The organism is Devosia sp. Soil_C_22 (assembly GCF_057657195.1).
In genome coordinates this window covers 1738754-1794106 of record NZ_JBDGIY010000001.1, presented here as the reverse complement: position 1 = coordinate 1794106, position 55353 = coordinate 1738754, and the positions used below count along the sequence as shown (strand labels likewise).

Here is a 55353-nt window from a genome sequence, read left to right as displayed (position 1 = left end):
CCACCGGCCCACCTCCCCTTGATGGGGGAGGCAAGCGAAGCTTGTGAGCGACAGCGAACTAGCGCAGCTCGGAGGGGGTGGAGCCACAGGCTCTGCCGGGTGCGTGGGCCCCGCCCCACCCAGTTGCGCTAAGCGGCAGAGCCGCCAAGCTCCACTACCCTCCCCATCAAGGGGAGGGACACCGCGCAAGAACCGAAGCCCCGAAGCCTGCAGTCGGGTTCCCGCCGGGCTATCAGTCGGCTCTCCCTCCCCCTTGTGGGGAGGGAGACCCGCGTAGCGGGTGGGTGGAGGTGGCCACACGCACCAGCCAACAATCTTATCCCCCTCTCTCCCCAAGCTCGTACAATGCCCCCGTCCGCTGCACCGAAGCGAGATCATGACGAGTGGTTGGTGTGGTGGAGATTGGGTGGGTCGGCAGTCGTGCCGGTCCAGGCCTAAAGCACGTCGGCACGATCCGGTTCGCCGGGGACGCCGCTACAAACGCGAGGAGACGCTCTATGCGGGGCGGGCTCCAGGGTCGAGGCTGCCACGCACAAGGCAGCCGCAACGTCGTGGCGGTGGGGCGGATGCCAGCCGTTCACGGCCTGCACGACCAGAAGCGATGCGGCACGGGATGCGCCCGGGCCCACGCGCCATAAGCCCAAAACCCCGATCGGCCGGCGAGGCGTGCGCCTCACATATTGCGGACTACCGCGAGGGGCAAACGCCCCGCCGGCCCGTCGCTTCATCTCCCCCTGGGAGATGGCTCTTTGAGACCTCCGAAGCCGAAAGGCTGTCGGACGCATCCGCACGCCTGCTCCCCGCCCCGGCGAGTCTAGCCCTTGACCCCGACCCCGGCAAAACCGGTGTTCATGTTCCGGCGCAGCAGGAAATACACACCGACCGCCGGCGCCGCGTAGACGATCGAGAAGGCGGTGAGGTAGCCGTAGTCGATCGAGCCCTGCCGGCCGAAGGCGGCGTAGAGCCCGACCGACATCGGGAAACCCGCCTCGACGCGCGAGAAGATCAGCGGCAGGAGGAACTCGTTCCAGGCGCCGGTGAACGAGAAGAACCACACCACCGCGATGCCGGCCTTGGACATGGGCAGGACGATCTGGCTGACGATCTGCCACAGCGAGGCGCCATCGACATAGGCGGCCTCCTCGAGCTCGATCGGCACGGTGTCGAAGAAATTCTTGAGCAGCAGCAGCGTGAAGGGCAGGTTCAGCACGGTGAGCGTGAGCATGACGCCGAGCTGGTTGAGCAGCCCCGCCCGCTGCGCCGTGAAGTAGATCGGCACGAGCACGCCGGCGGCGGGCAGCATGCGCAGCAGCACCAGCGTCCACAGCAGCGCATTCTTGCCCGGCATGCGCAGGCGGCTCAGCGGATAGGCAGCGCAGATGCCCACGAGCGACGAGATGGTCGCGGTGCCCGCCGCGATCAGCAGCGAGTTCATGAACATCCGCCCCGCGTCGCCCGAGACGGCATGCAGGAAATTGTCGATGCCGAACTGGCTCGGCCAGGTCAGGCGGCCGACCGAGGCGTTGTCGAAGGCATTGCCGAACAGCCAGGCGAAGGGGCTGACCCAGATCAGCGCCATGACGGCCAGCGCCAGCGTTAGGGGGCGCGAAAGACCGATGCGCTCCATCACTTGGGCTCCTTCAGCATGCGCAGGTAGACCGTCGACAGCAGCCCGACGATGATCAGCATGGCGACCGAGATGGCGGCGCCGAAGCCGAGATTTCCGCGCCCGAAAGCCTGGTTGTAGAGGAACACCGCCAGTGTCTCGGTCTGCTTGCCGGGGCCGCCGCCGGTCATGGCGAAGATCAGCGGGAAGTAGGTGAAGGTCCAGATGGTGATGAACAGCATGTTGGTGGCGATATGCGGCCGGATCATCGGCAGCACCACCATCCACATGCGCTGGAAGCGCGTGGCGCCGTCGATCTTGGCCGCCTCGATCACCTCGCGCGGCACCGAATCGAGCGCGGCGACGAACAGCAGGTAGCTCCACGCGGTGCCCTTCCACACGTTGGCGATGGTGACGACGGGCAGCGCGTAATCGTTGATGAAGTTGATCGGCCGGAAGCCGAACGGGGTCACGAACAGCGAATTGATGAGGCCGGTCTGCGAGGTGGTGGCCGACCACAGGAAGGCCGCGACGATGTCGGGCAGCAGCCAGCCCAGCATGATGGCGATTTCGACGACCGAGCGGGTGGCGCCATAGGACTGGCGCAGCACCGCGGCGAGCAGGAAGCCGAGCAGGGACTGCCCGACGATGGCCGAAAAGAAGACGAAGGTGACGGTGGTCCAGAAGCTGTCGACGAAGCCGCCGCGCCGGGTGAACAGGCGCTCGTAATTGTCGAAGCCGACCCAGCTCCACTCGATGGCCTTGCGGCCGGTGAGCCCTAGGTCGGTGAAGCTGAAGGTGAAGGCCCAGCCGGTGAAGTAGATGAGCGCGCCGACCAGGATGATCGCCGGCAGCATGGCGGCACTGAGCAACCAAAGGTTGCTGGTGATCCAGGGGTTGGCCTGGTGTCTCATGGGCGGCTCGTATGCGTAAGATCGAAAGAGTGTCGCGCCGGCGAGCGCGCGCCGGTCTCCGTCACGACGGCACCCGGATAGACAGGTGGGCGCCGTCGTGTCGGGAGGAGCCGCTTATTCGTACGTGATCACCTTCTCCTCGCCGAACTCGTCGACGAGTGCATCGTGATAGCTCTGGACGGTCTCTTCGACCGTTGCGCCATCGAGGATGTCGGAGGTCATCTGCTGCACCAGTGCCGAGACGGTCTGGTAGCCGGGGATGGTGTCACGGCCGGTGGTGTCGGCGGCAAGCGCCGTCGCCTTGGCGAGATACGCGTCAGCCGTGTACTCGGGCGATTCCGAGATGTCGGTGCGCACTGCCATGCGGTGGTTCTTGATGGTCCAGTCCTTGAAATTGCCGACATCGAAGATGGTCGAGACCAGCTTGAAGGCCAACGCCTTGTCGGCGGCCTTGGAGTTGACGCCGATGGTCCAGCCACCGGAGATATTGGTGGTGGCCTTGCTGCCTTCCTCGCCATTGCCCGGCCACGGCGTCCAGCCGACCAGCGCGTCACGCTCCTCGCGGGAGGGCAGGTTCACGCCGTTGCAGTCCCACAGGCACGCATCTTCCCAGGAACCGGAGGCGAGGATGCCGAGCTGGTCGTTGGCCAGCGCCTCGCGCACCGCCGCACCGATATCGGCGGCGTAGTTGAGGTCGGCGGGCATGCCCATGTCCTGGTAGACGGTCTTGTAGAGCTCGAGCGTGTTGCGGATCCCCGGGCTATCGCCGATCCACTGCGAGGTCTCCCGGTTCAGCAGGCGGTTGCGATCGCCCTCGGGTTTGTCGGCGCCGAGCAGAGCCATGTAGAAGCCCTGCATGGTGGCGCCTTCAGCCTGCTTGATGCCGGCCGGCAGCTGGAAGAAATACTGGACGCCAGCATCCTTCAGCTTCTGGGCGGCATCGAGCACATCGGCCCAGCTCTTGGGCTCCCACGGCACCGGGATGCCGGCCTTCTCGAAGTTGGACTTGTCGTACCACAGCATGCGCACGTCGGTGTCGGTGGGCAGCGCGTAGACGTTGCCGTCATAGGACGCGACCTCGAGCAGGCCCGGCATGTAATACTGGTACTGATCCCAGCCCTTGGCCTGTTCGGTGAGCGGTTCGAGATAGCCCGACGAGGCGAACTCGGAGACCATGAAGGAGTCCATCTGGATCACGTCGGCGGCAGTGCCGGCGGCGAGATCGAGCGCGGTGCGCTGGTCGTAGCCGACACCGGGCAGCTTGATGGCGTTGACCTTCTCGCCGGTTTCCGCCTCGAAGGCGGCGATACCGGGCTCGACCAGCGAGGCCAGCCACTCTGCGTACATCAGCGACACTTCGGCCTTGGCCGGCATGGCGGCCGCCGCCAGCATCGTCAGCGCGGCGGCAGACGACAGCAAAGTCTTCTTGAGCATGAACTCCTCCTCCATTGCTTGGCATCGCAACCGTGGAGCGACGGTGCGTGCACCCCCTCAGGTGCCGGTGGAGCTAAGCGCATTTCCTGCAACGTTGCAACGCCTGCGTGCCTTCTGATAGTGTCGGCACGGCGGATCGGCACATATGCGATCCATCTCAATGTCTTAGGCAGAAATATCAGGAGCTTGAGGCTCGTACCTCACGATTGCATCGATGCAATTTTTCGCCGTTTCGCTGCGCGGCGGCCCGGTGTAAGACCAAACGTCCGATGAAGCCTCAGATGCCCAAGTCTCCCACCAGCGCCCCTTCCCGATCGACCGCCAAGCGGGCGACGCTCAAGACCATTGCCGAATTGACCGGCCTCAGCTTGTCCACCGTGTCGCTGTCGCTGCGCGGCGGCGCGTCGCTGAAGGAGGAGACGCGCCGCAAGGTGGCCGAGGCGGCCAAGCTCGTCGGCTACATTCCCGACCGCGCCGGCGTGCGCCTCCGGACCGGCAAGACCAATGTGATCGCGCTGGTGCTCGACGGCGCCGATGAGGCGATCGACTTTGCCTCCCACATGATCCGCGGCATCGGCGAGGCTATTGCCGGCACCCGCTACCACCTGACGGTAATCCCCGAGTTCGACCGGCTCGCCTCGGTGGAATCGGTGCGCTACATCCTCGAGAACCGCACCGCCGACGGAGTGATCATCACCCATACGGGCCTGCGCGACCGGCGCGTGCAGATGCTGATGGATGCGGACTTTCCGTTCGTCAGCCACGGACGCACGGAATTCTTCACGCCGCATCCGTTTCACGATTTCCACGCCGAGGCTTTTGCCGAGCAGGCGGTGGAACGGCTGGTGAGCAAGGGCTGCAAGCGGCTGATGCTCACGGTGGGCGACGACACGACGACGAACTTCCACAATATCGAGCGGACGTTCGCCCGCGCGGTGCAGCGGCTGGGCGTTTCCGGGCGGGTGGTGGTGCAGAAGAACTTCCGCCCGGCCTCGCCCGAGATGCGGCAGTTCGGCCGTGACCTTGCTGCCGATCCGAACCGGCCGGACGGCGTCATCTACGACAGCGAGACACGCGCCATTTCGGTGCTGTGCGGCCTCGCCGACGGTGGCGTGCTGCTCGGGCGCGACATCCAGTTCGTGTGCAAGCAGACCTCGGACATCCTCTCCACCGTGTTCCCCAACGCCGACACGATCGAGGAGGACGTCTACACTGCCGGGCTCGAACTCACCCGGCTATTGCTGCGCCGCATCGAAGGCGAGGCGCCGGACGGGCTGCAGACGCTCAGTGAACCGGTGCCGCACTGGCGCAGCTAAAGGCCGCCGACGCGGGCATCTGCTGCGACGCCGATTGCCGATGATGAGCAGTGCCCCTGCCCTGCCCGCCTTGCCTAGCAGGATGTTCGGCTGCTACGGAGCACCTGTGGTCACCCTCAAGGAAATTGCGAAAGCTGTGGGCGTTTCGACCGCGACGGTGTCGCGCGTGCTCAACTTCGACCAGACGCTCTCGGTCACGGCCAAGACCCGGCAGGCGGTCATCGAGGCGGCGGAGGCATTGAAATACGAGACGCCCCGCGCCCGCAACCGCGCGTATCAGCAGGGGCTCAGCAAGGTCGCGCTGGTCCACTACCTCAGGCCCGAGCAGGAACTGGTCGACCCCTATTATGTCGGGCTGCGCCTGGGGATCGAGAGCCGCTGCCAGGCGCTCAAGATCGAGACGATCAAGGTCTACCACACCGACAGCCTGCCGGACGCGGCGCTGCTGCGGGCGGCGTCGGGGATCATCGTGATCGGGCGGCACAAGGAAGACGAGATCGCGTGGCTGCGGCAGCACAATCGCAATGTCGTTTTCGCCGATTTCAGCCCGCCGACCGACGAGATCGACTCTGTGGAGTCGGACCTGATGCTCGCCACGCGCAAGCTGCTGCAGTCCATGTCGCAGGCCGGGTACAAGCGGATCGCCTTTGCCGGGTGGGTCGACGTGTATGACGGCGTTCCATCACCTCAGCCCGAAAGACGCCATCGCGCCTATGTCGAGTGGGCCAGGCAGGCCGGCAGTTTCGACGAGCGCCTCTGCCTGACGGGCAGCAAGACCGAGGAGGGCGGCTACCGGCTCACCCGCCAGCTGCTTGCCGAGACGGATCGTCCGGACGCGCTCATCACGGCCAACGACAACATGGCCGTCGGGGCATATCGTGCCATTCACGAGATGGGGTTGCGCATCCCCGACGATATTGCGGTTGCCAGCTTCAACGACATTTCGGTGGCGCAGTTTCTGAGCCCGCCGCTCACCACCGTCCACCTTGCGGCGGAAGAGATTGGCGAGAATGCTGTCGAGCTGCTGCTCGAGCGGATGAACGGGCGTGAACTGCCCAAGCGGGTCACGCTCGCGACGAGCCTGCGCTGGCGCGAGAGCACCCGCCCCCTGCCCTCGGCACGTCGCGACTAAATATTTACTGAAAACTTGCCTGCCGCTGATCCCGTCGCTAACAATGGCCTCGTGGCGAGGCAACTCGCCGCGCGCCTGGAGGAGATCATCGCATCGTGTGAACCCCGCTTTTGCGGGGCGTTGCGGCATAGCTGAGCCTACGCCCGAGACCAATCCGACGTCCCCGAGGGACGTCGCCGACTTCGGTGGAGCCATCCCTGGGCCTTATGCCCAGGCGCAGTTGACTGCAGTGCCATCCGTAAGCCGGCGTCGAGCGCCGGCGGTTCAGGTGGCAGCGTCTGGAGGGGCGCCGCAGCCGACGGCAGAGAGGGGGAACATGACGGAAACGGGTTCGGCCCAGGGACGGAAGTCTCTGTTGCGGCAGCTGATGGACAGCAAGGTCCTCTTGCTCATGTGCATCCCGGCGATCGTGTTCTTCATCGTCTTCAACTACATGCCGCTCCCCGGAGCCTGGATCGCCTTCACGAATTTCAACTACCGGGACGGGATCTTCGGCAGCCCGTTCGTCGGGCTCCGCAATTTCGAGTTCCTGATCAAGTCGGGCCAGCTCTGGATGCTGACCCGCAACACCATCCTCTACAACCTCGCCTTCATCGTGCTCGGAAACATCCTCCAGATCGCGATCGCGGTGATGCTCAACGAGATCCGGCTGGCCTGGTTCAAGAAGATCAGCCAGGCTGCGATGTTCCTGCCCTTCTTCATCTCCGCGGTCCTGGTCGGCGTCATTGCCTTCAACCTGCTGAACTACGACACCGGCGCGCTCAACGCCCTGATCCGGCAGACCGGCGGCGATCCGATCAAGATCTACTCCAGCGCCGGGGCGTGGCCGCTCATCATCATCATCGTGCACCTGTGGCAGTCGACGGGCTATGGCTCGATCGTCTACTTCGCGGCGATCATGGGCATCGACCGCAGCCTCTATGAGGCGGCGACGGTCGATGGCGCGTCGGCATGGCAGCGCATCCGCTACGTGACGCTGCCGAGCCTCAAGCCGACCTTCATCATTCTCGTGCTGTTCTCGCTGGGCGGCATCATGCACGGCAATTTCGGGCTGTTCTGGAACCTCATCGGCAACAATGCCGCGCTGTTCTCGACCACTGACATCATCGAGACCTCGGTCTACCGGATGGTGCTCAGCCAGAACAACTTCACCACCTCCACCGCAGTCGGTCTCTACCAGTCGCTGTTCGGCTTCGCCCTGGTAATGACGGCGAACTGGGTCGTGCGCAGGATCAACAAGGACTATGCGCTGTTCTGATGACCCAAAACATCGACACCATCATCGCGGAAGGCGGCGTCGGGCTCGGGCCGGCCAAACCGCGTGCCATCAAGCTCGACCGAAGCGACATCGTCATCCGGTCGATCTCCTACGTCACGATCACCCTGTTCGCACTGTTCTGCCTGCTGCCCTTCGTCTTGATGCTGTCGGCCTCGTTCTCGAGCGAATCCGCGATCATGCGAAGCGGGTTCGGCATCCTGCCCAAGGAGTTCTCGCTCGCCGCCTACGAGTGGATCTTCCGGGCCCCCCGGCAGATCATCGGGTCCTATGTCGTCACCATCACCATGACCGTCTTCGGCACGGCGATCGGCCTGTTCGTGATTTCGATGACCGGCTACGCGCTGCACCGGAAGGACTTCCCCTTCCGCAACCACATCTCGTTCTTCATCTACTTCACCACGCTGTTCTCGGCGGGCCTCGCCCCGACCTTCCTGTGGATCGCGCGCGACCTGGGCCTGCGCGGCAACTACCTCGCGGTGTTCCTGCAGCTGCTGATGACGCCCTGGCTCATCATCCTGATGAAGAACTTCATGCGTACCGTGCCCTACGAGATCATCGAGAGCGGCAAGGTCGATGGCGCCGGCGACTTCCGCATCTACGCGCAGCTTTGCCTGCCGATGATGAAGCCGGCGCTCGCGACGATCGGCTTGTTCCTGGCGCTTGGCTACTGGAACGAATGGTATCTGTCGTCGCTCTACCTGGGCAGCACGGTCGAGTTCAAACCGCTGCAATACCACCTCTACAACATCATCAACACCGCGAACGCGCTGCGCAACTCGGTGGCCGGGTCCAATGTCAGCGTCACCGACCTGCCGAGCAACACGCTGAAAATGGCGAGCGCGATCGTGGCCATCGGCCCGATCCTGCTGCTCTACCCGTTCGTGCAGAAATATTTCGTCTCCGGCATCACCATCGGCGCGGTGAAGGGGTGACACGAGCCTGAGTTTCGCGGCCGGCGCGGATGACCGGCAGCACCCTCGAAGGCGCTCCGAGGTGAGGGAATTCACCGCACAAGCGCAGCAAGACTGAATTCAGAGGAGGAGTCTGAAATGCAGAGAAGGACTATCGTCAGGGCGGGGGCGGCACTGCTCGCCATCGGCATCAGCATGCCGGCGCTGACAGCGAGCGTGCTCGCCCAGGATGCGCCGGTCGAAATCACCATGCTGACGATGGGCAACAAGCCCACCAACGGCCGTCTCGAGGCCATGCTCGACAAGCTCAACCCGCTGCTGATCGAGAAAGTCAACGCCAAGCTCGACCTGTTCTTCATCGAATGGGCCGACTGGCAGACGCAGTACAACGTGCAACTGCTGTCGGGCGACGACAATGTCGACCTGATCGGCACCGCCACCGACTGGCTCTACGCCTGGGAGAATGCCGAAAAGGGCGCCTTCCTGCCGCTCTCGCCCGAAATGCTGCAGGCGCACGCGCCCAAGACCTGGGCGCAGGTCGAGGCCGACGGGCACTGGGACCTGACCAAGCTCGCCGACGGCCAGATCTACTTCATGCCGGAGGACAACTATACCCAGTACACCAACCATGGCTTCATGTACCGAGGCGACTGGGCCAGGGAAGCCGGGATCGAGAACGGCGAGATCACCAAGTTCGAGGACTTCAGCCAGTATTTCGAGTGGGTGAAGGCGAACAAGCCGGACGCCTATCCGTGGGATGCCGCCCGCCTCACCGAAGCCCCGCTCACCGGCTACATCCAGGGCCACACCGACTTCCAGACGCTCCAGGGCATCATGGCGGGCAATTTCGCGCCCTTCGACACCAAGGCGTCCGATCCCTACACCGTCACGTCGCGCTATATGGAAGGCGACGCGCTGATCCAGGCGGCCGAACTGGCCAAGAAATGGAACGACATCGGCGTGTGGCGCGAGGACGCGCTGAACTACGACGGCGACACGCGCGAACTGCTCTATGCCGGCCGCTCCGGCGTCGAACAGCACCACACGCAGACCTTCGTGAACGACGTCGTCAACAACATGAACCAGAAGCAGCCTGGCGCTGACATGAAGTTCTTCTGGTGGGGCAAGGAGAACGGAAACTTCTTCAAGGACATCTTCACCCACGGCGCCATGGCCGTGAGCGCCTATTCGAGGAACCCCGAGAAAGCCCTCGAGGTCTACGACCTGATCCGGAACGACAAAGAGATCTACATGCTCTTCAACTTCGGCATCGAGGGCACGGACTACCTCATCACCGCCGACGGCAAGCTCGGCTACCCCGACGGCTGGGATCAGTCGACCATGTCGGTGGGCACCGACTACTGGTGGGGCCGCACCGATGAGTTCGAGCTGCCGCGCACCTCCGACGCACCGAACAAGGCCGAGATCATCGCCGAGCTCGATGCGACCGCCAAGGAGTATCCCTACTCCACCCTGATCGTGAACAAGCAGAATATCGACCCGAGCCTCGCCGCCATGAGCGCCGTGCTGTCGGAATATATTCCTCAGCTCGCCTACGGCAAGTTCGCCGACCCGGCCGCCGCTGTCGCAGAAATGCGCCAGAAGCTGACCGATGTCGGCTACGAGGACGCACGCGCCTCGCTCCAGGCCGACATGGACGCCTGGAAGACGGCCCGCGGCCTCTAGCAAGCTGACCTCGAGCCGGGCGGGCACGCGCTTGTCCGCCCGGCTTTGTGCGGAGGATCGACCCATGGCTTCCCTGTTTTCGGCGGACTCCGCGCTGATGCGCGGGCTGAGCCTGCTCGCCGACGTCATGGTCCTCAACCTGCTGTTCGTCGCCACGTCGATTCCAGTGGTGACGCTGGGCGCGTCGCTGACAGCGCTGAATTTCACTGCGATGCGGATCGCGACCGGAGAGTGCAATTCGGTCACCGGCGATTATGTTCGCTCGTTCCGGCGCAACTTCCGACAGGCGACCGTGATCCTGCTGCTGCTGTTGGCGCTGATCGGCGTGCTCGCCGCCTGGTACGTGGTCATCACCAACCTCACCTTCGGGCCGCTGGCCGAGCTGATCCTGCTCGCGATCTGGTACGTGCTCGCCTTCAACTTCGCGGCGGCAGCGCTGTTCGTGTTCCCCTATCTCGCAAGCTTCGAGGGGCGTACGCGCGACGTGCTGCGCAACGCACGGCTGCTGTCGTGGAAGCACCCCTTTGTCACCCTTGCGGCACTGGCGCTGATCGCGCTCTGCGTCACCGTCACCATCTTCTACCCGCAGCTTACCGGCTACGGGCTCTTCTGGTTCCTCGTCGGCTTTGCCGGCATCGCCACCATCAACGGACGGCTGTTCGCCGGCGTCTTCAGCAAATACGTCGCTGCCGCTGCATCGGCGTCCGCAGATCAATAGGGGCCACCGGCTCATGCACAGATACGATATCCGCCAGTGGCGCTTTACCCTTTCGGATACTCCGGAGGCCTGGGCCAAGGGCTTTGACGACACCTCATGGCGCCCCGTCACGGTGCCGCATGACTGGAGCATCGAGCAGGATTTTGGCGAGACCCATTCCAGCGGCACCGGCTACCTGCCTGGCGGCATCGGCTGGTATCGCACACATGTCTCGCTGCGCGAGTTCGGCGCCATCGCCGGCAAGCACGTGCGACTGAAATTCCATGGCGTCTACAAGAACGCGCAAGTCTGGGCGAACGGCTACCATGTCGGCGGACGACCCTCGGGCTATGCCGAACTCTCGTTCGACCTCACCGAAATCCTCTCCTACGCCAATAGCGACGATCTCGTGATCAGCGTCCGCGTGGAGCACACCGATATCTCCGACAGCCGCTGGTACAACGGCTCGGGCATCAACCGACATGTCGTAATCGAGCTGCACGAGCCCGTGCGCATCGCCGAATACAGCACCACCTTCGAGACGGTGACGGCCGATGCGGCGGAAGCGACGGTTCGCGTCGCGCAGACCGTCGTCAACGACACGACAGCGGGCGTAACCGTGCAGGTGCGACACGAGCTTGCTTCGCTGTCGTCGGGCCATGTCCACGCCTTCGAGACCACGACCGAGATTGCCGCAGGCTCCTCCGCCGACGCCGTCGCCACAGCGACAGCGCAGCAGCCCGAGTTGTGGTCGGACACCGCTCCGAACCTCTACCGGCTCACGACTGCCCTCACCTGGGGTACGGGCCAGTCTGCCATGTACGAGGAAACGGTCGGCATCCGCACTTTCCGCTTCGACCCCGCCCGCGGCTTCTTCATCAATGGCGAGCCGCGCACGCTGAAAGGCGTCTGCCTGCATGAGGATGCCGGCCCGTTCGGCACGGCCGTGCCAACCGAAGTCTGGCTGCGCCGGCTGCTGAAGCTCAAGCAGATGGGCTGCAACGGCATCCGCATGGCGCATAACCCGCACGCGCCCGAGCTTTATCGCCTCTGCGACGTGCTCGGCTTCTACGTCATCGACGAGGCCTTCGACGAGTGGGAGAACCCCAAGAACAAGTGGTGGCAGGGCCACAACGTCTATCCGCCGCGCCACCAGGGTTACGCCCGCGATTTCCACACCTGGGGCGAGCGCGACCTCGAGAACATGATCGACGCGCACCGCAACCACGCCTCGATCATCGCCTGGAGCATCGGCAACGAGATCGACTACCCCAACGATCCCTATGCCAGCGCCATGTTCGAAGCGATGACCGGCAACAACGATGCGAACAAATCTGCCAAGCAACGCGCTTACGATCCAAACCGCCCCGATGCCCGGCGGCTGGCGACGATCTCGCGTCGGCTGGCCGGAATCGTCAGGCGAAAAGACCCGACGCGGCCGGTGACGGTGGGCGCCGCCTTCCCCGAGCTCTCCCGCTATACCGGCTTCCTCGAGCCGCTCGATCTCGTCGGCTACAACTACAAGGAACATCTCTACCCGGCCGATCACGCCAAATTCCCGGGCCAGCCGATCGTCGGCAGCGAGAACGGTCACGGCTATGACGACTGGCGGGCGGTGGCCGACAACGACTACATCGCCGGCCAGTACCTATGGACCGGCATCGACTATCTCGGCGAGACCTATCTCTGGCCCTGGCACGGCTCTCGCGCCGGGCTGCTGACGGTCGCGGGCTTTCCCAAGCACAGCTTTCACCTCAGGCGCAGCTGGTGGTCCGATGAACCGGTCGCCTATATCGCGACCCGCCGGCGCGAGGGCGAGAAGAAGAACCTCTGGTCGCACCCGGTGTCGCGGGCCTGGGACGAGATTACCAGCGGCGCGGTCGATATTCTGTGCTTTTCCAACGGCGAGCCGAGGCTCACCTGTGGCGGCGAGCAGGTGTCGCTGATGCGCGACGAGGAGAACGGCTACTGGATCGCCGGCGCCCTGCCCTCCCTGGCGCCGCTCATGCTGGAAACGCTGCGCGACGGCGTGATCGTCGCCCGCGATACATTCGGGCCGAGCGGCGAGGCGGTACGGATCGATGCTGCGGTGTGGCGCGCGCCTGAAGATGCCGAGCGCCGGTATGCCTCCGCCGGTCTCGTCGGCGACGGCGTGATCCAGGTCGAATGCACGCTGCGCGATTTACACGATGAGGTTGCGCGCAACGACCTGGTCGTATCGGCCACGGTGGAAGGCGGCGACCTGCTGTTCCTCGATAATGGCGATCTCGGTGACAACACGCCCTACGCGTCGCGAGAACGCCGCACCTTGGAGGCGCGAATCGTCGCGTTCGTCCAGGCTACCAGTCCGGCAACCCTGCGCCTGAGCGCACCCGGACTGCCTGTCGTCGAGATGCAGCTCTGACGCGACCTCGCCGCCCGTACCTGTCGTCCTCTCCCAACCTCCCCCATCAAGGGGGAGGTGTCGCATCGAGGGATGAGGCAACTTCCAACCGCGCCAACCGGCCCCACCTCCCCCTTGATGGGGGAGGCAAGCGCAGCTTGTGAGCGCAGCGAACTAGCGTAGCTCGGAGGGGGTGGGGCCACAGGCTCTGCCAGCGCGTAGGCCCCACCCCACCCAGTTGCGCTAGGCCGCAAGCGGCCAAGCTCCACTACCCTCCCATCAAGAGGAGGGACACCGTGCAAGAACCGAAACGCCGAAGCCTGCAGTCGGGACTCCCTCCCCTTGTGGGAGGGGGGACCCGCGAAGCGGGTGGGTGGGGGTGGCCCCACGCACCCGCTTCACGTGAGCCCCAAACAAAGTTCAACAATCTTATCCCCCTCCCTCTGCACCACCAGTATTCTCCCCCCGTCCGCTGCACCGAAGCGAGATCATGACGAGTGGTTGGTGTGGTGGAGATTGGGTGGGTCGGCAGTCGTGCCGGTCCAGGCCCAAAGCACGTCGGCACGATCCGGTTCGCCGGGGACGCCGCTACACAACGCGGGGGACTTGGCGGATGCACGCCCGGTCCCAGGCTGCAACTGCCCGCATCGGGCGGGGGGTGAAGGTTGGTGAGCGCGGAATCCGGCAGCCAGCTCAGCTTCGGGCAGCTCGTGATGCGGCACGGGATGCGCCCGGGCCCACGTGCCATAAGCCCAAAACCCCGATCGGCCGGCGAGGCGTGAGCCTCATTAATTGCTGCGGACTACCGCGAGGGGCAAAGGCCCCGCCGGCCCGTCGCTTCGCTTTTTGACATCCTCCGGGACCATCGGCCGCCGGATGCATCGGCACGCCGCCAGTCGTGGCTCCATTATCCGCCTTGCTAAAGCCGCAATACTGACGCATGTACTATCGCACGCTTCGCTGAAATCACGCGACACTGGGTCCGACCCGGCTTTCCTTGATCTTGTGAACGTTTAGGCCAGGCCCGGCATGTTGCCGGCCGGGAACGGGCGTTTGCACTCGTGCCGACGCCACAAATCAGGAAGGCACCTCAATGATCGAGGGCACCGTAAAATTCTTCAACACCACCAAGGGCTTTGGCTTCATCCAGCCTGATGACGGCAGCAAGGACGCCTTTGTCCACATCTCTGCCGTCGAGCGCTCTGGCCTCAGCACCCTCAACGAGGGCCAGAAGGTCAGCTACGAGCTCGAGAAGGGCCGCGACGGCAAGGTCTCGGCGACCAACCTCTCGCTGCTCTAGTCTGGCGATACGTCTCGGGCGCTGACTTGAGCGGCGCCTGAGCGCGAGGCCCTCGGGCCCGGCCGGGCATCTCCAGACCGGCGCGCGGAGGTCACAGGTCGGACGATCGATCTGTGGCCTCGCTCATTCAGGAACCCTACATGACCCATCGCTATGCCGTCGGCCAGATCCTCGAGATGCGCGCTTCCCCCCGTACCAGCACGCGCGTCGCCGGCCCCTGCGAGGTCATTTTCCGCCTGCCGCACGATCGCGGTCCCGTGCTTTACCGCGTGCGTTCGCTCAACGAGACCGTTGAACGCATCGTCGACGAGATCGACCTGACCCTGAGCAAGGTCGAGAAATCCGACGACGAAACGACGTCCACTCCGTTCAGCATCGCCGTCACCCCTCGTCGCTGAGGCGGCGGGGCTCGGCACCCTACTCTCCAAGCGCCTCAAGCAGCGCATCGATCAGTTGCCGCTGCCCCTTGTGCAGCTTCATCCGCGCAGCCTCGATCGCGAACCAGCCTGCCCGGTCGACCTCGGCGAAGCTTTGCATGCGCCCGGAGCGCGGCGGCCACTCCAGTTCGAACAGGTTCGACCTGATGGCCTCCGGCGCAAATTCTCCCTCGAGCGCAAACGCTACCAGGACCTTGCCGCCCGTCACCCGGAACTCTCCGAGCGGCACCAGCCCTCCAGCCGGCGGCGCGGCGCCCACCTCCTCGGCAAACTCGCGTCGAGCCGCCGTCTCGAACGCTTCACCCGGCTCGACCAGACCCTTGGGAATCGACCACGCCGCCTCATCCTTGCCGGCCCAGAACGGACCGCCCGGATGGACCAGGAACAGCTCGCGGCCTCCGGTCCGCTGCCGATGCAGCAGAATCCCCGCTGACACCTCAGCCACGCCAATCCCCTTTCCCGCCGCCGTGCATAAGCCTTTCTGCCGCCTCGCCTTCCTGCCCCGCATCGGCAACACTCCGCGCCCCGACGACAGGAGCCAAGCCATGCCCGCCACCCTTGCCGCCACCGACACCATCCGCATCGGCACCAGCCCGGTCGAGCAGCCCCGCCTCGGCTTCGGCGGCTCCTGGTTCGTGCCCTACACCGAGCCGAGCGAGGAAGACAGAAATCTCCTCGCCGCCATGCAGGCCGCCTACGATGCCGGCATCCGCCACTTCGACACGGCCGCCACCTACGGCAAGGGCCATTCCGAAGAGCTCTACGCGAAATTCATCGCGCCGCGCCGCGACGAGATCTTCCTCGCCTCGAAATTCGATCCCCCCGAGAGCACGGCCGAGGCAATCTACACCGAGGTGAATGCCAGTCTCCGCCGCCTCAATACCGATCGCATCGATCTCTACTACATCCACTGGCCGCGCACCGGACGCGACATGCGGCCGGTCATGGAGGGCCTTGAGCGCGCCCGCGCCGAAGGCAAGATCGGCGCCGTCGGCGTCTCCAACTTCGGCGTCGCCGAAATGGAGCAGGTGAGCGAGGTCGGCACCATCGACGCCCACCAGCTCGGCTACAACCTCATCTGGCGCTACGCCGAAGAGGACGTGATCCCCTGGTGCATCGCCCACAACGTCAAGGTCGTCACCTACTCGACCATGGCGCACGGCATCCTCACCGGCAAATTCGCCCGCGATCCCGGCCTGCGTGAAGGCGACCAGCGCCACCGCATCCTGCCCTTCCGCGCCGATATCTGGCCGCATGTCTACGACGGCGTCGAGCGCATGAAGGCCATCGCCCAAGAGCTCAACCGCCCCCTCGCCCACCTCGCCATCCGCTGGAACCTCGCCCAACCCGGTATCGCTTCGGTCATCATCGGCGGTCGTAACGCCCGGCAGGTGGATGACGTCGCCGGCGTTCTCAACGGCGACATCCCGGCCTCCGCCCTGGAGGAGCTCACCGCCATCAGCGACGAAATCGTTCGCCACGTCCCTCGCGCCGACAACCTCTTCGGCCGCGTCGGCTAGACCCGGATCAACGCCACGCCACTCTCGGCATCGACGCGCTTCCTGAGCGCACCGGGCGACTCGGTGAGGACCAGTTCCAGCGTCGGCCGGACGTAGCCTGCCTGCAGGTGCCCGGCCAGCGCGCTGCCATCCCGCCGTCCCAGCACGGCATGAACATGCACGGCCGGCTTGCCGTCCGGGCCAATCGCAATGTCGCCGGTGAGCGAAGCCACCTCGGTCTGCTCCTCCACCGGGATCGGCAGGTACTCCTTGCGCTCCCAGTCGAAGAAGGCGAGCGTCGCACGCTCGAATGCGCCGATGGCGGTGAAGCTCGCAGCATCGAGCCCTTCCTGCTCGGCGAAGCGCTTGAGGCACTCCATCGCCTCGTCGCCCGTCTCGAGTACCATCACCCAGGTCGCCTGACCTGCCGCTTCGTGCAACCGCCTGATCCGCATCCGGGCCTCCTGAGCTTGCCCTGCGGCAAACGCCCCAGGCGGCTCACGGTTGCGCCGATGCTCGGTTATCCCCGCCATCCACTGCGGTGCGATACTGGCGTCAAGCTACAGCCGGACGGTCCACCACGTTATGCGCCACCACCAGCACCAGTGCCCCCACCGCCGCCAGCCCACCGGCAATCCAGAACAGCTCGAGATAGTGTCCCGGGGCGGCCACCACGCCGAAGATGCCGGCCGACAGCATGCCCGACACCACGAAGGTCACATCGAGCAGCGAGGTCGACAGTCCCACCCGGCCACGGATCGCCTCCTGCATGTAGCTGAGCGGCACGCTCATCAGCGCCGCGATGGCCACAGCGCAAGGCACCTGCAGCCAGTAGACTTCGGCCACGCTCGAGGCCCGGCTCATCAGCACCATGTAGAGCGCGAACACCAGCGCCGCCGCCGCGATCAGCGTGTGCTTGCGGAACCGGCGTCCGGCCAACCCCCACAGCAGCATCAGCGGAATCTCGAGCAGTGCTCGGATGCCGTTGGAAATACCGACATCGCCGATATTGCCGCCAAAATCGCTGACCATGGCCAGCGGCGTCGCGGTTCCCGAGATCCGGATCGCCACATTGATCAGCAGGATCCCGCCGATGCCGATCAGGATCGGCGTCCCGATCCCTTCCCGCGCCCCCTCCACCCGCTTGGGCGGCCTGGCCTCGACCCGTGTACCGGGATCGGCCAGCATCAGCAGCGAAATGGCGCCGCAAACGAGATAGGCTACCGCCGCCAGCAGGTAGACGTCGAACACCTGGTAAACCGCCGCGATCCAACCGGCGAACGGTGGCACCATCACCCACGATGCCGCATAGATCGAGCGCAGCACGGTGATCCGGAACTCGGCCTCCCTGGGCAGCCGCTGGTCGTAGAACACGCGCGCATAGGCAAAGGTCTGGCTGAACGCAGCGTTGCCGAACGGCAGGATCACGCAGTAGGCGATGACGAAGGCAAACGGGCTGCGCAGTACATACATGAGCCCAAAGCCGAGCGCGCCGACCAGCGCCGTCGCCAGCATCAGCACGCGCCGGTCGCCCATCCGGTCCGACAGCCAACCCAGCGCCACCGAGGCCAGTACGCCCACGATCGAAGCCGCGGTCAGGATCAGCGCATAGTCGGCGTGACTGATCTGCAGCGCATCGATGGCGATGATCGCATCATACGGTGCCGTCGACGCAAGGCTGATGCCGATCGCGACAAGGCTGCCCGACACCAGCACCGCCATGGGCAGGCGCGGCTGCGGCTGTACGACATCCATGCGTTGAGTCCCTCTCTCCGTGGGTCCCCACATAGCCGGCCGGGCTCGCCGCCAACAATCAGAATCGCGGCTGGCTGTTGCCAATGGTCATCGCCACCTCGACCTCGTCGTCGGCCGTCACGCCGATCTTGCGGCGTACTGCGTCCTTGATCGGCAGCAGGTAGGTTCCATCCTTGGGGAACAGCGAGGTTTGAAAGCTCACTTCGTTGATCGTCGCACTCACCGGGATCACGCCCCAGCCATAGCTCGCGGCCTTCTTCACCTTGCCGATCTCGGCCCCGATCTCATCGGGGATGCGGGCGAAGAAGAACGGCGCAGGCCCGCGCCAGTGGATCACTATCGCCCGGAATTGCAGGTCCTCCATTGCCTACTCCGTCGGTGGGATGAATTCCGCGATCGCCGGTTCGACCGTCGGCGTGTCGTCGCCACATTCGAAGGCCTCGGCGCCGTCGCCGAGTTTTCGCGCCCGCTCATTGGCTGGCGCCCCGTCGGCGGCCGCAACATAGCCCACGACGCAGGCGCGCGAGCCGTCCTGCGGCTGGCCCACCCGCGAGACGACGAGAATCTGCGTCGCCCAGTTCCCGTCGATATCGGCGAGGTACCAGCGCTGGATTGCCGCCACCGGCCGCTTGGTCTCACCGTCACTGCGTACGCGCCACTCCACCGTCCCGTTCGAGTAGTTGAACGGGGAGAAGCTTGGCATGCCGCTGTCGGTGGCAAAGCCGTAGGTGACCGTCTCGCGCCCGTCACCATAGCGGATCACGTAGGGGTAGCCGCCATATCCGGGGCACACGAGGTCGGCCCAGTCGCCCTCCCCCTCGGCGGCGCTGCTGGCAATGACCGTGCAGTCGGTGTCCTGGTTCAGCCTGGTGTATTCGCTCGACAGCTCCTGTCCCATCACGGGCAATGCGGCGCCGGCGAGTACCGTTGCGGCGATCAACAGCTTCATGGCAATTCCTCCGTGAACATCCTCTGGTGGCCCACGAACCCGACGCGATCATGTCGACAGGGACGCGTCTTGTTCCAGTCACGCTGCCTCGCTAGCGTCGTCGGCGCAAGAAGGAGGAGTTTCCATCATGCCGACACGTCTCAACCCATATCTCAGCTTCCAGGGCAATGCGCGCCAGGCCCTCGAGTTCTACAAATCCGTGTTTGGCGGCGAGCTCACCATGAGCACCTACGCCGAGGGTGGCATGCCGCACGATCCGGCCGACAAGGACAAGATCATGCACGGACAGCTGGTTTCGCCCAGCGGCTACTGGCTGATGTGTTCCGACAACCCGCCCGGCATGCCCTATACGCCGGGGAACACGGTGACGGTGTCGCTGAGCGGCGATGCCGATGCCGAATTGCGCGGCTACTGGAACAAGCTGGCCGATGGCGGCACCATCGCCACACCGCTCGAGAAAGCACCTTGGGGCGACAGCTTTGGCATGCTCACCGACAGGTTCGGCACCGCCTGGATGGTCAACATCGCCGGGGCCAGCAACGCCTGACGCTCTCCGGTCGGCCGTTCGCGGCCGGCCCCCACCTTCCACGACACTATAGTCTTGACTTAAGTTTCGGTGCATTGTTACTTAATCTACGAATTAAGTGATGTCGGCATGTCGAAAACGCGGCCTCTCGTTCGTCTAGGGGGTAGCGTAGGCTTGTCCTGGAGGGACACTTGAAATGAATACCCGTTACGGTTGGGTCGTCGTCGCCGCCGGCGCCGTGATCACCTGCGTGGCCATGGGCGCCATGTTCGCCCTGCCCGTCTATCTCACGCCGATCTCCGTGGAGACCGGCTGGACACATGCCGGCATCTCGATGGCGATGACCGTCGGCTTCATCGTGATGGGCGTCGCCGGCTTCGGCTGGGGTACCCTCAGCGACAAGATCGGCGCCCGCCCCGTGGTGCTGATCGCTGCCGCCCTTCTCGGCGCCGGTCTCCTGCTCGCCAGCCAGGCGCGCGACCTCATCGTCTTCCAGTTCGCCTATGGCGGCCTCGTCGGCGCCTCGGGCGGCGCCTTCTTCGCCCCGATCATCTCGGCGACCCTGGGCTGGTTCGACAAGAATCGAAGCCTCGCCGTGTCGCTGGTCTCGATCGGCGGCGGCGTCGCCCCGATGACCATGAGCCCGCTCGCCGGCTACCTGATCGACATGTGGGGCTGGCGCAGTGCCATGTTCTGGATCGCCATCGGGGCGGTCGTGGTGGTCGTTCCGACCGCGCTTCTGATCCGCCGCGCCCCCTGGGTCACCAACGACGCCCCGGCTCCGGCCCCCTCGGCCGACGCCACTGCGGCAGTTGCACCGGCGAAGCAGGCTTCCGGCTTCTCGGTCCTCAAGACCCCCCAGTTCATCGTGCTCGCCGCGACCTTCTTCCTCTGCTGCGCCGCACATTCGGGCCCGATCTTCCACACCGTCAGCTACGCCATGATCTGTGGCGCAACCCTCACGGCAGCGACCGGCATCTACGCCATCGAGGGCGTCGCCGGCCTGTTCGGCCGCCTCATCTTCGGCGTCGCCGCCGACCGGATCGGCGTGCGCAAGGTCATCGTCGGCGGCCTCGTCCTGCAGGCTGCGGGCATCTACGCCTACATCTACCTGCGCGACATCAGCCACTTCTACATGCTGGCCTCGGTGCTCGGCCTCGCCTATGGCGGCGTGATGCCGCTCTACTCGGTGCTGGCCCGCGAATACTTCCCGCCACGCCTGCTCGGCACCGTGCTCGGCGCCGCAACCATGACCTCGTCCATCGGCATGGCCTTCGGCCCGCTCGGCGGCGGCTGGCTCTACGATACGTTCGGCACCTACAACTGGCTCTACATTGCCTCGGCCGCAGTCGGCCTTGCCGCCGCAGCTATGGCGCTCGCCTTCCCGCCGCCCCGCAAGAGCGAGGACGACGGGACCGGCCAGCTGCAGCCCGCCTGACCGGCTACTCGGCGGCGATGACGATCTCGCCATTGCCGTCGATAAAGTCCTCGAACAGCACGGTGGTGCGGTCTGGCGTCCCCACCACCACAGCCATCTGCCCCGGCCCGCTGAGGCGCCGGAACGGCACGCCCGGCTGGTCGATGTTGAAGCTCACCGAATAGTGGCCACCGGCCAGCGTCGTGAACGGCAGCCCGCGATAGGTCGCCGCCGAAGTGAGGTGCACATGCCCTGCGATCACCTGCCGGATATCCGGATGCGTCTTCAGCGCCTCCACGAACGCGTCGGGCTCGAGGATGCGGATCGTATCGGACTCGATGTGCAGCGCGTTGGCATTGTGGTGCAGCACCACGATCACCGGCCGATCCATCACTTCGGAGAGCCGCGCCTTCAGCCAGTCGATCTGCGCCATCTCGAGCACGCCATCCACCCGGCCCGGCTCGGACGAATCGAGCAGGATCACGCGATAGCCCTCGGCATCGATCACCTTGTCGATCTTGCCGGTCTCGGCTGCGAACTCGGCTCCGAACACCTCGAGGAAAGTCGCCCGGTCATCGTGATTGCCCAGCGTGATGTGCACGGGAATCGGCAGCCGAGCGACAATGCGCTTCAGCCGCTCATAGGCCGCGGCCTCGCCATGATCGGCAAGATCGCCCGCCAGCACGCAGAAGTCGGCATCGCCGTAGCGTGCAATCACGGCGTCCACGGCGTGCTCCAACCGCGCCGCCGTATCCAGCGTCATGCTCAGCGCGCCCTCGGGCACCAGGTGCAGATCGCTCATCACGATGAATTTGAGTGTCATATCCAACCCCGTTTTGCTGCCGCGCTCGTAGCGCCGGGGCGTGACCGGCACGTGACATTGCCCGCGAGAAAAACCGTACCATCGGTACACTTGCCCCACTGTCGCCGAAGCGTCATAAGCGCGCCCTTCCCGGCGGGGGGCCCGCTAGGAGTTTCGTGAATGCCGTCGCCCCGCAAAATGGCCCTGACCGCTGAATTGGTTGCCCTGGTCGAACGCCTCGAGCCCGATCCCGGCCCACCGCCCGGCATGGCCGTTCCCACCGAAGATGAGATGCGGGAGCGCGCTGCCGCCTTCCTCGCCGACCGCCCGGAAGGACCGCTCTGGCTGTTCGCCTATGGCTCACTGATCTGGAAGCCGGAGACGGAGCATCTCGATACGCGCCCTGCCCGCATCCACGGCTGGCACCGCCGCTTCTGCCTGCGGCTCACCCGCTGGCGCGGTACGCCCACGCTGCCCGGGGTGATGATGGCCCTCGACCGCGGCGGCTCTTCGGTCGGCATCGCCTACCGGTTGCCCGAGGAAGATGTTCTCGGCCAGATGACGCGCCTGCTCTGGCGCGAAACCGATGCCACCCCAGCCACCAACGTGCCGCTCTGGGTCAGCCTGGAAACTGCCGACGGGCCGATCGCCGCCCTCGCCTTCGTCGCCTCGCCCCGCGGCGCCAACTACATCAGCAAGCTGCCGCTGACCGAGGTTGCGCGCACACTTGCCCGCGCAGCCGGGCATTGGGGCTCGGGCGCGCAGTATCTCTACAACACCGTGGTCAACCTCGAGGCCCACGGCATCCGCGATCGCACGCTGTGGCTGCTGCAATCCATGGTCGCCGACGAGATCCGCCGCGAGTACCTGCAACTGGCGGCGTGAACCTGCTGGCCGAGGCGGGCACTTCGCTCTAGCCTCGGCCCATGTGCAACTCGTACGAACAGCAGGTCACCTACGCTCAATACCGCGACGCCATCCGCGCCGCGGAACTGCAGACGCCCGAGAGTGAGACCGCCAGCGACCTGCCGCAGTCGGATAATATCCGCATCGGCGACATGGGTCCGGTGCTGCGTGCTTCCGGGAACGGCGTCGAACTCATCCTGATGCGCTTTGGCTGGCCGGCGCCTCGCCCCAAGGCGCCGCCCGTCTTCAACTTCCGCTCCGACAACCGGCACTTCGACGACAGCAAGCGCTGCCTCATCATCCTCTCGGGCTTCTTCGAGTTCACCGGCACCAAGTCGCCCAAGACCAAGTACCGCTTCCGCCTCAAGGATTCGCCGGTGATGGGCATTGCCGGCCTGTGGAGCGAGGACAAGGACGGCGCGCTCAGCTTCACCATGCTCACCACCGAGCCCGGCCCCGACATTGCTCCGATCCACGACCGCCAGGTCTGCGTGCTCAAGCCCGAGCAGTGGGCCGACTGGCTGTTCCTCAGCCGGCCGGAGGCCGAACTGCTCGTGCCGCTCCCCGAAGGCACACTGCTTGTCGAGATGGTCCGGCCCTAGCTTGCCGCTCACGCAGCCGTGAACCACAGCCCGCAACCGCTCGCGTCTCCGCAAGGTTGAGTCGGATGCCCGCGCCTTCCCTCGCTGGCACTTGCGACCAGAAAACCGTGAAAGGAGCCCGTCATGAAAGGCGTCCTTCCCGCCCTGTGCTTTGCCTTGGCCTTGCTCCCCGCGACCGCACAGGCTCAACCGCCACTTGAAGGCAGCACTCACACCTTCGTCGATCCAATTTTCGTCGGCACCGTGTTCTGCGACAGCTACTACGAGGTGCTGGCCATCGCCACCGCCGACGACCCGCAGGCGGTGTTCACGACCTTCGCCACCGATCGCAACGAGATCGACGAGCCCGTCTGCGCCTCGATTGCACCGACAGGCAGGATCGTCGACGTCCGCCCGCTCGGCATCATGATCCGTGAGGACGCCCGCTACGACGCGTGGGCGGTCGAAGCCCAGGTGAACGGCATGATTGGCTTCGCGCTCTACCTGGAGAAGCGGTCAGACATTCTCGTCTGACCGCCAGCCGCGTCAGGGCTTGAGGTGCCCCTGGCTGGGATCCTCTACTGCGGTGACGTCTCGCTCACCACGGGTCTTCCACAACGAGAAGATAACGCCACCGGCCAGGATCGCGATCGTCACCAGAAGCGAGAGCAGCGTGTCGATCTTGATGCCGAACGGCACAAGCGCGACCTTGATGCCGATCAGCACCAGCACGATGGCCAGCGACACCTGAAGATAGCGGAACCGGTTCATCGCTGCCGCCAGCGCGAAGTAGAGCGCACGCAGGCCGAGAATGGCGAAGATGTTGGAGGTGTAGACGATGAACGTATCCTGCGTCACCGCGAACACCGCCGGCACGGAGTCGACGGCAAAGATCAGATCGACGGTCTCGACCATGATCAGCGCCACACCCAGCGGCGTCAGGAAGGTCACGAGCTTGCCGGTCTTGCTGTCGGGCTGCTTGGTCGTGAAGTTGTGGCCGTCGAGCTGCTGGCTGATCCGGAAGTGCTTCCTGAGGAAGGCCAGGATCGGATTGTGCTCCATATCCGGCTCCTCGTCCTTGTGGCTGAACATCCGGATACCGGTGAACACCAGGAAGCCGCCAAACAGCAGCAAAATCCAGGAGAACGAGTGAACGAGTGCCGCACCCAGGCCGATGAAGATGGCGCGGAACACGATCACGCCAAGAATGCCCCAGAACAACACGCGGTGCTGGTAGATGCGCGGAACGGCCAGGAAGCCGAAGATGGTCGCGATGACAAACATGTTGTCCATCGCGAGGCTCTGCTCGATCAGGTAGCCAGTGTAGAATTCGAGCCCCGCCTCGGCGCCGCGGCTGAACCAGACCCACAGGCCGAACAGCACCGCCACAAAAACGTAGCCGGCGTACAGCGTCAGGCTCTCCTTGGCCGAGATCTCGTGGTCGCGCCGATTGAGCACACCAAGATCGAAGGCCAGCAGGCCGACAACAATCGCCAGGAAGGCGAACCAGAAATAGGCGGGAGTACCTAGAAAATCGGCGAGCAAAAATTCCATTGCCGGACCTCTCCATGTGAACGTGGAGCAGTTCCGACATCACGGGGCGTTAGACGCCACGTCAGAGGGGCCCGGTAACCGCGCACCAGAGATAGCTCAGCCAATATAGGTGGCAAGGTGCCTCACGACAAAGCGTACGGTACAGATTGTCGCAGGCCGATCAGGCGCCACGGAACCGTGTCGGCGCGAATGCCGACGGATCGAGGAATGGCGCCTCACCGGTTATCATCTCGGCAATCAGCCGGCCGGTTGCCGGCCCCAGCGTGAACCCGTGATGCGCGTGCCCGAACGCAAACCACAGGCGCTCGTGCCGCGGCGCTGCACCGATGATCGGCATCATGTCGGGCGTGGCCGGCCGCGCCCCACGCCAGGGGTGAGCGTCGGCCCGTGCTCCCAATCCCGGGAACAGCGCGCGCGCAATCGGCTCGTCGCGATCCACCTGGACCGGCGTCGAAGGCGCATCGCGCAGGGCGAATTCCGCGCCGGTCGTCATCCGGATGCCTCGCTCCATGGGCGTCAGCATGAAGCCATGATCGCCGTCGTTGATCCAGTTTCCGAGCGGCTGCACATCAGGCTGGTGGTAGTGCATGTGATAGCCGCGCTTCACGCCGAGCGGCAGCCGGTACCCCAGCCGCTTCGTGAGATCACCGGCCCACGGGCCGAGCGCAATCACCGCCTCTTTGGCCTCGACGACCCCATCCCTGGTCCGTAGGCGCCAGCCCACGCCACCTTGCTCGAGTTGCAGCGCATCGCCATGCGTGAACCTGCCCCCCAGTCGCTCGAACAACTCGCGATACTTCACCACGAGACCGCCCGGGTCGCGAACTGTCCACGGCTCGACCCAGTGAAGTGCACCTCTGAGTTGCGCCGCAAGGCCGGGCTCGCGTCTCAACATCTCATCGCCGCTGAGCTTTTCGTGCTCGACCCCGAATTCGCCACGTGCCCGATCGGCATTGGCGTAGGCTTGGTCTCGTTTCGCCGGATCCCGATAGATCTGATACCAGCCGCGCTTCTCGATCAGGTGCCCGGCCCGCGCCTGCTCGATGAGTGGCGCATGCTCAGCCACCGATGCCGCGATCAGCGGTGCATACGAGCCCACGATCCGGCTGTAGCGTTCGGGCTGAGAATTGCGCCAGTACCGCGCAAGGAAGGGGGCGATCACCGGCAGCGTCGCCAGATGGTAGTGCATGTCGGTACGGTTGTTCAGGCCGTAGCGCAGGATGTCGCCGAGAGCCCGCGGAAAGGCATAGGGCAGCACGCCTTCGCGCTGAATCACCCCCGCGTTGCCGTAGGAGGTCTCCTCGCCGGCTCCGCGCCGGTCCACCAGTACCGTGGCCCTGCCCCGCATCTGCAGATGCAGCGCCACGCTGACGCCAACGATACCAGCCCCCAGGACAATGCTGTCAGCCTGCATGCGACCGATTCCCCTTACGACCGGGCGAGCCTAACGCCGACCGACCGCGATGTCCCCCGCAGACATCGGCGGGGAAACCACTCCGCATCTTACAATCGGACTGCCCGTGAACGCGGCACCCAGCCTGTTCGCTAACCGCAAATTGCGCAAGTCTGCTCACTGTTTTGGCAAACGCGGCTACAGCACAACGAATATCCACCGGCTCTCGCGAGGGGGACTTGCCAAGCCCGGCGCCAGTTGTCAGACATATGTCATATGGCGGTCTTCTGAGGGGATTGGCTGTCATGAATCCGACGCTCGGGAGGAGATCTCCGTCCTGATCGTCGCGCATTCGATCCGCCTTCCGGTCGCCATCATGCATGGCCGCAAAGCGGATATCGGGGACGTAACGACAACGGCTCTGCATCAAGGAGGGAGCTCAATGAACGCGTTGCTGAAGATCGTCGGCGCGGTCGCGCTGGCTGCGGGTCTGACCGCCGTACCGGTGCTCGCGCAGACAAGCTTGACGGTGCCGGGTGGGTCCACCACCGGCACCTACATGGACTACATGAAGACGGTTTATGCGCGTGCTTCGGGCTCCGAGCTGCTGCAGATCCCGCTCACCAGCTTCGACAATGAATATCAGCTGACCCCGCTTGCGGCGGAGAGCTGGACCCAGTCGGAAGATGGCCTGAGCTGGACCTTCAAGCTCCGCGATGGCCTCGTCTGGAGCGACGGCGAGCCGCTGACCGCCGAGGACTATGTCTTCGCCCTCCAGCACGCCGCCACCTCCGGCTACGACTTCGCCTGGTACTGGGACTTTGCCGGCGGCATCCAGAACTGGAAGGAAGTTACCGAAGGCAAGGCCGAAGCCACGACGCTCGGTATCAAGGCCGTCGACGACAAGACCCTCGAGGTCACCACCGTTGCGCCCAAGCCCTACCTGCCGGGCGTGGTGTCGCTCTGGTATCCGGTGCCCAAGCACCAGTTCGATAAGTTCGGCGACGACTGGTCGACCAATGTCGAGAACGTCATCTCCTCGGGCCCGTTCAAGCTCAAATCCTGGGAGAAGTCGAACAATTCGGTCGTCCTCGTGAAGAACGAAACCTACACCGGCCCCTGGGCCGCAACGGTCGACGAGCTCACCATGGACCCCTCGGTCGGCCTGCCTGAAGTCGGCATGCCCGCCTTTCTCGCCGGCGATCTCGCCTTCACCTACCTGAATGCAGGCCAGATTCCGGCCATGCAGCAGCGCATGCCCGACGCGATCCGTACCAACACGGTGTTCGCGACCTCGTATATCTCGTTCGACCTCGAAGCCGCGCCGTTCGACAATGTCGATGTCCGCCGCGCCTTCTACTATGCCGTCAACCGCGACGAGCTGACCAAGACGGTGCTCAAGGATATCGCCATTCCGGCCGGTTCGATCCTCGCACCGGGCTATCCCGGCTACAGCGAGAACATCGCCAAACAGGCCGTATTCGATCCGGAAAAGGCCAAGGAATTCATGGCCAAGGCCGGCTATCCGAATGGCGAGGGCTTCCCCACCATCGAGGTCTGGTTCCGCGAGGAAGGCGGCTATAACGGCGCCATCCTGCCGCCGATGGCCCAGTACCTGCAGGCCCAGTTCAAGGACATCCTTGGCGTTACCATGAACATCAAGGTCATGCCGGGCAAGGACTGGATGGAGGGCATGCTCGCCCGCAAGAACAACATCTACATCGCGCCCTACGAGTACGACTATCTCGACCCGTCCAACTTCTACGGCATCTTCTACAATGGTGGCCGTCACAGCTACCACGTCGCCGAGTACGACAAGCTCGTCGCCGAAGCCGACAAGGCGCCGGTGTGGGAAGACCGTGTGAAGCTCTACGAGCAGGCCGAGCAGGTGATGATCGACCAGGGCATGATCGTGCCGCTGGTGCACCCGATCATTATGGCTGTGGTCAGCGAGGATATCACCGGCCCTGGCGTCACGCCGAACAGCAAGGGCTTCACCCCGCTCGATCGCATCGGCAACTTCCTCTACTCGCACATCAGCGTCGCGCGGTAGCGAACTCATGCTCCCCGGCTCGTCCGGGGAGCGCTTTTCCTGCCCGGAACAGCCTATGAAACTCGTCGATATCAAGGGCCTGAAGGTCAGTTTCGCCCAGCACGGCGGCACTGTCGAAGCCATCCGCGACGTCAGCCTGCATGTCGAGGAAGGCGAAAGCCTCGGCATCGTCGGCGAGTCCGGCTCAGGCAAGTCGGTCACCTGCATGGCGCTGATGCGCCTGCTCGCCCCCACGGCTCGGATCACCGCCGACGGCATGGTCCTCGACGACGTCGATGTGCTCGCGGCCGACAAACGCACCATGTCGTCGCTACGCGGCAGGTCCGCCGCGATGATCTTCCAGGACCCGATGACCGCCTTCGATCCGGTCTTCACCATCGGCCACCAGATCGTCGAAACCATTCGCACGCACCGGCGTGTTTCCAAGCGCGAGGCGCTGGCTGAGGCCGAAAGCCTGCTCAAGCGCGTCGAGATCGCCAACGCGGCCGACGTGCTCGGCCACTATCCGCACCAGCTCTCCGGCGGCATGCTGCAGCGCGCCATGATCGCCATGGCGCTCTCCTGCCGCCCTAAGCTGCTGATCGCCGACGAGCCAACCACCGCGCTCGACGTCACCATCCAGGCTCAGATCCTGCAGCTGATCAAGCAGCTCCAAGCCGAGTTCGGCATGGCACTGATCATGATCACTCACGATCTCGGCGTCATCGCCGAAACCGTTGATCGCGTCGTCGTCATGTATGGCGGCCGCGTCATGGAGGAAGGCCCGGTCCAGCAGATCTTCGACGCGCCCAAGCACAGCTACACCCAGCAGCTGCTCGCCAGCCTCACCGCAGGCATCGCCAAGACCCCGGACCGCGACGAGCAGGTGGCCCCTGCCCTGGAACTGCGCGACCTGGGCAAGATCTACAAGCTCCGGCGCCAGGGTCGGATCTTTTCCAGCTATGTCGATCATCACGCCGTCCGCGCCGTGAACCTCGTGCTGCCGCGCAACAAGATCGTCGGGCTGGTCGGCGAGTCCGGTTCGGGCAAGAGCACCACCGGCATGATGGCGATGCGCCTCACCGAGCCGACCCAGGGCAGCATCCTCGTCGACGGCACCGATATCAGCGGCCTCGACAGCGAGGCACTGAAATCGTTCCGTAAGCGCATGCAGGTCGTATTTCAGGACAGCTACTCGGCGCTGGACCCGATGCTGACCCTCACCGAGATCATCGCCGAGCCGCTCGATATCCACGGCCTGCACCAGCCGCGCCAGCGCACCGAAATGGCGCTCGACTGGCTCGAAAAGGTCGGCCTCGACCGCAGCTTCGGCAGCCGCTATCCGCACGAGTTGTCTGGCGGCCAGCGTCAGCGCGTCGCCATCGCCCGCTCTCTAATCCTCGGCCCCTCGATCCTCGTGGCCGACGAGCCGACCTCGGCGCTCGATGTCTCCGTGAAAGCCCAGATCATCGGGCTGCTCAAGGAGCTGCAGCGCGAGATGGGCCTCTCCATGCTGTTCATCAGCCACGACCTCTCGGTCGTCCGCTCGCTCACCGATAGCGTCGTCGTCATGTATCGCGGCCGTATCGTCGAACAGGCGCCCACCGCCTTGCTCTTCGAAAATCCCCGGCACCCCTATACACGTGCGCTACTCGACGCGATCCCGGCCACCAACCCGCGCGACCGCCGCCAGCGCACCTTCCTCAAGGGCGCCGAGATCGACGCCGCGACCCCCCGCCTTGCCGCCGCCAGCCTTGTCGGCGCGGCGGTCCCCGGCGATACCCCGCAACTCGTCCCCATCGCGCCCGGCCACCTGGTCGAGGCGATCGTGACGCACTAGGGAGCCCGCGCGCATGGTCCTCTACATCGTCCGCCGCCTCCTCTCGATCGCCTTCACCTTCTTCGTGGTGTCGGTCATCGTCTTCCTGATGATGCACGCCGTGCCCGGCGGCCCGTTCGACGGCAATGAAATGCCGGTTTCCAAGGCCGTGCGCGACACGCTGATGGCCAAGCTCGGCCTCGATCAGCCGCTCTGGGTCCAGTACGTGAACTACATGAAGGGCGTGCTGACCTTCGACTTCGGCTTCCCCTACCAGGCACCGGGCGAGACGGTGATCAGCCTCCTCGCCGATGCCTGGCCGCCGAGCCTCATTCTTGGCGGCCTCGGCGTGCTGGTCGGGGCGCCACTGGGCATCCTGCTGGGGATGGCCGCCGCGCTCAACCGCAACACCTGGATCGACTATTTCGCCTCGGCGCTGGCTACGCTCGGGCTCACCATACCCGTCTTCGTCATCTCGATGCTGCTGATCCTCGTCTTTGCCGTCTGGCTCAACTGGCTGCCGGCCAGCGGCTGGGGCAAGCCCGAGCGCTGGATCCTGCCCATCATCGCCTACGCCGCCATCCCCGTCGCGACCTACGCGCGCTATACGCGCTCGGCGATGCTGGACAACCTCAACCGGCCCTTCGTCACCGCCCTGCGCGCCAAGGGCCTGAGCGAGAACCGCGTCATTTTCCAGCACGTGCTGCGCAACTCGGCCATCCCGATGGTCGCGGTGTTCCTGCCGATGTTCATCGGCACTGCCACGGGCTCGATCTTCGTCGAGGCGATGTTCCGGGTCCCCGGCCTTGGCTCGTACTTCGTGTCCTCCATTGAGAACCGGGACTATCCACTTGAAATGGCGCTCGTTCTCATGGTCACGCTTATGTTCTGTTTCGCCTACCTGATCAGCGACATCTGCTATGCCTGGCTGAACCCTCGTATCCGCTTCGGGGACCAGCCGCGATGAGCTCCGAGGTCCAGACCAGCACAGCACTCGCCGTCCCCGCCACCCGCAAGCAGCGCAGCCCCGCCTGGTTCGCCTGGCGCCGCTTTCTCGCCAACAAGGCGGCAGTGGCAGGTGGCATCGTCCTTGTCATCCTGATGCTGGCGGCCATCTTCGCGCCGCTCTTCACCAAGACTGCGCCCGACCAGCAAGCCTTCCTGCAACAAGCGCTGGCCATGCCGTCGGCCGAGTTCTGGTTCGGCGTCGACGATCTCGGCCGCGACTTCTTCACCCGCATCGTCTACGGCGCCCGCGTTTCGCTCACCATCGGCTTTGCCGCGGCCGCCTTCAGTGTGCTGATCGGCATCCCGCTCGGTGCGTTGGCCGGTTACTTCGGCGGGCGCACCGACTGGGTGATCATGCGCATCATCGAGCTGTTCTCGGTAGTGCCGTCGCTGCTCGCCGCATTGCTGCTCGGGGCCATCACCGGCGGCGGCTTCCTCACCATCATCGTCATCTCGGCGCTGTTCGGCTGGGTGAACGTGTGCCTGCTGGTCCGGGCCCAGGTGAAAGCCCTGCGCGAGAAGGAGTTCATCCGCGCCGCGCAGGCGCTCGGCGCCTCGCCCTGGTACATCATCCGCCGGCACCTGATCCCGAACGCGATCTCCCCGATCATCGTCGGCTTCGTGCTCGCCATCCCGCTCGCCATGATGCTCGAGGCCTCGCTCAGCTTCCTCGGTATCGGCGTGCCGCCGCCGACCCCAAGCTGGGGCCAGATGATCAATGTCGGCATGAATTTTATGTATTTTTACTGGCACATGGCCGTGTTTCCCACGGCCGCGCTCGCCATCACCGTGCTCGCGACGACCCTCTTCGGCGACGGCCTCCGCGATGCCCTCGATCCAACCCTGAAGGGGCGCTGACTTGTCCTCCAACCTCGCCCGACACTTCCTGCTCCGGGACGATGTCGTCTTCCTCAATCACGGCTCCTTCGGCGCCTGCCCGCGCCCCGTCTTCGAGCGCTATCAGGCCTGGCAGCTCGAGCTCGAGCGCGAGCCTGTGCAGTTCCTCGGGCGGGGTCTGAGCGATCGCATGCGCGTACCACGCGAGGCGCTGTCGGCGTTTCTCGGCACGGGTCCTGACAACATCGTCGGCCTCGTCAACGCCACCGAGGGCCTCAACATCGTCGCCCACTCGCTCGACCTGAAGCCCGGCGACGAGATCCTCACCACCGACCACGAATACTCCGCGCTCGAAAAGACCTGGACCTACGTGGCCCGTCGCACCGGTGCGAAGATCGTCACTGTGAAAGTGCCGATGCCGCTCGTCTCCGAGGAGGCCTTTACGGAGGCGATCCTTGCCGGCATGACGGATCGCACCCGCGTCCTCTTTCTCAGCCACATCACTTCCCCCACCGCCCTGCTTTTCCCGATCGAGCGCCCCATTGCAGAGGCGCGCAATCGCGGCATCTGGACCGTCATCGATGGCGCCCACACACCGGGGCATATTGTACTCGACCTCGACGGCATGGGCGTAGATTTCTACGCCGGCAATTGCCACAAGTGGCTGATGACGCCCAAGGGCTCGGCATTTCTGTATGTCCGGCCGGAGTTGCAGGGGATGATCAATCCACTGGTCATCAGCCACGGCTGGACCAAGGATTCCAAGCTTCCCGACGCCAAGGGCGCCTTCGGCAACTCGCCGTTCATCGATGAGCTCGAGATGCAGGGCACGCGCGATCCCGCCGCCTGGCTGACAGTGCCGGCCGCGCTGGAGTTTCGCGCCGAGCATGACTGGGCCAGCGTCGCCGCCGACTGTCACATCGTCGCGCAGGATACCGCGCGGCGGCTGCAGGAACTGACCGGTCTCGCGCCCCTGAGCAGCCCTGAATTCTGCGCCCCGCAGATGGTCGCCATGCCCGTGCCCGAGGCGGATATGCCGGTGCTCGGCCAGACGCTGTTCGACCGCTACGGCATCGAGATCCCGAGCTTCAAGTGGCAGGACCACTGCATCATCCGCCTGTCGGTGCAGGGGTACAATTCCAAGGCGCAGATGGACATCCTGATCGACGCGCTGACGCAGGAACTGGGGCTCGCCGCCCAGCCCTTGCGACAGCATGGCTGACACACGTGTTGCGGATTTCTGAACGTATCATTAAAGCCGTCTGAACGGCCGGAGATACACCGTGAGCAAGGACGGCGCACTGAGCTACCTCGAACCGCTCGAGCAGCGGACGCGCGGTGTTGCGGTGCTCGACGCTCTGGCCGAGATGATCGAACGCGCCGGTCTCAAGACCGGAGATCGCCTGCCCCCCGAAATCTCGCTGGCCGCCACACTGGGGGTCGGTCGCTCGACCATCCGCGAGGCCCTAAACCGGTGGGAAGGCCTCGGCATCATAAAGCGGCGGCGAGGTGACGGGACTTACCTCGCCGCGCGAGTAACCACCTCCAGGGGCCTCGTCCCCACGATGATCCGGCTCGAAGGCGAGGCGCTGCTGCGCCTGATCGAAGTTCGTCGCTCGCTGGAAAAAGACGTGGTGCGCAAGGCGACGCTCAATGCCACGCCGGGACAGCGCGCCGAAATCTCGCGCCTGTGCGACGTCCTGATCGCCGAGGTCGATGCGCGCCGCAACTGGCACGAGGCCGACCATGCCTTCCACGGCGCCATCTACGAGGCGTCCGGCAATCCCATGTTCGGCCAGATCCTGCATCGCCTGGACGACGCACTCGAGCGCTCGAGCGAGTCTCCGTTCGGTCGCGACGATTTCGGCCTCGACTCTTTCCCGCCGCACCGCGAACTGGCGGATGCTATCGTGGCCAACGATGCCGATGCCGCCGTCGCCGCCATCAACAAGGTGCTCGACCGCGTCGAAGCGGACGTGCGCGCCATCATCACGGCTTAGGGCGTGTCGCGCACCGGGTTGGGCGGCCGTCGTGGATAGGTGATGCGCGGCGGCAGGCGGTGATGCACCAGCGCCACCGCCACGAGGCACACGGCCCCGAACACCACCACGATGAACAGCGTCTCGGCCGGCATGTGCGTAGAGAACGCCACCAACGGCACGGCGCCGGCCGGCGGATGGGTCACGCGCAGCGCCAGCATCGCGGCAATGGTCAGCCCGACGGCGATCGTCGCTACCCACCACACCTGCGGCAGGACGGCGAGAATGGCCACCGAGATCACTGCCGCCAACAGGTAACCGCCGAACACGTTGGCCGGCTGGGCGAGCGGGCTCTCGGCCTGCCCGAACAACAGCACCGCCGTCGCGCCGAATGGTGCGAGCAGCATCGGCAACCCGGTCAGCGCCGCCAGCGCGCCAACCAGCGTCATGGCGATCACCGCGCCGAGGCCGGACTTGAGGTGCGAAAGAGTTTCGCCGCGCGGCTCATGCCGGTGGAGGAAATCTAGTATCTGACGCAAAGGAGAGAAACTCGGGCGGGAACAAACCGGCACGTCTTGAAGCGCAGTTTGCAGCCCATTTCAAGGGCATGGCGACCATAGTTTATGCAACTTGCGTCTCACCCGCGCTTGGCGCGCTGCACGGCTTCGTCGAAAACCTGCAGGAAGTTCGATCGATCCCTGGCCGTGAACCCGGCATTGTAGCCCTTGCTCTCGCCGGTCTCGCGCAGGTGCTGGTTCAATTCGCGCATGGCCAACGCCATACCGATCGATTGCTCGGTGAAGGGCTTGCCCGTGGGCCCCAGCACCACCGCGCCCTGCTTGAGCGCCCGCCCCGCCAGTGGAATGTCCGACGTCACCACCAGATCGCCCGGCCCCGCGTGCTCGACGATCCAATCGTCCGCGGCATCGGCGCCCTGCGGCACCATCACGTTGCGGATCATGGGGTCGCGCGACGGCCTCAGCCCGAAATTGGCGACGAAGGTGACGACCAGACCGTGTCTTCCGGCGACACGGACGACCTCGTCCTTCACCGGGCAAGCATCTGCATCCACAAAGATTTGCGGCGTCGCCAATCGTGAGGCCCTCCGTGCACAATCACGCCGCAATGCCAGCGCAGCCATGCCATGACAAGACCAACGACACCGGATTCGCCGATGCGCCTCGCTTCCCTCGCCATACTTGCCGCCCTGCCTCTGCTTGCTGCCTGCGACAGCAGCGCCCCACCCAGCCAATCGAACGACACCGCCACCAAGCCCGCGGCAACCAAGCCTGCCGCCGTGCGTCCGGTCGCTCCGGCGAACTTCCCGTTCAACGCCCGTCCATTGCTCGGCACGTGGGGAGCCGACGCCGCCTCGTGCAACGGCAACGCCACGGTGGTCACGGCGACCACCTACGCGGTCGGCGGCAAGAGTTCCGACCTGCAGCTTACCGACAACAAGGATGGCAGCTTCACCGTCACCATTGACGGCCAGCGCCTCACTCTGACGCCGATCTTCGGCCCGCCGGGCGAAGGCATCCGCGTTGCGGCCGGCGACGCCAAGCCCACCAACGTCTTCCGCTGCCGGTAGGGCTACATGCCTTCGACGAAGCCCAGGATATTGCCCTCGGAATCCTTGGCCCACGAGTTCTTCACCGGCCCGAAGCTGGCAATGCCATTCTCGGTCCGGAGGTCCGGCAGATCGTAGTCGATGAATTCGACACCCTTGCCGCGCAGCGCCTCCATGTCGGCGACGAGGTCGGTGGAGCCAAAGCTCAGCAGTGTGTGTTCCGCTGTGCCGGCATAGTCGGATTTGTAAAGGTAGGCGGTGACGCCGTTGAACTGGTAGCTCGCGCCATACTCGTCCTGGCTGGTCGGCGCGTAGCCGAGTTTCTCCTCGTACCACTTCACCGCCCGCTCGACATTGTGGGCCGGGATCATCGCGGTGACTTTGGTCTGCGTGTTCATGGCGCGTCCTCCTTGGATGATGGTGCGCAACGCGGCAGTGCGGCGCGGGGTTTCACCATCGCGCGGATACTGCCATCATCACAGGAACGAGGAGCCTCCGCATGACGCCGTTCGAACGGATCACCACCCAGGTCCAGGCTCAGATTCCCTTGATCCGTGCCATGGAAGCGGCGCTCGGCAAGACCGAGGCTCATCGGCTGGTGCGGGCGGCTCTCGACAAGGCCAACCGCGAGCTCGTTGCGCAGCGCGGCGCCCTGCTCGACATCCCCACGCTTGCCAGCGAGTTCGCTGGCTTCGGCGAAGGCATCCGCTACGAGTTCGAGACGCTCGAGCAGACCGATACACTGCTGCGTAACCAGGTCAGTCATTGCGACTATGCCGAGTTCATGGAGCAGATCGGCGCTCGGGATCTCGGCGAACTCCTGATCTGCAACTCGGATTTCGCCATGGCCGATGAACTCGGCCTCAAGCTCGAGCGCACCAAGACCTGCATGAACGGCGACGGCCAGTGCGACTTCTGCTACCGCATCAAGACCGAACGCCTGACCACGGCTTGAACGGCTAAGCCTTCCACTTCTCTCGCCAAGTTGGCACCGGATCGCCCGGCGCGGGCGTTGCGAGATAGACGGCCCGCGCCATCGCCCGGCTGAGGCACACCGCCGCCGCATGCCCGAGTTGGAGCACGTTGAGCAGGGGTGTCGCCACCGGTCGCGCTCCCGTCGACACCGAAAAGATCAGGTCGCCATCGACCTGGGTGTGAGCCGGGCTCGCGCCACGCGCGATTCCGTCCTGCGCCGCAACGGCGAAGCGCTTCAGCTGTGCCTTCGACAGATCCGCATCCGTCGCGACGATAGCAATGGTGGTGTTGGCGATCGGCGCCACCCAGTCACGCTTGGAGCGGGCGGTCTGCGCAAAGAGCATTGGTGTCGCCAGCGGGCCGAGGCCACCGAACTCCCCGTCCACCTCGAAGGGTGCCGCCCAGAAATGTGGACTGTCGCCCATGGTGACGCTGCCGGTCGGATTGGCCGCTACCAGCGCCCCGACCGTAAACCCGCCCGGGATCACCAGGGAGGCCGAGCCCAGGCCCCCCTTGAGGTTCGCGGTCAGCGCTCCGACGCCGGCTCCCGCCGTCCCGAGCGCGAAGTCAGCGGCTGCGTTGGTGAGCGCCTCGCGCCCCAGCGCCCGATACGGGTTCTCGTCCCAGCCCTTGTCGCCCTTGTTGAGCAAATCGAAGATGATCGCCCCAGGCACGATCGGCACCGTCGCCGTCTCGACCTTGAAGCCGCGGCCCATTTTCCGCAGCCCATCGCTCACGCCCGAGGCCGCATCGAGCCCGAAGGCCGAACCGCCCGACAGCACCAGCGCGTCGACTTCCTCGACCAGCTTGTCCGGGGCCAGCAGCTCCGTCTCGCGCGAGCCGGGCGAGCCGCCCATCACATCGACCGAGGCGCGGAAGGGCTTGTCCGCCACCAGCACGGTGGTGCCGGTCTTGATCTTGAAGTCTTCGGCATTGCCGACGCGAAGCCCCTCTACGTCGGTGATCAGGTTGCGCGGTCCGGTTCGCATCCGGGCTCCCTCGTGAAATTGGATTGATCCGCCCATGGCACATGTCCACGCCGGAACCTAGATTACGCGCCCGCCATCGACCTCGAGCGCCACGCCGGTGATCATTGCCGCTTCGTCCGAGCAGAGGAAGCAGGCCGCGTTGCCCATGTCTTCGGGCGTCGAGAAGCGGCCGAGCGGGATCGTGGCAAGGAACTTCGCTCGCATCTCGGGCGTGTCCTCGCCCATGAAGGTCTTGAGCAGCGGCGTCTCGCCGGCCACCGGGTTGATGGCGTTAACGCGCACGCCGAATGGCGCGAGCTCGATCGCCATCGACTTGGTCGCGGTCACCATCCAGCCCTTCGACGCATTGTACCAGCTCAGCCGCGGACGCGGGCTCACCGCCGCCGTCGACGCGACATTGAGGATCATCCCGGCCTTGCGCGCCCTGAAGTGCGGCACGAGGTGCCGGGCCGTGAGGTAGACAGACTTCATGTTCACGTTGAACACCCGGTCGAAATCCGCCTCGGAAATATCGTCCAGCGCCGCCGGCATGTGCGACACGCCGGCATTGTTGACGAGGATATCGACCTTGCCGAACGCCATCAGCGCCGCCGCTGCCAGCTGGTTGACGCTGTCATCCTTGCTGACATCGACATGCCCGGCCTTCTGCCCGAGCTCGCGCGCCAAAGCTTCCGCGCCTTCGAGGTTGATGTCGGCGATCAGCACGCGCGCGCCCTCGGCGGCGAACTTGCGCACGATGCCGGCGCCAAACCCCGATGCGCCGCCGGTAATGATGGCGACCTTGTCCTGCAGTCTCATGAAATCACCCGTGCCACGCGGCCACTGTCTTCAATACCGAGAAGCCGTACAGTGCCTCGAACCCCTTTTCGCGGCCATGTCCAGACTTGCCGACGCCGCCGAACGGCAGCTCGACACCGCCGCCCGCACCATAATTGTTCAGGAACACCTGCCCGGTTTTGATGGCTTTGGCCATCCGCATCTGCCGCCCGCCATCGCGCGTCCACACGCCGGCGACGAGGCCATAGTCCGTGCCATTGGCGATCGCCACCGCTTCGGCTTCGTCCTCGAACGGGATCACCACCTGCACCGGGCCGAAGATCTCGTGCTGCGCCAGTCGGTTGTCGGGCTGCACATTCGCGACCAGCGTCGGAACCTGATAGTGGCCGCCCGCGGGGGCATCGCCGACGATCACGCCCTGCCCGGCTACCTCGCCACCGCCGAGATCGCCGAGAAAACCATGCACGATCTCCTTCTGCCGCTCCGATACCAGCGGCCCGAGATCGAGATCGGCTACCGCCGCCCCGACCTGCAGAGCTTTGTATCTGCTGGACATTCTGGCCAGCACTTCGTCATGGATCGAGCGGTGCACGAGGACGCGGGAGCTCGCCGAGCAGGTCTGCCCGGCATTCTGGATCCCGGCATTGATCAGGAACGGTAGCGCGCGGTCGAGGTCGGCATCCTCGAAAACCACCTGCGGCGACTTCCCGCCCAGCTCCAGCGTCACCGGCACCACGTTCTCGGCGGCTGCGTGCTGGATCAGCTTGCCCACGCCAACCGAGCCGGTGAACGAGATGTGATTGACGCCGGGATGCGTCGTCAGCGCCGCGCCCGCTTCCTCACCGAGACCCGGCACCACGTTTAGCGCGCCGGCTGGAAGCCCGGCCTCCTCGGCGATTTTCGCGAAGGCGATGGCGGTGAGGCAGGCTTCTTCGGCCGGCTTCAGGACGGCGGCGTTGCCCATCGCGAGGGCGCCGGTCACCGAGCGGCCGATGATCTGCATCGGGTAGTTCCACGGGATGATGTGGGCGGTGACGCCGTGCGGCTCGCGCAGGGTGTAGACGGTGTAGCCGTCGAGGTAAGGTATTGTTTCGCCGTGGATTTTGTCGCAGGCGCCGCCATAGAACTCGAGGTAGCGCGCCAGCGCCACCGCGTCGGCGCGGGCCTGCTTCAGCGGCTTGCCGACATCCATCGCCTCGATGCGGGCGAGGTCGTCGACCCGCTCCAGCACCGCGCGGCCGATCTTGCTCAGGAGCCGGCCGCGCTCGGCTGCAGGCATGCGCCCCCACTCGCCGGCGAGGGCGGATTTGGCAGCGATTACAGCGGCTTCGACGTCGGCGGCGGTGCCGCGGGGGATGTGGCCGATGATCTCGCCGGTCGAGGGGTTCTCGATCGGCAGGTAGTCGCCGCCGGCAGGCGGAAGCCAGCGGCCGCCGATGAAGCACTTCGTAGGATCGAAGAAAAGATCGAGGTTTGTCATGGTGTTACGGCCTCGCGTCGAGCCAGGGACGCCTCGAGGTTGGGCGTCGCGGCGATCAAGTCGCGGGTATAGGGGTGTTGCGGGTTGTTGAACACCGCTTCGGTCTCGCCTTCCTCGACGATCTTGCCGGCTCGCATCACGAGGACGCGGTCGGTGATCAAACGGACCACCGCTAAGTCGTGGGAAATAAAGAGATAACTGAGCTGCAGTCGGTCGGAGAGATCTGTCAAAAGGTCGAGCACCTGGGCGCGGACGGAGACGTCGAGGGCCGACACCGCCTCGTCGAGGATGATGAGGCTGGGTTCGATGATCAGGGCCCGGGCGATGGCGATGCGCTGGCGCTGGCCACCCGAGAATTCGTGGATGTATTTCGTGGCATCGGATGGGGAAAGTCCGACTTCTTCCAGGGCTTTGTCCACCAACTTCTGCCAGGCGATCCCCGTTGGTGCTGCATTGCCCAACAGGTGGAAGGGTTCGGTGATCAGGCGGTCGACGCGATGGCGCGGATTGAACGAGCCATAGGGGTCCTGGAACACCACCTGCAGATGCCGACGAGTCGCGAATGAGGCGCCGCGCTTCGGATCGATCGGCTCGCCCGCGATGGCGATGCGCCCGCCCTGGGTCGGCTCCAGCGCCATGATGGCGCGAGCGAGGGTCGACTTGCCGCATCCGCTCTCGCCCACCAGCCCGACATTCTCGCCGCGCTCGATCTTCAGGCTCACGCCATCAACCGCGCGCAGCACCCGCCGCTTCTCGAACAGCCGGCGCGGCAGCGGGTACTCGCGCACCACGTCGTCGACGGTGAGCACGGGCGTGCCACCGGTTACGGCCGGCGGGATGCGCGGCGGGACGTGCGAGGAGGCCTCGAACAGGGCCTTCGAATACGGATGCGTGAGCTTGCGGAACAGCGGCACGGTCTCGCCGGCCTCGACCACTACGCCGCGCTGCATGATGGCGACCTTGTCGGCGATGTCGGCGACGACGCCGAGGTCGTGGGTGATGAACATCAGCCCCATGCCGTCCTCGTCGACCAGACGCTGCAGCAGTTTCAGGATCTGCGCCTGCGTGGTGACATCGAGCGCAGTGGTCGGCTCGTCGGCGATCAGTAGTTTTGGGCGCATGGCGATGGCCATGGCGATGACCACGCGTTGACGCTGGCCGCCGCTGAGCTCGTGCGGGTAGCGATCGAGCGGGAAACGATCGGCCGGCAGCTCGACGCGGTCGAGCGTCTGCCGGGCGATGCGCATGGCCTCGGCCCGGCCCATCCGGCCGTGCACCATGGCCGTCTCGGCCACCTGCTCGCCGATGGTCTTGACCGGATTCAGCGCCGTCATCGGCTCCTGGAACACCATGCCCACGGTGCCGCCGCGGATCTTGCGCATTTCGGCATCCGGCAGGCCGAGCACCTCGCGACCCTCGAGCTTCACCGAGCCCTTGGTGACTGCACCCTGCGGCAGCAGCTGCATTACCGTCAGCGCGGTGATCGACTTGCCCGAGCCGCTCTCGCCGATCACTCCGACGATCTCGCCGGCATCGACGGTCAGGTCGATGTCCTTGAGGATCGAATACGGCCCGATATCGAGCGACAGGTCCTTGATCTCGAGCAGCGCCATCAGCGACCTCGCCTGAGGCGCGGGTCGAACACGTCGCGCAGGCCGTCGCCGAGCAGGTTCACGCCCAGCACCATCAGCACGATGGTGACGCCGGGAACGAGCGCCACGTGTGGCGCGAGCGCGATCATGGTCTGGCTGTCGGCCAGCATCTTGCCCCAACTCGGTGTCGGCGGCTGCACGCCCAGCCCGACATAGGCAAGCGCCGCTTCGGCGAGGATGCCGAGCGCGAACTGGATGGTGGCCTGCACCACCAGCGTGTTGCCGATGTTGGGGAGGATATGTTCGAACGAGATGCGGGCGGCGCCCTTCCCCGCCACCCGTGCCGCCATGATGAACTCGCGGTTCCACAGGCTGAGCGCCCCGGCCCGCGCCAGCCGCGCGAATACCGGCATGTTGTAGATGCCCACCGCGATAATGGCGTTGATCGCCCCCGGACCGAACACCGCCGTGATCAGGATGGCGATCAGCAGCGCCGGAAAGGCGAACACCAGGTCGTTGGCACGCATCAGCACGTCGTCGAGCAGCGTGCCGCGCTTGGCCGCGGCCCACAGCCCGATCGGCACGCCGACGACGATGGCGATGCTCACCGCGACAAAGGCGACGGCGATGGAGGTCCGGGCGCCGACCATGATCATCGAGAGGATGTCGCGGCCGAAGTGGTCGGTGCCCAGCCAGTGCTCCAGCGAGGGCGGCTTGAGTTTGTTGGGGATGTTCTGCAGCGCCGCTTCGTAGGGCGTCCATACGAAGGACAGCAGCGCTGCGAGCACGAACACGGCGGTGATCGTCGCTCCGATGACAAAATTGGGCGAGCGCAGCGCGGCGCGCAGCAGGCTGTCTCGCGGCGGGGTGGCGGCGAGCGCGCTCATGTCGCCGTCCTCCGCAGGCGCGGATCGACCAGTGCGTAGGTCACGTCGACAAGGAAAGTGACGACGATGACTGCGAAGACCAGCAGCATCACCACGGATTTCACCACGATGAGGTCGCGCGAGGTGATGCCCTGGAAGACGAGGCGGCCGAGGCCGGGCAGGAAGAACACGTTCTCGATGATGATGGCACCGGCGAGCAGGAACGAGAATTGCAGCCCGATAATGGTCAGCACCGGGATCAGCGCATTGCGCAGCGCATGCCGCCACAGGGTCTGGCCCTGGCTCAGCCCCTTGGCGCGGGCCGAACGGATATAATCCTCGCCCAGCGTATCGAGCAGCGACGAGCGCATGACGCGCGCGAGGATCGAGGCCTGCGGCAGCGCCAGCGCGATGGCCGGCAGGGTCAGCGCCTTGAGCGCCGCGACGGGATCGGACCACCCGGGAAAGCCGCCGGCCGAGAACCAGCGCAGCGTGACCGAGAAGATCAGCACCAGCAGCATGGCGAACCAGAAATTGGGCAGCGCCAGCCCGACCTGCGTCGCGCCCATGATGCCAACATCGGTGGGCGAGTTGCGCCTTACGGCCGCGAGGATGCCGACCGGAAAGGCGATCAGAGTCGATAGCGCCAGCGCCAGCGCCGCGAGCGGCAGCGAGATCCAGATGCGGTCGGCGATCAGGCCGCTGACCGGCACCTTGTAGGTGTAGCTGATGCCGAAATCGCCGCGTAGCAGCCCGAACACCCAGGTGAAATAGCGCTCGAGCAGCGGGCCTTCGAGGCCGAGATTCTGGCGCAGCGTGGCGACAGCCTCGGGGGTGGCGTTGAGCCCGAGCATGAATTGCGCCGGGTCGCCGGGCACGACCTCGAGGACGAGGAAAATGACAATGGAGGCCGCGATGAGGCTGAGGATGAGGGAGATGAGGCGGCCGAGGAGGTAGGAGGGCATCAGTGGTGCCCTTGGGCGGCAAAGGCCCCCTCACCCGGCGCTGCGCGCCGACCTCTCCCCCCAGGGAGAGGTGAGAACGGGGCATCACCTCGCCACAGCACCACCTCTCCCTCTGGGGGAGAGGTCGGAAGGCGCAGCCTTCCGGGTGAGGGGGCCTTTTGGAGTGAAGTCAGGGCGCGCACCAATGCCAAGAACCGGGGCGAGCCTGGCCCCGCCCCACACAACTCATTCCGTCCACGCTACCGCCGTGAGGTCGGTCGCCTGGGTTGGGGCGTTCTCCCACAGGCCGGTGAGCTTGGCGTTCTCGATGCCGATCTTGGCGAGCTCGAACAGGAAGCCCGCCGCGTAGTTGTCGGCGAGATTCTGCTGGGCGGCCTTGAGCAGTTCGGAGCGCTTTGCCGGATCGGATGCCGCCTTCAGGTCAGCGATGATCTGGTTGAACTCGGGATTGTTGTAGCCAAAGTAGTAGGTCTCGCGGCTGAAGATATCGATGTCGTTCGGCTCGGTGTGCGAGATGATGGTGAGATCGAAGTTCTTGTCGGTGAACACCTCGCTCAGCCACTGCGCCCATTCGAGATTGGTGACTTCGGTCTTGATGCCGACAGCCGCCAGCTGCTGGGCGATGATTTCGCCACCGCGGCGCGCATAGCCTTCCACCGGCGGCAGCTTGAGCGACAGGGTCAGGTCGGTGACGCCCGCTTCGGCCAGCAGGGCCTTGGACTTTTCCGGATCGTAGTTGGACTGGGCGGTCAGATCGACATAGTCCGGGTTGGCCGGCGACAGGAAGGTGCCGATGGGCGTACCGAAGCCGAACATGGCACCATCGATGATCGCCTGCCGGTCGATGGCATGGGCAATCGCCTCGCGTACCTTGACGTTGTCGAGCGGCGGCTTGTCGTTGTTCATCGACAGGATGGTTTCGCCTTCGGTGGCGCCGATCACCACGCGGAAGCGCGAATCATTCTCGAACTGGCTCACCGTCTCGGGCGCCGGGAAGTTCGGGAAGGCGTCGATGTCGCCCGCCTGCAGCGCCGCAAAGGCTGCGGTCGGGTCGGCGATGAAGCGGAAGGTCGCGCCTTCGAGCTTGGCCGGCGTACCCCAGTAAGCCTGGTTCTTCGCCAGCGTGATGCTATCGCCCTCGACGCGGTTGGTGAAGGTGAAGGGGCCGGTGCCGATCGGGTTGGTCTTGTTGTTCTCGGCGCTCTCGGGCGCGACGATCACCGCATCGCCCCAGGCGAGGTTGTAGATCAGGTTGCCATCGGGCTGGCTGAGCGTGACCTTGACCGTCGCGGGGTCGACGACCTCGACCGAGGCGATCGAGGCATAGAGCGCCTTCTGCGCGTTCAGCGAGCCTTCGGCATTGATGCGGTCGAGGGAGAATTTCACGTCCTCGGCATCGAAGGCCGAGCCATCGTGGAAGGTCACGCCGTCATTGAGGTGGAAGGTGTAGGTCAGGCCGTCCTCGGAAATGTCCCAGGACCTGGCGAGGCCGGGGACGATCGAGCCGTCCGACGCGAACTTGGTGAGGCCCTCGAACACGTTCGAGTAGACGACCTCGTCGACGGCGGCTGCGGCCTCGGCGGTCGGGTCGAGGCTGGGCGGCTCGAGCACGAGTCCGATCTTCACATCGGTCCGCGCCTGCGCGAAAGCCGGAGTCATCGCGGTGGTCATTGCCAATGCGCCGGCGAGGGCCAGCACGACCAGTGATTTGCGCATGATTATCCCTTCTGATTGAGCCGCTTACCCCCGCGGCCTTGGACGGAGCTTAGGATGGTTCTGGGCTGGCGTGAACCGGGTGCGTGAGGGGGAATTGGTGTCGCACATGGCCACCGGGAAACAAGATTCCGTTGGATCGCTCATCCCCGGACAAGCTGCAATTCACCGGGTCATTCCCGCGAAAGCGGGAATCCCTGTTTGCGGGGCCTGTGGCGCGCCGCGAAAACGGAGATTCCGCTTTCGCGGGAATGACCCCGAGTTTGTGGATCGGTCATGGCTGCGGCCCCAGCAGATCCAGCAACGTCAGCGCCATCACCTTGGCCGAATCCAGCATGTCGTCGACGCCGATCCATTCGTCCGGCTGGTGCGCGAGGTCGAGGATGCCCGGCCCATAGGCGATGCAGTTCTTGAGCCGGCCGATGCGGTCGATGTGCTTCTGGTCGTAGGTGCCGGGCGAGACGACATATTCGGGCGACACGCCCATGACCTCGCCGATGGCCTTGGTCACCGAGCGAACCACCGGCGCTTCGCGGTCGGTCATGGTCGGCGGGATCGTCCACAAATCGCGGATCTCGTAGGAAAAGCCGGGGTGCTCGGCCTTGAGGCGCTCGAGCAGGTCGATCACTTCCTGGCGCACCGCCGCCGGGCTCTCCTCGATCAGGTAGCGCCGGTCGATGACGATGCGGGCCGAGTGCGCCACCACCGGCGCCGGAAAGCCGGTATAGCCACCCTCGGGCTCGTCCTGCCCGCCATGGATGGAGTTGATGTTCATGGTCGATTGCCGCGCGCCAGGCGGCACGACCGGCATGGCCGTGCGCTTCTCGCTCAGCGCCGGATAGAGCACATCCTCGAACTGGCGCAGCACGGCGGCCATGTGGCGGATGGCGCTGTCGCCGAGGAACGGCATCGAGCCATGCGCGATGCGCCCAAAGGTCTCGATCTCGGCCCACCACACGCCGCGGTGGCCGAGGCAAATGCGGTCCTTGTTGAGCGGCTCGGGGATGATGACGTGCTGCACCCGTTCGGGCGAAAAGTAGCCGCGCTCGGCGAGGTAGGCGACGCCTCCGAAGCCGCCGGTTTCCTCGTCCGCCGTGCCGGAAATCTCAATGGCGCCGGCATAGTCCGGCACCACGTCGGCGAAGGCCTCGGCCGCGATGATCGAGGCGGCGAGGCCGCCCTTCATGTCGCAGGTACCGCGCCCGTAGACGCGGCCATCGCGCAGCTCGCCGCCGAAGGGATCGACGGTCCAGCCGCGGCCGACTTCGACCACGTCGTGATGGGAGTTGAAATGCACCGTCTCGCCGGGTGATCTGCCCTCGCGGCGGGCGACGACGTTCCAGCGCGGGTGGCGGTCGCTGTCGCCGGGTTTGCCCTCGGCGCGTATCAGTTCAACGGCATAGCCGTGTTTCTTCAGGCGGCGCGCGAGATATTCGCAGATATCGAGATAGCCCTCGCCTGGTGGGTTGACGGTGGGGATGCGGATCAGGTCCTGCGTCAGCGCGATCAGCTCGTCGCGCCGCGCGTCGATCTCGGCGGCGAGGCGCGGTTTCAGGTCGGCAGGCAGGGTCGAAGCAATTGTCATGGCGCGGCAGGGTGTTGCCCGCCGCGCGCGGTTGTCAATGCGGCGGTCGCGGGTTCAGCTCGGCTCGTCCCCGATGGCGAGGATGTTGCCCTCCGAATCCTTGAACCAGGCGCCGTGATACGGCCCCATGGTCGCCATGCCGTTCTCGGTCCTGAGTCCAGGGAAGTCGTAGTCCTCGAATTTCACGCCGCGGTCGCGCAGCATGCGCATGTCGCTCGGTACGTCGTCAGACACGAACGCCATGGCGGTATTCTGCGCCGAACCGGCATATTGCGACTCGTAGAGCTGGAAGCCGGTGCCGGCGGCGAGCCGGTAGATCGTCCCGGTCGGGTGTTCCTCGGCCGGATCGAGGCCGAGCTTGTCGTGGTACCAGGCCTTGGCCCGCGCGATGTCGGCTACTGGCAGCGTGGGATAGGCACGATGTTCGACCATCAGCATGGTCTTCCTCCCTTGCTATCGCCCCCCGTGCGAGTTTACGCCTCGGCGACCCGCCGTGAAAGCCGCAGGAAGCAGTATGCCCTTCGCCGCCCGCAAGCCCGGAACCGCCGACATCCTCTATGTGATGGCCCTCGACAACGAGTACGGCCCCCACCTCAAGGCGCGCATCAACCCGCTGATGACCGGGGTGGGACCGGTGGAGGCCGCCGTGGTGGTGACGCATGCGCTGGCCAAGCTAGAGGCGGCGGGCAAGCTGCCGGCCCTCGTCGTGTCGCTGGGCTCGGCCGGCTCGAACCGGCTCGAGCAGACCGGTGTGTATCAGGCGATCTCGGTCGGCTATCGCGACATGGATGCCTCGGCGCTCGGGTTCGAGGCCGGGATCACGCCGCTGCTCGGCCAGCCGGCGATCATGCCGCTCGGCCCGTTCATTCCGGGCGTGGCGAAGGCGACGCTGTCGACCGGAGGCAACGTGGTCTCCGGTGCGGCGTATGGGCGGATCGCGGCCGACATGGTGGATATGGAAACCTATGCGGTGCTGCGCGCCTGCCAGCGTTTCAGCGTGCCGCTGATCGCGTTGCGCGGGATCTCGGACGGTGACGCGGAACTCGGCCATCTCGACGACTGGACGCGCTACCTGCACGTCGTTGACGAAAAGCTGGCGCACGCCGTCGACCTGCTTGAGGCAGCGATCGCCAGCGGAACGCTGGAGTGAGGGTTAGCGCTTGGCCTTGCGGCTGCGCTGCCAGTTGGCCCATTTGCGCTGCGCCCAGAAGCTGAGGCGGTTGAGCGGGCCCTGCAGGAAGGGCAGGTCGAGCGCGATCAGGAACAGGCCGAGCGGCAGCATCCAGATGCCCAGGATCGGCAGGAAGCTGAACACGCCGCCCAGGATCATGATGATGCCGAGCGGAATACGCACCCAGCGCGAGCCGGGCTGGCGGATCCAGCCGAGGAAGCCGGACGTCGCCGGCACGGCCCGGCCGATACGGTCGAACTGGCGGTTGAGTCGGGCGCTCTCTTTGCTCATCGGTCATTCCCTTGCGGATAGGTCCTTGCGATTTAGGGCCAATCGCGCCGGTTTCAACCCGCGTCCGGTTCGCGCTAACGTCTTGAAATTCCGCGCGGCGCTACCACGCCGTAACGATCCTGTGTCCTCCGCTTCGACATGGCCGCCATTCGGCGCTACAGTGACGATCTGACGCAGAGGCGGTTTCCGCCGGCGTGATGCCCAGCGGCGACTTTCCACTGCCTCTTCGAGGAGGATGGAATGACTGGCTTTCACGTGCTCACAAATGCCGCGGACGAGCTCGACATACCCGCTGTCCGCACCATCGGCCCGGCCGATCTCATCGACGCGCTGCGGCTCGGCTGGCGCGATTTCTGGGAGAGGCCTTCGCACCTCGCCTTTCTCGGCCTGATCTACCCGCTGTGCGGGGCGATCCTCGCCGTGTGGACCTCGGGCAATAATTCCTGGCCGCTGCTCTTCCCGCTGATTTCGGGCTTCGCACTGGTCGGCCCGTTCCTCGCGCTGCCCATCTACGAAATGAGCCGGCGGCAGGAACTCGGGCTCGATACGCATTGGCGCGCGGCGTTCGATGTATTCCGCACCCCGGCCTTCGCCTCGATCGCGGCGCTGGGCGTGCTCATGCTCATCACTTTCACGGTGTGGCTGATGGTGGCGCAGTTCATCTACGAGGCGCATTTCGGGCCGGGCTCGCCGCCGACCTTCATGGCCTTCCTCGACGAGGTGCTGAGCACGTCGCAGGGCACGTCGCTGATGATCTGGGGCAACCTTGTCGGGTTCCTGTTCGCCGCCGGCGTACTGGCCTCGATGGTGGTCTCCATCCCGCTGCTGCTCGACCGCGATGTCGGCGCCGCGGTGGCGGTGCTGACCTCGCTGCGCGTGACGCTGCGCAACCCGGTCACCATTGCGCTGTGGGGCATCATCGTCGCCGCGCTGCTGGTCATCGGCTCGATCCCGCTGCTCGTCGGACTCGCCATCGTCGTGCCGCTCCTCGGGCACGCCACCTGGCACCTTTATCGCAAGGCGGTCGCCCCGGCGGGCGAGCGTTAACGCCTCGTTAACGGATTGGGATCAACCTGATCCGTGCTTAAGTAGAGGGCAGGACCGAGCCACCCGGTGGCCCCCTGCCCTCGCCCAGTTGGAACCCCGGAAATCGCCGCCGCGTTGTGCCCTCGAACCTATTCGAGGACCCCGACAATGCTCGACCTTCGCGCCCTTACCGGCTTCTACGACGATACCCAGTCCAACCTGTCGCGCCGCCTGACGGCGCTGGCGCGCGAAGCGAGCGGCATCTCCCGTTCTCTCGATCATTTCGGCGACGGCGCCCGTCACGACATCTCCCGCTTCGCCCATGACGCTGCCGACTTCGCGCGACATGAGGGCACAGCGGTCGCCCGGGCCGTCGGCAAGCAGGCCCGGCGCGCCGGCAAGGCGGTGAAGAAGGACCCGGTGCCCGCCGTAGTGGCGGTCGCGGGACTCGCCTGCCTCGTGACGCTGGTCATGGCGTCGGGGAATGGCCGCTACTCGGGTCGCCGGCGCTGACATCCTCAACACCATCTTAACTCCGGCACGCGCATTCTAGGGAGGCGGGCAGCGTCAGGGCCCAACTCCTTAGTTGTATCTGCGTTCTGGAGTCATCATTGGCCATCTCGTTCCGGCTGCTGATCGCGGCGCCGCTGCTGCTGGGCCTGCTCGGCGGCTGCGCTTCCCTCGGAGGCTTTGGCAGCCTCTCCTCGCGTGATTGCCTGGCCCGCGCCATGTATTTCGAATCGAACCGCTCGAGTCCCGACGGAATGCTGGCGGTCGGCACGGTGGTGATGAACCGGGTGGCCGACAAGGCGTATCCCAACTCGGTCTGCGGCGTGGTCGGGCAGAAGAACCAGTTCGCCCCGGGCGTGTTGAGCAAGAAGATGACCGAGAAGAAGTCGGCCGCGCTCGCCTACAGCGTTGCCGACCAGGTGCTGCGGGGCAAGCGCCACACCACCCTGACATCGGACGTGAAACACTTCCACACCGCCGGATACAAGTTCCCGTACAACAACATGTACTATGTGCTCGAGGCGGGCGGGAACAACTTCTACGAGAAGCGCAAGGCTGGCACCTTCACCAACGACCCGTTCTCGATGCTCGCGTACTGGTAGCGGGCGCGATAAGGGCCCACGCACGCTGTCATTCCCGCGAAAGCGGGAATCTCTGTTCGCGGTGGGTGTGGCCAAACGGAGATCCCCGCTTTCGCGGGGATGACCCGGTGGTCTCAGGAAACGCCGGTGTGCGACAGCTAGAACGTGATGCCGAAGACGTTGCCGATCACGAATACCGCGGCGAACAGCATGGCCCAGAGCACGCCCCACACCACGACCACCGCCAGGACGCCGGTGGCCAGGCCGAGCAGCATCCAGGCTCCGTCGCGGGCCAACAGGCCCAGCGACATGATGCTCACGGCCAGCGCCGGCAGCATGTTGCCGAGAGGGATGGGCAGGAACAGGATGATCGACAGCACCAGGCACGCAAAGCCCAGCACATAGACGAAGGGCCGGTGGCCGACGAAGCTCAGCCGCGGCCGCATCACATTCTCGGCCTTGTGCAGCCAAGGCGTGACGGCGCTGACGATGCGCGCAAATTCGCGCCGCGTCAGCGCGCGGTCGGTGATGAAGCGCGGCAGCCAAGGCTGCAACCCCAGCATCAGCTGGGCGGTGAGAAATAGCAGGGGCGCGCCGAAAATCGTCGACACGCCTGGGGGCAGCGGCAGCGCGACCGGAACGGCGAAGATGAAGATCATCGCCCCCAATGCCCGTCGCTGCATCGCCGTCAGCAAGTCTCCGATCGATATCCGATCGGTCTCCGGCCCGCTGGCCATTTCGGTAAGCATAGTCGAGAGCCGGAAATCCCCGCTCTCGTCTTTATGCTGAAGATCTTCTGCCTGAGTTTCTGTCATCGCGATGGATCATGCCCAGATTCCCCTGTCGAGCAACCCATCACAACTGCGTCAGAAATCCCCACCCATGTCGAAGCCGCCGCCATCGCCGCCAAAATCGCCCCAGTCGCCGCCGGCATCATTGCCGCCGTCATCGGCCGGCTGGTCGGCCGCACCCTGATCCTGACCGTTGTCCTGGGTATCGTTAGGCTGATCGCTGGCCTGCGCCGAGCCGGCACCGAACAGCGAACCGATAGCGCTGCCGAGCAGGACGCCGCCGGCCACGCCCAGCGCGGTCTGCATGGCGCCACCGAGGAAGCCGCCACCGCCAAAGCCGCCGCCGCGCTGCTGGCGCGGGTCGTAGCCGTCGTCGTTGCGATCCCACGGGCTGCGACGGCGCTGCTCGCCCGCCTCGGCCTGCGCCTGAAGCTGCTGGATACGCTGCTCGGCCGCTTCCAGCGCCTGCTGCTGCACCACGATGGTCTGCGCCATGTAGTAGGGCGCGCTGGGCAGGCGGCCGATTTCGGCGCGGATCAGGTCCTCGGCTTCGTGGTCGCGCTGCGGCGCCCGCCGCTCGGCCTCCGCAAGGCGGTCGAACAGGCCTTCGATGGCGCGGCGATCTTCAGGGTTCAGCATCTCAAGTCTCCGATGTTGAGCGTCTGGAATAACGTCTGACGCTGACATGGGTGCCACCCGGGGCCTCGACAATGGCCGGCGGCGCCCAAATCGGACAGGCGGCAGGCCAGCGATGCGTCAAATCTCATTGACTTGGCCGCGCGGAAGCTCACCTTTTCGAGCATCACGCAGCGAGGCGACCATGGCTGACGACGATACTCCCGAAGACAGCAAGCTGACGAAATCGAAATCCCGCTGGGCCGAGCTGGGGAAATTCCTGACCGGCATGCAGAGCCGGCCCGAGGACTCGCGCCTGCCGCCCGGCCAGCACCTGGTCAAGACCTGGCCGATCCTCGACCTGGGCCAGACGCCCAACGTGCCCAAGCAGGTGTGGCGGCTCGACATTGCCGGTGAGGTCGAGACGCCGACCACCTGGAGTTTCGACGACCTGATGGCCCAGCCGCAGGTGGAGAAGGTCAACGACATCCACTGCGTCACCAGCTGGTCGCGCTACGACAACCACTGGCAGGGCGTCACCACGCACCAGCTGATGGATGCCGTCGGCGTCAAGCCATCGGCGCGGCACGTGCTGTTCACCTCGAATGACGGCTACACCACCAATATGGCGATCGAGGATTTCGCCTCACCCGAGGCGATGATCGTCCATTCCTGGGAAGGCCAGCCGCTCACGCTGGAGCATGGCGGCCCGGTGCGGCTGGTGGTGCCGCATCTCTATTTCTGGAAGAGCCCGAAATGGCTGCGCAAGATCGAGTTCGCGGAGCGGGATCACCGGGGCTTCTGGGAGATCCGCGGGTACCACAACCACGCCGATCCGTGGAAGGAGGAGCGGTATAGCTGAGGGGGTTGCGGCTAACCCCTCACCCGTCTCGGCCTCCGGCCGATCCACCCTCTCCCCGACGGGGAGAGGAATAGTGGTGGCCGCCGCACCCTCCGTATTCTCCCCGTCGGGGAGAAGGTGGCGCGTAGCGCCGGATGAGGGGTTCGGGCGCTGACGCTCGGCCCCTCTGCAGGATGAAGAGCCTCAGCCCGTATAGTCCCGCTTGCCCACCGGCACACCATTGTGGCGCAGGATGGCGTAAGCGGTGGTGACGTGGAAGAAGATCTGCGGCACGGCGTTGAGGGTGATGTGCTCGAGCGCCGGAACCTGGGTGTCCTCGCCGCGCACCTTCAGCGTCAGCACCTTGTTCTCGGAACCGACGAGATCGGCCTTGGAGAAGCTCGAAACGAACTCCCGCGCCTTGGCGATGCGGCCGCGCAGGTCGGCGATGGTGACCTCGTTGTCTTCCCAGCTCGGCGGCGTCTTGCCGGTGAGCCGCGACAGCGCGAACTTCATGCGGTCGGTGGTCGACTGGATCTGGAAGGCCAGCGGATGCATATCGGGCGCGAGGCGCGAGGCGACCAGCACCTCCGGCTTGATCTTGCGCTCGGCGGCGTTGGCCTCGGCCTTCACCAGAATGGCGTCGAGATTGTTCAGGTACCGCGTGAACACGGGTACGGTAATCGCATACATCGAAAGCGACATGGTTTCCTCAGGGTCGGCAGGAGTCACCAGCTGTTGTCGACGCTCCGCTCGCGCGGGATCGGCTGGTTGACGGAAGGCCAGGAGTAGTCCTCGGGGAGGACGACCTGGAAGTCGTAACTGGTGAGTGGCTCGCCTTCGACGGCGATCTCGATCTTGTGCGCGCCGGTCGGGTCGCCCTCGACCACGCACCAGCCGTGGCTGAACCAGCCTTCGGCATCGATCTCGGGGGTGAAGGTGCGGGTGAGGACCTTGCCGTCGGCGGAGATGTCGACGCCATCGTCGGGGTCGGTGGCGAGATCGCCCCAGTCCGCAAGCGCAACGGGCAGGCTCAGGGTCTCGGTGGCTGTGCCGGGCGGCGCGTCGGTATCGACCTGCGCGTACCAGTTATAGCAGGCATTGGCCGGCAGCAGCGGCACGGTGGCGTCGTTGAGCGCGCGGTCCTCGCCGGCATAGTTGAAGGTGACCTGGAACGCCGAATGGCGCAGCTCCACGGCCAGCGCCGGCCAGCTGACGAGCGCGCCGAACATGATGGCGATGGCTGATACTGGCTGCCGCATGGTCCCTCCCGCGTCGGCGCGACCATAGCCGCAAGCTCCTGATGCCGGAAGCGGATTTCTGTTCCGCCCCCTCGCCAGCCCGATGGCGGGATGCCAAAATCGGGGCATCGAGGACTCCACCATGCGTCATATCCCAAGTGCCGTGGCGCTCGTTGCGCTCAGCATCAGCGTCGCCAATGCACAGACCGCCGCGAGCCAGTACGAGAGCTTCGTGCCGACCACCGAGCTCTACACCACGAACGGCGAGCCGCCCGACACTGCGCTGGTGCAGCGGCTGTTCACCCTCGCCTTCACCGAGCCGTGCAGCGCTGCCATCGATGGCGGCTTCGGCGGGCCGGCGCCGCTGGTTCACGACTTCACCTATCGCGGCAGCCATGACGCGCCGACCGATCCCGAGCGGAAGTTCCGGCTGTACCAGTTCAACTGCAGCGGCGGCGCGTACAACCTGAGCTCGGTGTTTTATGGCTGGGACGAGCTCGACGGGCTGGCGCCGCTCAGCTTTGCCTCGCCCATGGTGAAGCCGGAATACGAGGACGACGGCGCCGACGGCAAGCTGGTGAGCCTGAAGCTGACTGGCATGGGAGCGAGCGTCCTGATGACCAATGTCGTGGTCGACGGCAAGACCGGCGCAATCACCGGCACCGCCTACTGGCGCGGCATCGGCGATGCGTCAAGCTCGGGCACCTGGGAACTGGCGGATGGGGAATACCGGCTCGTCACCTACGAGGTCGATGCGTCCTACGACGGCGAGATCAACCCGGTGCAGGTGTATGACGTCAGTGAGCCGCAGGACGTGGCGTTGCCGGAGTAGCGGCAGAAATGAAGAGGGCCACGAACCATTTCTGGTCCGTGGCCCTGAGGGTCACCCGCCGCACTGTTGAGGGCTTGGGGGCAGCGGCAGGTCACTCCTCGCAATTCACCGGTGCATGGGTCGTTTGCAGTAATCCAGTGAACAGTTGAAAGATGGGTCGCGGCGCAGGCGAGAAAAAGACCCTTCACTCGAAGGTGAAATTCATGAACGCCCGGTAAGGTGGCCCAATTGCGGACCCGCCGCGAAGGCCCTAAGGATGGCCTGCAAGCGGCCGCGCCGCCTCGCCAACGAGAAGATCATGGATACGATTTCGCCCGAGCCGCTGCCGACCAAATCCTTCACCGATCCGCATGCTGCCTGGGCCTATGTGGCCGAAGTCTACCACCGCAATACCGGCTTCATCCGCGAGCAGCTGATCGGGCTGACCAGGGGCCGCGTGCCCAAGGGCCGGGTGCGCGCGTTCTATCCCGAGGTGCAGGTGACCTCGACCAGCTACGGCAAGACCGACAGCACCCTGCCCTATGGGTACCTGCACACGCCGGGCATCTACCGCACCACGGTCACGGCGCCGGACCTGTTCAAGTCCTACCTGATCGAGCAGTTCGACGTGATCCTGCGCAACCATGGCAATGCCATCCAGGTGGGCGAATCCTCGACCCGCATCCCGCTGCATTTCGCCATCCCGACCACCGAGCGCATCGACGGCGAGGCGATCAACGCCCTGCCCATCCCGCTGCGCGACCTGTTCGACGTGCCTGACCTGCAGGATACCGACGACGAGATCGCCAATGGC

General features: G+C 65.3%; 58 protein-coding genes (1 of these 58 running past the window's edge). 30 read left to right on the top strand and 28 right to left on the bottom strand.

What is annotated here, in order from left to right:
- Nucleotides 1-814: 814 nt before the first annotated feature.
- The 3 genes from AC3A6I_RS08550 to AC3A6I_RS08540 all read right to left on the bottom strand — a co-directional run bounded on the left by AC3A6I_RS08550 (nt 815) and on the right by AC3A6I_RS08540 (nt 3954).
- Complete coding sequence (locus tag AC3A6I_RS08550; protein ID WP_487543263.1) at nt 815-1627, bottom strand: carbohydrate ABC transporter permease; 813 nt, start codon at nt 1625-1627, stop codon at nt 815-817.
- The gene (locus tag AC3A6I_RS08545; RefSeq protein ID WP_487543262.1) at nt 1627-2520 is read right to left on the bottom strand and encodes a carbohydrate ABC transporter permease; all 894 of its coding nucleotides are present in this window, start codon (nt 2518-2520) and stop codon (nt 1627-1629) included. Before AC3A6I_RS08545 ends, AC3A6I_RS08550 begins: the two co-directional genes overlap by 1 nt.
- Nucleotides 2521-2634: 114 nt before the next feature.
- On the bottom strand, nt 2635-3954 hold the full coding sequence (locus tag AC3A6I_RS08540; RefSeq protein ID WP_487543261.1) for an extracellular solute-binding protein: 1320 nt from the start codon (nt 3952-3954) through the stop codon (nt 2635-2637).
- Nucleotides 3955-4235: 281 nt separating this feature from the next.
- On the opposite strand from AC3A6I_RS08540, the gene AC3A6I_RS08535 reads away from it, so the two are divergent.
- The 9 genes from AC3A6I_RS08535 to AC3A6I_RS08495 all read left to right on the top strand — a co-directional run bounded on the left by AC3A6I_RS08535 (nt 4236) and on the right by AC3A6I_RS08495 (nt 15056).
- Nucleotides 4236-5270, top strand: coding sequence for a LacI family transcriptional regulator (locus tag AC3A6I_RS08535; protein ID WP_487543260.1), 1035 nt, complete (start codon nt 4236-4238; stop codon nt 5268-5270).
- A 106-nt stretch (nt 5271-5376) separates the two neighbouring features.
- The gene (locus tag AC3A6I_RS08530; RefSeq protein ID WP_487543259.1) at nt 5377-6402 is read left to right on the top strand and encodes a LacI family DNA-binding transcriptional regulator; all 1026 of its coding nucleotides are present in this window, start codon (nt 5377-5379) and stop codon (nt 6400-6402) included.
- A gap of 355 nt (nt 6403-6757) precedes the next feature.
- The gene (locus AC3A6I_RS08525; protein WP_487543258.1) at nt 6758-7660 is read left to right on the top strand and encodes an ABC transporter permease; all 903 of its coding nucleotides are present in this window, start codon (nt 6758-6760) and stop codon (nt 7658-7660) included.
- Nucleotides 7660-8613 (top strand): carbohydrate ABC transporter permease, encoded by a 954-nt coding sequence (locus AC3A6I_RS08520; RefSeq protein WP_487543257.1) that lies wholly within the window; start codon nt 7660-7662, stop codon nt 8611-8613. Before AC3A6I_RS08525 ends, AC3A6I_RS08520 begins: the two co-directional genes overlap by 1 nt.
- A gap of 117 nt (nt 8614-8730) precedes the next feature.
- Nucleotides 8731-10278 (top strand): DUF3502 domain-containing protein, encoded by a 1548-nt coding sequence (locus AC3A6I_RS08515; RefSeq protein ID WP_487543256.1) that lies wholly within the window; start codon nt 8731-8733, stop codon nt 10276-10278.
- Between the two features lie 64 nt (nt 10279-10342).
- A complete protein-coding gene (locus AC3A6I_RS08510) occupies nt 10343-10996 on the top strand; it encodes a DUF624 domain-containing protein (protein WP_487543255.1) in 654 nt (217 codons plus the stop codon).
- Nucleotides 10997-11009: 13 nt separating this feature from the next.
- On the top strand, nt 11010-13379 hold the full coding sequence (locus AC3A6I_RS08505; RefSeq protein WP_487543254.1) for a glycoside hydrolase family 2 TIM barrel-domain containing protein: 2370 nt from the start codon (nt 11010-11012) through the stop codon (nt 13377-13379).
- Between the two features lie 1072 nt (nt 13380-14451).
- On the top strand, nt 14452-14658 hold the full coding sequence (locus AC3A6I_RS08500; RefSeq protein WP_487543253.1) for a cold-shock protein: 207 nt from the start codon (nt 14452-14454) through the stop codon (nt 14656-14658).
- A gap of 140 nt (nt 14659-14798) precedes the next feature.
- Nucleotides 14799-15056 (top strand): hypothetical protein, encoded by a 258-nt coding sequence (locus tag AC3A6I_RS08495; protein ID WP_487543252.1) that lies wholly within the window; start codon nt 14799-14801, stop codon nt 15054-15056.
- Between the two features lie 19 nt (nt 15057-15075).
- Here the strand turns inward: AC3A6I_RS08495 and AC3A6I_RS08490 are convergent, their stop codons facing one another.
- Nucleotides 15076-15540 carry an NUDIX hydrolase gene (locus AC3A6I_RS08490; protein WP_487543251.1) on the bottom strand — a complete coding sequence of 155 codons (465 nt, stop codon included), beginning with the start codon at nt 15538-15540 and terminating at the stop codon, nt 15076-15078.
- Between the two features lie 100 nt (nt 15541-15640).
- Between AC3A6I_RS08490 and AC3A6I_RS08485 the strand changes: the two genes are divergently transcribed.
- Entirely contained in the window at nt 15641-16615 is a 975-nt protein-coding gene (locus AC3A6I_RS08485) for an aldo/keto reductase (RefSeq protein WP_487543250.1), read from the top strand.
- Here AC3A6I_RS08485 and AC3A6I_RS08480 read toward each other — a convergent pair.
- The 4 genes from AC3A6I_RS08480 to AC3A6I_RS08465 form a co-directional block, all read right to left on the bottom strand.
- Nucleotides 16612-17049, bottom strand: a complete 438-nt coding sequence (locus tag AC3A6I_RS08480) for a PPC domain-containing DNA-binding protein (protein WP_487543249.1) — start codon at nt 17047-17049, stop codon at nt 16612-16614. The two genes, AC3A6I_RS08485 and AC3A6I_RS08480, sit on opposite strands and share 4 nt — an antisense overlap.
- Before the next feature lie 100 nt (nt 17050-17149).
- On the bottom strand, nt 17150-18349 hold the full coding sequence (locus AC3A6I_RS08475) for an MFS transporter (protein WP_487543248.1): 1200 nt from the start codon (nt 18347-18349) through the stop codon (nt 17150-17152).
- Nucleotides 18350-18407: 58 nt separating this feature from the next.
- Nucleotides 18408-18713, bottom strand: coding sequence for a DUF1905 domain-containing protein (locus AC3A6I_RS08470; protein WP_487543247.1), 306 nt, complete (start codon nt 18711-18713; stop codon nt 18408-18410).
- A 3-nt stretch (nt 18714-18716) separates the two neighbouring features.
- The gene (locus AC3A6I_RS08465) at nt 18717-19298 is read right to left on the bottom strand and encodes a hypothetical protein (protein ID WP_487543246.1); all 582 of its coding nucleotides are present in this window, start codon (nt 19296-19298) and stop codon (nt 18717-18719) included.
- A gap of 127 nt (nt 19299-19425) precedes the next feature.
- Here AC3A6I_RS08465 and AC3A6I_RS08460 point away from each other — a divergent pair, with 127 nt between their 5' ends.
- Nucleotides 19426-19845: a VOC family protein gene (locus AC3A6I_RS08460; protein WP_487543245.1), complete on the top strand. Its 420-nt coding sequence runs from the start codon at nt 19426-19428 to the stop codon at nt 19843-19845.
- 175 nt (nt 19846-20020) lie between these two features.
- The gene (locus AC3A6I_RS08455; protein ID WP_487543244.1) at nt 20021-21262 is read left to right on the top strand and encodes an MFS transporter; all 1242 of its coding nucleotides are present in this window, start codon (nt 20021-20023) and stop codon (nt 21260-21262) included.
- 4 nt (nt 21263-21266) lie between these two features.
- Here the strand turns inward: AC3A6I_RS08455 and AC3A6I_RS08450 are convergent, their stop codons facing one another.
- Complete coding sequence (locus tag AC3A6I_RS08450) at nt 21267-22064, bottom strand: phosphodiesterase (RefSeq protein WP_487543243.1); 798 nt, start codon at nt 22062-22064, stop codon at nt 21267-21269.
- A 159-nt stretch (nt 22065-22223) separates the two neighbouring features.
- Between AC3A6I_RS08450 and AC3A6I_RS08445 the strand changes: the two genes are divergently transcribed.
- The 3 genes from AC3A6I_RS08445 (at nt 22224) to AC3A6I_RS08435 (ending at nt 24064) form a co-directional block, all read left to right on the top strand.
- A complete protein-coding gene (locus tag AC3A6I_RS08445) occupies nt 22224-22928 on the top strand; it encodes a gamma-glutamylcyclotransferase (RefSeq protein ID WP_487543242.1) in 705 nt (234 codons plus the stop codon).
- Between the two features lie 41 nt (nt 22929-22969).
- Nucleotides 22970-23551 carry an SOS response-associated peptidase gene (locus AC3A6I_RS08440; protein WP_487543241.1) on the top strand — a complete coding sequence of 194 codons (582 nt, stop codon included), beginning with the start codon at nt 22970-22972 and terminating at the stop codon, nt 23549-23551.
- Between the two features lie 123 nt (nt 23552-23674).
- Nucleotides 23675-24064 carry a hypothetical protein gene (locus AC3A6I_RS08435; RefSeq protein ID WP_487543240.1) on the top strand — a complete coding sequence of 130 codons (390 nt, stop codon included), beginning with the start codon at nt 23675-23677 and terminating at the stop codon, nt 24062-24064.
- Nucleotides 24065-24076: 12 nt separating this feature from the next.
- Here the strand turns inward: AC3A6I_RS08435 and AC3A6I_RS08430 are convergent, their stop codons facing one another.
- The gene (locus AC3A6I_RS08430) at nt 24077-25084 is read right to left on the bottom strand and encodes a TerC family protein (RefSeq protein ID WP_487543239.1); all 1008 of its coding nucleotides are present in this window, start codon (nt 25082-25084) and stop codon (nt 24077-24079) included.
- A 160-nt stretch (nt 25085-25244) separates the two neighbouring features.
- The gene (locus tag AC3A6I_RS08425; protein ID WP_487543238.1) at nt 25245-26498 is read right to left on the bottom strand and encodes an NAD(P)/FAD-dependent oxidoreductase; all 1254 of its coding nucleotides are present in this window, start codon (nt 26496-26498) and stop codon (nt 25245-25247) included.
- Nucleotides 26499-26919: 421 nt separating this feature from the next.
- Here AC3A6I_RS08425 and AC3A6I_RS08420 point away from each other — a divergent pair, with 421 nt between their 5' ends.
- The 6 genes from AC3A6I_RS08420 to AC3A6I_RS08395 all read left to right on the top strand — a co-directional run bounded on the left by AC3A6I_RS08420 (nt 26920) and on the right by AC3A6I_RS08395 (nt 34173).
- Entirely contained in the window at nt 26920-28530 is a 1611-nt protein-coding gene (locus tag AC3A6I_RS08420; RefSeq protein ID WP_487543237.1) for a peptide ABC transporter substrate-binding protein, read from the top strand.
- Between the two features lie 55 nt (nt 28531-28585).
- Nucleotides 28586-30349, top strand: a complete 1764-nt coding sequence (locus tag AC3A6I_RS08415) for an ABC transporter ATP-binding protein (RefSeq protein ID WP_487543236.1) — start codon at nt 28586-28588, stop codon at nt 30347-30349.
- 13 nt (nt 30350-30362) lie between these two features.
- A complete protein-coding gene (locus tag AC3A6I_RS08410; RefSeq protein ID WP_487543235.1) occupies nt 30363-31295 on the top strand; it encodes an ABC transporter permease in 933 nt (310 codons plus the stop codon).
- The gene (locus AC3A6I_RS08405; RefSeq protein ID WP_487543234.1) at nt 31292-32194 is read left to right on the top strand and encodes an ABC transporter permease; all 903 of its coding nucleotides are present in this window, start codon (nt 31292-31294) and stop codon (nt 32192-32194) included. The genes AC3A6I_RS08410 and AC3A6I_RS08405 overlap by 4 nt, the downstream gene beginning before the upstream one ends.
- A gap of 1 nt (nt 32195) precedes the next feature.
- Complete coding sequence (locus AC3A6I_RS08400; RefSeq protein WP_487543233.1) at nt 32196-33395, top strand: aminotransferase class V-fold PLP-dependent enzyme; 1200 nt, start codon at nt 32196-32198, stop codon at nt 33393-33395.
- Nucleotides 33396-33456: 61 nt separating this feature from the next.
- Nucleotides 33457-34173: a FadR/GntR family transcriptional regulator gene (locus tag AC3A6I_RS08395; RefSeq protein ID WP_487543232.1), complete on the top strand. Its 717-nt coding sequence runs from the start codon at nt 33457-33459 to the stop codon at nt 34171-34173.
- Here AC3A6I_RS08395 and AC3A6I_RS08390 read toward each other — a convergent pair.
- Both AC3A6I_RS08390 and AC3A6I_RS08385 read right to left on the bottom strand, forming a co-directional pair.
- Nucleotides 34170-34691 (bottom strand): HPP family protein, encoded by a 522-nt coding sequence (locus AC3A6I_RS08390; protein ID WP_487543231.1) that lies wholly within the window; start codon nt 34689-34691, stop codon nt 34170-34172. The genes AC3A6I_RS08395 and AC3A6I_RS08390 overlap by 4 nt on opposite strands.
- 98 nt (nt 34692-34789) lie before the next feature.
- Nucleotides 34790-35245: a YaiI/YqxD family protein gene (locus tag AC3A6I_RS08385; RefSeq protein ID WP_487543230.1), complete on the bottom strand. Its 456-nt coding sequence runs from the start codon at nt 35243-35245 to the stop codon at nt 34790-34792.
- A gap of 81 nt (nt 35246-35326) precedes the next feature.
- Here AC3A6I_RS08385 and AC3A6I_RS08380 point away from each other — a divergent pair, with 81 nt between their 5' ends.
- A complete protein-coding gene (locus tag AC3A6I_RS08380; protein WP_487543229.1) occupies nt 35327-35740 on the top strand; it encodes a hypothetical protein in 414 nt (137 codons plus the stop codon).
- Nucleotides 35741-35742: 2 nt separating this feature from the next.
- On the opposite strand, the gene AC3A6I_RS08375 is transcribed toward AC3A6I_RS08380, so the two are convergent.
- Nucleotides 35743-36117, bottom strand: coding sequence for a VOC family protein (locus AC3A6I_RS08375; protein ID WP_487543228.1), 375 nt, complete (start codon nt 36115-36117; stop codon nt 35743-35745).
- Between the two features lie 101 nt (nt 36118-36218).
- On the opposite strand from AC3A6I_RS08375, the gene AC3A6I_RS08370 reads away from it, so the two are divergent.
- On the top strand, nt 36219-36674 hold the full coding sequence (locus AC3A6I_RS08370; RefSeq protein WP_487543227.1) for an L-2-amino-thiazoline-4-carboxylic acid hydrolase: 456 nt from the start codon (nt 36219-36221) through the stop codon (nt 36672-36674).
- Between the two features lie 4 nt (nt 36675-36678).
- Here the strand turns inward: AC3A6I_RS08370 and AC3A6I_RS08365 are convergent, their stop codons facing one another.
- The 9 genes from AC3A6I_RS08365 to AC3A6I_RS08325 form a co-directional block, all read right to left on the bottom strand.
- Nucleotides 36679-37683, bottom strand: coding sequence for a P1 family peptidase (locus tag AC3A6I_RS08365; protein ID WP_487543226.1), 1005 nt, complete (start codon nt 37681-37683; stop codon nt 36679-36681).
- Nucleotides 37684-37740: 57 nt separating this feature from the next.
- A complete protein-coding gene (locus AC3A6I_RS08360; RefSeq protein WP_487543225.1) occupies nt 37741-38481 on the bottom strand; it encodes an SDR family oxidoreductase in 741 nt (246 codons plus the stop codon).
- 4 nt (nt 38482-38485) lie between these two features.
- Complete coding sequence (locus AC3A6I_RS08355; protein ID WP_487543224.1) at nt 38486-39940, bottom strand: aldehyde dehydrogenase family protein; 1455 nt, start codon at nt 39938-39940, stop codon at nt 38486-38488.
- On the bottom strand, nt 39937-41553 hold the full coding sequence (locus AC3A6I_RS08350) for an ABC transporter ATP-binding protein (protein WP_487543223.1): 1617 nt from the start codon (nt 41551-41553) through the stop codon (nt 39937-39939). Before AC3A6I_RS08350 ends, AC3A6I_RS08355 begins: the two co-directional genes overlap by 4 nt.
- Nucleotides 41553-42419 carry an ABC transporter permease gene (locus AC3A6I_RS08345; protein WP_487543222.1) on the bottom strand — a complete coding sequence of 289 codons (867 nt, stop codon included), beginning with the start codon at nt 42417-42419 and terminating at the stop codon, nt 41553-41555. Before AC3A6I_RS08345 ends, AC3A6I_RS08350 begins: the two co-directional genes overlap by 1 nt.
- Nucleotides 42416-43363, bottom strand: coding sequence for an ABC transporter permease (locus AC3A6I_RS08340; protein WP_487543221.1), 948 nt, complete (start codon nt 43361-43363; stop codon nt 42416-42418). Before AC3A6I_RS08340 ends, AC3A6I_RS08345 begins: the two co-directional genes overlap by 4 nt.
- 225 nt (nt 43364-43588) lie before the next feature.
- Entirely contained in the window at nt 43589-45079 is a 1491-nt protein-coding gene (locus tag AC3A6I_RS08335) for an ABC transporter substrate-binding protein (RefSeq protein WP_487543220.1), read from the bottom strand.
- Between the two features lie 271 nt (nt 45080-45350).
- Nucleotides 45351-46661 (bottom strand): acetylornithine deacetylase/succinyl-diaminopimelate desuccinylase family protein, encoded by a 1311-nt coding sequence (locus AC3A6I_RS08330; RefSeq protein WP_487543219.1) that lies wholly within the window; start codon nt 46659-46661, stop codon nt 45351-45353.
- Nucleotides 46662-46715: 54 nt separating this feature from the next.
- Nucleotides 46716-47099 (bottom strand): VOC family protein, encoded by a 384-nt coding sequence (locus AC3A6I_RS08325; protein ID WP_487543218.1) that lies wholly within the window; start codon nt 47097-47099, stop codon nt 46716-46718.
- Between the two features lie 76 nt (nt 47100-47175).
- On the opposite strand from AC3A6I_RS08325, the gene AC3A6I_RS08320 reads away from it, so the two are divergent.
- Entirely contained in the window at nt 47176-47811 is a 636-nt protein-coding gene (locus AC3A6I_RS08320; protein WP_487543217.1) for a 5'-methylthioadenosine/S-adenosylhomocysteine nucleosidase, read from the top strand.
- Between the two features lie 3 nt (nt 47812-47814).
- On the opposite strand, the gene AC3A6I_RS08315 is transcribed toward AC3A6I_RS08320, so the two are convergent.
- The gene (locus AC3A6I_RS08315; RefSeq protein WP_487543216.1) at nt 47815-48123 is read right to left on the bottom strand and encodes a hypothetical protein; all 309 of its coding nucleotides are present in this window, start codon (nt 48121-48123) and stop codon (nt 47815-47817) included.
- Between the two features lie 240 nt (nt 48124-48363).
- On the opposite strand from AC3A6I_RS08315, the gene AC3A6I_RS08310 reads away from it, so the two are divergent.
- The 3 genes from AC3A6I_RS08310 (at nt 48364) to AC3A6I_RS08300 (ending at nt 50261) form a co-directional block, all read left to right on the top strand.
- On the top strand, nt 48364-49170 hold the full coding sequence (locus AC3A6I_RS08310) for a DUF2189 domain-containing protein (RefSeq protein WP_487543215.1): 807 nt from the start codon (nt 48364-48366) through the stop codon (nt 49168-49170).
- Between the two features lie 147 nt (nt 49171-49317).
- Nucleotides 49318-49662 carry a hypothetical protein gene (locus tag AC3A6I_RS08305; protein WP_487543214.1) on the top strand — a complete coding sequence of 115 codons (345 nt, stop codon included), beginning with the start codon at nt 49318-49320 and terminating at the stop codon, nt 49660-49662.
- A gap of 98 nt (nt 49663-49760) precedes the next feature.
- A complete protein-coding gene (locus tag AC3A6I_RS08300; RefSeq protein WP_487543213.1) occupies nt 49761-50261 on the top strand; it encodes a cell wall hydrolase in 501 nt (166 codons plus the stop codon).
- Between the two features lie 137 nt (nt 50262-50398).
- Here AC3A6I_RS08300 and AC3A6I_RS08295 read toward each other — a convergent pair whose 3' ends face one another.
- Nucleotides 50399-50989, bottom strand: coding sequence for an exopolysaccharide biosynthesis protein (locus tag AC3A6I_RS08295; protein WP_487543212.1), 591 nt, complete (start codon nt 50987-50989; stop codon nt 50399-50401).
- Between the two features lie 117 nt (nt 50990-51106).
- Complete coding sequence (locus AC3A6I_RS08290; RefSeq protein WP_487543211.1) at nt 51107-51670, bottom strand: DUF2076 domain-containing protein; 564 nt, start codon at nt 51668-51670, stop codon at nt 51107-51109.
- Between the two features lie 181 nt (nt 51671-51851).
- On the opposite strand from AC3A6I_RS08290, the gene AC3A6I_RS08285 reads away from it, so the two are divergent.
- Nucleotides 51852-52508 carry a sulfite oxidase-like oxidoreductase gene (locus tag AC3A6I_RS08285; protein WP_487543210.1) on the top strand — a complete coding sequence of 219 codons (657 nt, stop codon included), beginning with the start codon at nt 51852-51854 and terminating at the stop codon, nt 52506-52508.
- Nucleotides 52509-52691: 183 nt separating this feature from the next.
- On the opposite strand, the gene AC3A6I_RS08280 is transcribed toward AC3A6I_RS08285, so the two are convergent.
- Nucleotides 52692-53192: a DUF1993 domain-containing protein gene (locus AC3A6I_RS08280; protein ID WP_487543209.1), complete on the bottom strand. Its 501-nt coding sequence runs from the start codon at nt 53190-53192 to the stop codon at nt 52692-52694.
- Between the two features lie 23 nt (nt 53193-53215).
- The gene (locus AC3A6I_RS08275; RefSeq protein ID WP_487543208.1) at nt 53216-53749 is read right to left on the bottom strand and encodes a hypothetical protein; all 534 of its coding nucleotides are present in this window, start codon (nt 53747-53749) and stop codon (nt 53216-53218) included.
- A 121-nt stretch (nt 53750-53870) separates the two neighbouring features.
- Here AC3A6I_RS08275 and AC3A6I_RS08270 point away from each other — a divergent pair, with 121 nt between their 5' ends.
- On the top strand, nt 53871-54560 hold the full coding sequence (locus tag AC3A6I_RS08270) for a hypothetical protein (protein WP_487543207.1): 690 nt from the start codon (nt 53871-53873) through the stop codon (nt 54558-54560).
- Between the two features lie 298 nt (nt 54561-54858).
- Nucleotides 54859-55353: the beginning of an AMP nucleosidase gene (locus tag AC3A6I_RS08265; RefSeq protein WP_487543206.1), read on the top strand. Its footprint extends 981 nt past the window's final position; only the first 495 of its 1476 coding nucleotides appear in the window; the start codon lies at nt 54859-54861; its stop codon lies off the right edge, out of view.

Bases quoted from the DNA above. Each gene is read 5' to 3' on its own strand.
- AC3A6I_RS08550 (WP_487543263.1), bottom strand. From the start codon at position 1,627: ATGGAGCGCATCGGTCTTTCGCGCCCCCTAACGCTGGCGCTGGCCGTC.
- AC3A6I_RS08545 (WP_487543262.1), bottom strand. From the start codon at position 2,520: ATGAGACACCAGGCCAACCCCTGGATCACCAGCAACCTTTGGTTGCTC.
- AC3A6I_RS08540 (WP_487543261.1), bottom strand. From the start codon at position 3,954: ATGCTCAAGAAGACTTTGCTGTCGTCTGCCGCCGCGCTGACGATGCTG.
- AC3A6I_RS08535 (WP_487543260.1), top strand. From the start codon at position 4,236: ATGCCCAAGTCTCCCACCAGCGCCCCTTCCCGATCGACCGCCAAGCGG.
- AC3A6I_RS08520 (WP_487543257.1), top strand. From the start codon at position 7,660: ATGACCCAAAACATCGACACCATCATCGCGGAAGGCGGCGTCGGGCTC.
- AC3A6I_RS08515 (WP_487543256.1), top strand. From the start codon at position 8,731: ATGCAGAGAAGGACTATCGTCAGGGCGGGGGCGGCACTGCTCGCCATC.
- AC3A6I_RS08510 (WP_487543255.1), top strand. From the start codon at position 10,343: ATGGCTTCCCTGTTTTCGGCGGACTCCGCGCTGATGCGCGGGCTGAGC.
- AC3A6I_RS08505 (WP_487543254.1), top strand. From the start codon at position 11,010: ATGCACAGATACGATATCCGCCAGTGGCGCTTTACCCTTTCGGATACT.
- AC3A6I_RS08500 (WP_487543253.1), top strand. From the start codon at position 14,452: ATGATCGAGGGCACCGTAAAATTCTTCAACACCACCAAGGGCTTTGGC.
- AC3A6I_RS08495 (WP_487543252.1), top strand. From the start codon at position 14,799: ATGACCCATCGCTATGCCGTCGGCCAGATCCTCGAGATGCGCGCTTCC.
- AC3A6I_RS08485 (WP_487543250.1), top strand. From the start codon at position 15,641: ATGCCCGCCACCCTTGCCGCCACCGACACCATCCGCATCGGCACCAGC.
- AC3A6I_RS08480 (WP_487543249.1), bottom strand. From the start codon at position 17,049: ATGCGGATCAGGCGGTTGCACGAAGCGGCAGGTCAGGCGACCTGGGTG.
- AC3A6I_RS08475 (WP_487543248.1), bottom strand. From the start codon at position 18,349: ATGGATGTCGTACAGCCGCAGCCGCGCCTGCCCATGGCGGTGCTGGTG.
- AC3A6I_RS08470 (WP_487543247.1), bottom strand. From the start codon at position 18,713: ATGGAGGACCTGCAATTCCGGGCGATAGTGATCCACTGGCGCGGGCCT.
- AC3A6I_RS08465 (WP_487543246.1), bottom strand. From the start codon at position 19,298: ATGAAGCTGTTGATCGCCGCAACGGTACTCGCCGGCGCCGCATTGCCC.
- AC3A6I_RS08460 (WP_487543245.1), top strand. From the start codon at position 19,426: ATGCCGACACGTCTCAACCCATATCTCAGCTTCCAGGGCAATGCGCGC.
- AC3A6I_RS08455 (WP_487543244.1), top strand. From the start codon at position 20,021: ATGAATACCCGTTACGGTTGGGTCGTCGTCGCCGCCGGCGCCGTGATC.
- AC3A6I_RS08450 (WP_487543243.1), bottom strand. From the start codon at position 22,064: ATGACACTCAAATTCATCGTGATGAGCGATCTGCACCTGGTGCCCGAG.
- AC3A6I_RS08445 (WP_487543242.1), top strand. From the start codon at position 22,224: ATGCCGTCGCCCCGCAAAATGGCCCTGACCGCTGAATTGGTTGCCCTG.
- AC3A6I_RS08440 (WP_487543241.1), top strand. From the start codon at position 22,970: ATGTGCAACTCGTACGAACAGCAGGTCACCTACGCTCAATACCGCGAC.
- AC3A6I_RS08435 (WP_487543240.1), top strand. From the start codon at position 23,675: ATGAAAGGCGTCCTTCCCGCCCTGTGCTTTGCCTTGGCCTTGCTCCCC.
- AC3A6I_RS08430 (WP_487543239.1), bottom strand. From the start codon at position 25,084: ATGGAATTTTTGCTCGCCGATTTTCTAGGTACTCCCGCCTATTTCTGG.
- AC3A6I_RS08425 (WP_487543238.1), bottom strand. From the start codon at position 26,498: ATGCAGGCTGACAGCATTGTCCTGGGGGCTGGTATCGTTGGCGTCAGC.
- AC3A6I_RS08420 (WP_487543237.1), top strand. From the start codon at position 26,920: ATGAACGCGTTGCTGAAGATCGTCGGCGCGGTCGCGCTGGCTGCGGGT.
- AC3A6I_RS08415 (WP_487543236.1), top strand. From the start codon at position 28,586: ATGAAACTCGTCGATATCAAGGGCCTGAAGGTCAGTTTCGCCCAGCAC.
- AC3A6I_RS08410 (WP_487543235.1), top strand. From the start codon at position 30,363: ATGGTCCTCTACATCGTCCGCCGCCTCCTCTCGATCGCCTTCACCTTC.
- AC3A6I_RS08405 (WP_487543234.1), top strand. From the start codon at position 31,292: ATGAGCTCCGAGGTCCAGACCAGCACAGCACTCGCCGTCCCCGCCACC.
- AC3A6I_RS08380 (WP_487543229.1), top strand. From the start codon at position 35,327: ATGCGCCTCGCTTCCCTCGCCATACTTGCCGCCCTGCCTCTGCTTGCT.
- AC3A6I_RS08375 (WP_487543228.1), bottom strand. From the start codon at position 36,117: ATGAACACGCAGACCAAAGTCACCGCGATGATCCCGGCCCACAATGTC.
- AC3A6I_RS08370 (WP_487543227.1), top strand. From the start codon at position 36,219: ATGACGCCGTTCGAACGGATCACCACCCAGGTCCAGGCTCAGATTCCC.
- AC3A6I_RS08365 (WP_487543226.1), bottom strand. From the start codon at position 37,683: ATGCGAACCGGACCGCGCAACCTGATCACCGACGTAGAGGGGCTTCGC.
- AC3A6I_RS08360 (WP_487543225.1), bottom strand. From the start codon at position 38,481: ATGAGACTGCAGGACAAGGTCGCCATCATTACCGGCGGCGCATCGGGG.
- AC3A6I_RS08355 (WP_487543224.1), bottom strand. From the start codon at position 39,940: ATGACAAACCTCGATCTTTTCTTCGATCCTACGAAGTGCTTCATCGGC.
- AC3A6I_RS08350 (WP_487543223.1), bottom strand. From the start codon at position 41,553: ATGGCGCTGCTCGAGATCAAGGACCTGTCGCTCGATATCGGGCCGTAT.
- AC3A6I_RS08345 (WP_487543222.1), bottom strand. From the start codon at position 42,419: ATGAGCGCGCTCGCCGCCACCCCGCCGCGAGACAGCCTGCTGCGCGCC.
- AC3A6I_RS08340 (WP_487543221.1), bottom strand. From the start codon at position 43,363: ATGCCCTCCTACCTCCTCGGCCGCCTCATCTCCCTCATCCTCAGCCTC.
- AC3A6I_RS08335 (WP_487543220.1), bottom strand. From the start codon at position 45,079: ATGCGCAAATCACTGGTCGTGCTGGCCCTCGCCGGCGCATTGGCAATG.
- AC3A6I_RS08330 (WP_487543219.1), bottom strand. From the start codon at position 46,661: ATGACAATTGCTTCGACCCTGCCTGCCGACCTGAAACCGCGCCTCGCC.
- AC3A6I_RS08325 (WP_487543218.1), bottom strand. From the start codon at position 47,099: ATGCTGATGGTCGAACATCGTGCCTATCCCACGCTGCCAGTAGCCGAC.
- AC3A6I_RS08320 (WP_487543217.1), top strand. From the start codon at position 47,176: ATGCCCTTCGCCGCCCGCAAGCCCGGAACCGCCGACATCCTCTATGTG.
- AC3A6I_RS08315 (WP_487543216.1), bottom strand. From the start codon at position 48,123: ATGAGCAAAGAGAGCGCCCGACTCAACCGCCAGTTCGACCGTATCGGC.
- AC3A6I_RS08310 (WP_487543215.1), top strand. From the start codon at position 48,364: ATGACTGGCTTTCACGTGCTCACAAATGCCGCGGACGAGCTCGACATA.
- AC3A6I_RS08305 (WP_487543214.1), top strand. From the start codon at position 49,318: ATGCTCGACCTTCGCGCCCTTACCGGCTTCTACGACGATACCCAGTCC.
- AC3A6I_RS08295 (WP_487543212.1), bottom strand. From the start codon at position 50,989: ATGCTTACCGAAATGGCCAGCGGGCCGGAGACCGATCGGATATCGATC.
- AC3A6I_RS08290 (WP_487543211.1), bottom strand. From the start codon at position 51,670: ATGCTGAACCCTGAAGATCGCCGCGCCATCGAAGGCCTGTTCGACCGC.
- AC3A6I_RS08285 (WP_487543210.1), top strand. From the start codon at position 51,852: ATGGCTGACGACGATACTCCCGAAGACAGCAAGCTGACGAAATCGAAA.
- AC3A6I_RS08280 (WP_487543209.1), bottom strand. From the start codon at position 53,192: ATGTCGCTTTCGATGTATGCGATTACCGTACCCGTGTTCACGCGGTAC.
- AC3A6I_RS08275 (WP_487543208.1), bottom strand. From the start codon at position 53,749: ATGCGGCAGCCAGTATCAGCCATCGCCATCATGTTCGGCGCGCTCGTC.
- AC3A6I_RS08270 (WP_487543207.1), top strand. From the start codon at position 53,871: ATGCGTCATATCCCAAGTGCCGTGGCGCTCGTTGCGCTCAGCATCAGC.